35 protein-coding genes are annotated in these 43,626 nt (G+C 46.4%); 28 read left to right on the top strand and 7 right to left on the bottom strand.

Annotated elements, in window-relative coordinates; all coding sequences use genetic code 11:
* The 4 genes from BGP75_RS06010 to BGP75_RS06025 form a co-directional block, all read left to right on the top strand.
* The coding region (locus BGP75_RS06010) for a hypothetical protein (RefSeq protein ID WP_233152855.1) at positions 1 to 268 on the top strand (268 nt) is incomplete at its 5' end.
* Positions 269 to 712: 444 nt separating this feature from the next.
* Positions 713 to 2,485 carry an FAD-dependent oxidoreductase gene (locus tag BGP75_RS06015; RefSeq protein WP_076716563.1) on the top strand — a complete coding sequence of 591 codons (1,773 nt, stop codon included), beginning with the start codon at positions 713 to 715 and terminating at the stop codon, positions 2,483 to 2,485.
* A gap of 11 nt (positions 2,486 to 2,496) precedes the next feature.
* On the top strand, positions 2,497 to 4,344 hold the full coding sequence (locus tag BGP75_RS06020; RefSeq protein WP_076716565.1) for a 2-oxoacid:acceptor oxidoreductase subunit alpha: 1,848 nt from the start codon (positions 2,497 to 2,499) through the stop codon (positions 4,342 to 4,344).
* A 3-nt stretch (positions 4,345 to 4,347) separates the two neighbouring features.
* Entirely contained in the window at positions 4,348 to 5,403 is a 1,056-nt protein-coding gene (locus tag BGP75_RS06025; RefSeq protein ID WP_076716569.1) for a 2-oxoacid:ferredoxin oxidoreductase subunit beta, read from the top strand.
* Between the two features lie 104 nt (positions 5,404 to 5,507).
* Here BGP75_RS06025 and BGP75_RS06030 read toward each other — a convergent pair whose 3' ends face one another.
* The 5 genes from BGP75_RS06030 to recA form a co-directional block, all read right to left on the bottom strand.
* Entirely contained in the window at positions 5,508 to 6,110 is a 603-nt protein-coding gene (locus BGP75_RS06030; RefSeq protein WP_083704652.1) for a Yip1 family protein, read from the bottom strand.
* Between the two features lie 172 nt (positions 6,111 to 6,282).
* Positions 6,283 to 6,900 (bottom strand): sulfite oxidase heme-binding subunit YedZ, encoded by a 618-nt coding sequence (locus tag BGP75_RS06035; protein WP_076716571.1) that lies wholly within the window; start codon positions 6,898 to 6,900, stop codon positions 6,283 to 6,285.
* Complete coding sequence (gene msrP / locus BGP75_RS06040) at positions 6,891 to 7,910, bottom strand: protein-methionine-sulfoxide reductase catalytic subunit MsrP (RefSeq protein WP_076716574.1); 1,020 nt, start codon at positions 7,908 to 7,910, stop codon at positions 6,891 to 6,893. Before msrP ends, BGP75_RS06035 begins: the two co-directional genes overlap by 10 nt.
* A 264-nt stretch (positions 7,911 to 8,174) precedes the next feature.
* Positions 8,175 to 8,999, bottom strand: a complete 825-nt coding sequence (pssA, locus tag BGP75_RS06045) for a CDP-diacylglycerol--serine O-phosphatidyltransferase (RefSeq protein ID WP_076716576.1) — start codon at positions 8,997 to 8,999, stop codon at positions 8,175 to 8,177.
* Between the two features lie 263 nt (positions 9,000 to 9,262).
* Positions 9,263 to 10,303, bottom strand: a complete 1,041-nt coding sequence (gene recA / locus BGP75_RS06050; protein ID WP_076716578.1) for a recombinase RecA — start codon at positions 10,301 to 10,303, stop codon at positions 9,263 to 9,265.
* Positions 10,304 to 10,748: 445 nt separating this feature from the next.
* Here recA and BGP75_RS06055 point away from each other — a divergent pair, with 445 nt between their 5' ends.
* The 5 genes from BGP75_RS06055 (at position 10,749) to BGP75_RS06075 (ending at position 16,462) form a co-directional block, all read left to right on the top strand.
* Positions 10,749 to 11,771, top strand: a complete 1,023-nt coding sequence (locus BGP75_RS06055) for a M35 family metallo-endopeptidase (protein ID WP_076716581.1) — start codon at positions 10,749 to 10,751, stop codon at positions 11,769 to 11,771.
* Positions 11,772 to 11,885: 114 nt separating this feature from the next.
* Positions 11,886 to 12,242: a hypothetical protein gene (locus BGP75_RS06060; RefSeq protein ID WP_143820995.1), complete on the top strand. Its 357-nt coding sequence runs from the start codon at positions 11,886 to 11,888 to the stop codon at positions 12,240 to 12,242.
* Between the two features lie 416 nt (positions 12,243 to 12,658).
* A complete protein-coding gene (locus BGP75_RS06065; protein ID WP_076716584.1) occupies positions 12,659 to 13,816 on the top strand; it encodes a hypothetical protein in 1,158 nt (385 codons plus the stop codon).
* Between the two features lie 42 nt (positions 13,817 to 13,858).
* Positions 13,859 to 14,740 carry a DUF3365 domain-containing protein gene (locus BGP75_RS06070; protein WP_076716587.1) on the top strand — a complete coding sequence of 294 codons (882 nt, stop codon included), beginning with the start codon at positions 13,859 to 13,861 and terminating at the stop codon, positions 14,738 to 14,740.
* A 321-nt stretch (positions 14,741 to 15,061) separates the two neighbouring features.
* The gene (locus BGP75_RS06075) at positions 15,062 to 16,462 is read left to right on the top strand and encodes a serine/threonine-protein kinase (RefSeq protein WP_076716589.1); all 1,401 of its coding nucleotides are present in this window, start codon (positions 15,062 to 15,064) and stop codon (positions 16,460 to 16,462) included.
* 56 nt (positions 16,463 to 16,518) lie between these two features.
* On the opposite strand, the gene BGP75_RS06080 is transcribed toward BGP75_RS06075, so the two are convergent.
* Entirely contained in the window at positions 16,519 to 16,962 is a 444-nt protein-coding gene (locus BGP75_RS06080) for a DcrB-related protein (RefSeq protein WP_076716592.1), read from the bottom strand.
* A 338-nt stretch (positions 16,963 to 17,300) separates the two neighbouring features.
* Here BGP75_RS06080 and BGP75_RS06085 point away from each other — a divergent pair, with 338 nt between their 5' ends.
* The 19 genes from BGP75_RS06085 to BGP75_RS06175 all read left to right on the top strand — a co-directional run bounded on the left by BGP75_RS06085 (position 17,301) and on the right by BGP75_RS06175 (position 42,718).
* A complete protein-coding gene (locus BGP75_RS06085) occupies positions 17,301 to 19,247 on the top strand; it encodes a type VI secretion system Vgr family protein (RefSeq protein WP_076716595.1) in 1,947 nt (648 codons plus the stop codon).
* A gap of 13 nt (positions 19,248 to 19,260) precedes the next feature.
* Positions 19,261 to 19,839: a DUF6931 family protein gene (locus BGP75_RS06090; protein WP_076716598.1), complete on the top strand. Its 579-nt coding sequence runs from the start codon at positions 19,261 to 19,263 to the stop codon at positions 19,837 to 19,839.
* 372 nt (positions 19,840 to 20,211) lie between these two features.
* A complete protein-coding gene (gene tssA / locus BGP75_RS06095; RefSeq protein WP_076716601.1) occupies positions 20,212 to 21,258 on the top strand; it encodes a type VI secretion system protein TssA in 1,047 nt (348 codons plus the stop codon).
* Positions 21,259 to 21,319: 61 nt separating this feature from the next.
* Positions 21,320 to 21,850, top strand: coding sequence for a type VI secretion system contractile sheath small subunit (gene tssB / locus BGP75_RS06100; RefSeq protein ID WP_076716603.1), 531 nt, complete (start codon positions 21,320 to 21,322; stop codon positions 21,848 to 21,850).
* A gap of 3 nt (positions 21,851 to 21,853) precedes the next feature.
* Entirely contained in the window at positions 21,854 to 23,353 is a 1,500-nt protein-coding gene (gene tssC, locus BGP75_RS06105; RefSeq protein ID WP_076716606.1) for a type VI secretion system contractile sheath large subunit, read from the top strand.
* Between the two features lie 194 nt (positions 23,354 to 23,547).
* Complete coding sequence (locus BGP75_RS06110) at positions 23,548 to 24,039, top strand: type VI secretion system tube protein Hcp (protein ID WP_076716609.1); 492 nt, start codon at positions 23,548 to 23,550, stop codon at positions 24,037 to 24,039.
* A gap of 160 nt (positions 24,040 to 24,199) precedes the next feature.
* Entirely contained in the window at positions 24,200 to 25,105 is a 906-nt protein-coding gene (locus BGP75_RS06115; RefSeq protein ID WP_076716612.1) for a type VI secretion system accessory protein TagJ, read from the top strand.
* A gap of 4 nt (positions 25,106 to 25,109) precedes the next feature.
* Entirely contained in the window at positions 25,110 to 25,625 is a 516-nt protein-coding gene (tssE, locus tag BGP75_RS06120) for a type VI secretion system baseplate subunit TssE (RefSeq protein ID WP_076716614.1), read from the top strand.
* The gene (tssF, locus tag BGP75_RS06125) at positions 25,625 to 27,493 is read left to right on the top strand and encodes a type VI secretion system baseplate subunit TssF (RefSeq protein ID WP_076716616.1); all 1,869 of its coding nucleotides are present in this window, start codon (positions 25,625 to 25,627) and stop codon (positions 27,491 to 27,493) included. The genes tssE and tssF overlap by 1 nt, the downstream gene beginning before the upstream one ends.
* Entirely contained in the window at positions 27,457 to 28,488 is a 1,032-nt protein-coding gene (gene tssG, locus BGP75_RS06130; protein WP_076716618.1) for a type VI secretion system baseplate subunit TssG, read from the top strand. Before tssF ends, tssG begins: the two co-directional genes overlap by 37 nt.
* Before the next feature lie 154 nt (positions 28,489 to 28,642).
* On the top strand, positions 28,643 to 31,456 hold the full coding sequence (gene tssH, locus BGP75_RS06135; RefSeq protein ID WP_076716620.1) for a type VI secretion system ATPase TssH: 2,814 nt from the start codon (positions 28,643 to 28,645) through the stop codon (positions 31,454 to 31,456).
* Between the two features lie 360 nt (positions 31,457 to 31,816).
* Positions 31,817 to 33,562: a type VI secretion system-associated FHA domain protein TagH gene (gene tagH / locus BGP75_RS06140; protein WP_076716622.1), complete on the top strand. Its 1,746-nt coding sequence runs from the start codon at positions 31,817 to 31,819 to the stop codon at positions 33,560 to 33,562.
* A 99-nt stretch (positions 33,563 to 33,661) separates the two neighbouring features.
* Positions 33,662 to 34,150 carry a type VI secretion system lipoprotein TssJ gene (gene tssJ, locus BGP75_RS06145; RefSeq protein ID WP_076716625.1) on the top strand — a complete coding sequence of 163 codons (489 nt, stop codon included), beginning with the start codon at positions 33,662 to 33,664 and terminating at the stop codon, positions 34,148 to 34,150.
* A gap of 258 nt (positions 34,151 to 34,408) precedes the next feature.
* Positions 34,409 to 35,743, top strand: a complete 1,335-nt coding sequence (gene tssK, locus BGP75_RS06150; protein ID WP_076716627.1) for a type VI secretion system baseplate subunit TssK — start codon at positions 34,409 to 34,411, stop codon at positions 35,741 to 35,743.
* Positions 35,744 to 35,749: 6 nt separating this feature from the next.
* A complete protein-coding gene (icmH, locus tag BGP75_RS06155; RefSeq protein ID WP_076716630.1) occupies positions 35,750 to 37,066 on the top strand; it encodes a type IVB secretion system protein IcmH/DotU in 1,317 nt (438 codons plus the stop codon).
* 31 nt (positions 37,067 to 37,097) lie between these two features.
* On the top strand, positions 37,098 to 40,679 hold the full coding sequence (tssM, locus tag BGP75_RS06160) for a type VI secretion system membrane subunit TssM (protein WP_076716633.1): 3,582 nt from the start codon (positions 37,098 to 37,100) through the stop codon (positions 40,677 to 40,679).
* Between the two features lie 24 nt (positions 40,680 to 40,703).
* Complete coding sequence (gene tagF / locus BGP75_RS06165) at positions 40,704 to 41,477, top strand: type VI secretion system-associated protein TagF (protein ID WP_083704655.1); 774 nt, start codon at positions 40,704 to 40,706, stop codon at positions 41,475 to 41,477.
* 8 nt (positions 41,478 to 41,485) lie between these two features.
* Positions 41,486 to 42,223, top strand: coding sequence for a PP2C family serine/threonine-protein phosphatase (locus tag BGP75_RS06170; RefSeq protein WP_233152856.1), 738 nt, complete (start codon positions 41,486 to 41,488; stop codon positions 42,221 to 42,223).
* Positions 42,224 to 42,364: 141 nt separating this feature from the next.
* Positions 42,365 to 42,718, top strand: a complete 354-nt coding sequence (locus tag BGP75_RS06175) for a hypothetical protein (protein ID WP_076716637.1) — start codon at positions 42,365 to 42,367, stop codon at positions 42,716 to 42,718.
* A 244-nt stretch (positions 42,719 to 42,962) separates the two neighbouring features.
* Here the strand turns inward: BGP75_RS06175 and BGP75_RS06180 are convergent.
* On the bottom strand, positions 42,963 to 43,626 hold a 664-nt coding region (locus BGP75_RS06180), incomplete at its 5' end, for an autotransporter outer membrane beta-barrel domain-containing protein (protein WP_158070068.1).

A 43,626-nucleotide genomic window follows, 5' to 3' on the forward strand; every position in this document is an offset into this window, starting at 1 on the left:
AGCGGGCCGCTTCTCGAAGCGGGGCGTGAATTATAATCGCGCCAATCTCGAAGTCAACTGTTTATTTCAGCCGGTTGATTCAGTCATTCACCTCGGTGAGATCTTCAATCAACCGCTGCAAAACCTGATGCTGCTTGGGTTTTGCTGGACTTCTATTGCTGCCTTCAGCGACAACGTGGGGGCGTATTCTACAGACCCTGTTCAAAGAGTCAACCAATGGTTGGAATTTATTATGGTCTACTTAAGTTACGCGGTTTTACATGCCTAAGAATCCCCTTGTATGCTGACGATCTCCTTCTATCAACAGAAACGATCAACTTACCCGCAAGACAATTACGTGACAGCCCTTTAAAACTTATTTAACACACAAACAAACCAGAAACTTATAAAATAACGTCATAAATAGACCTTTTTACTACAACAAACAGTGGTTGTCCTGCCATAGGGACGCTAAAATCTCCTTGCTGTCCACACGGGATAATCATTAGAACACGGTGAACCTCGATACGTTACGCCTCCCCAGACAGCGCCAGGTTCTTAAACTGAGAACGGATCACGAGCAACGGAACTTTATTGGACCGAACCCGCCAACCAGCAGTTCTGCCCAATATAAAGTAAAAATCACACCGACTGCGGTGCCAGGGCGTTATGTAGCCTATCCGTTGTATCTGCCATATGCGTTCTTGCGGCAAACAAACGTAGGTAGGCTGTCTTGAAAGAAACAAACACGAAATCTCCCGATTACTTCCATAAAGTAGTCGATTGCCAGTATGCGTGCCCCGCACACACCCCCGTTCCGGAGTACATTCGCTTGATCGCAGATAAGCGCTATACGGAAGCGTACATGATTAACTGGGAATCAAATGTATTTCCCGGAATATTGGGAAGGGTATGTGATCGCCCATGTGAACCCGCCTGTAGACGTGGGCGAGTTGAAGACACTCCTGTCGCCATCTGTCGCTTAAAAAGAACAGCTGCAGATCACAGGAATGATATAAGCAACTTACTACCTGGCATTCCAAAAGAGAAAAATGGCAAGCATATAGCCTTGATCGGTGCTGGCCCAGCTTCTCTCACCGTTGCCAGAGATCTGATGCCGAAAGGATACTCAATCACTATTTACGACCGGGATCAGAAAGCTGGAGGGATGATTAGAAGTCAGATCCCAGCATTTCGCTTACCGGAAAAAGTACTTGACGAAGAAGTGGGCTATATCCTCAACATGGGGGTAGAAACTCATTTTGGCACTGATATAACCAGCCTGAAGGAACTGCTCGATAAACAATATGACGCTATATTCATCGGTACCGGTGCCCCTAGCGGTCGAGATTTGGATATTCCAGGCAGAGAGGCTGCCGGCGATAACGTGCAGGTAGGCATCAACTGGCTGGCAGGAGTCGCGTTTGAACATATCAAAACAGCCAAAAAGAAAGTCATCGTACTTGGTGGTGGCAATACGGCTATGGATTGCTGTCGCACAGCATTACGCCTGGGCGGGAAAGATGTAAAAGTAGTCGTCCGTTCAAGCTTTGAGGATATGAAAGCCTCTCCATGGGAAAAAGAAGACGCCAAAGCCGAAGGAATTGACATAATTAATCATCAGGTCCCCAAAGAATATGTAATCAAGAACGGCAAATTAGCTGGAATACTGTTTGAAAAAGTTGAGTCGATTTACGACGAAAACGATCGCAGAAAACTGGTACCAACCGGTGAAGAGCCAAATCTGATCGAGTGTGATCAAGTATTGGTAGCTATCGGACAAGATGCAAAATTCCCTTGGATCGAATCCGACCTGGGTATTGAGATGGACCAGTGGGGTATGCCGGTACTCAATAGTGAAACCTTGCAGTCGACATTACCAAAAGTATTCTTTGGAGGTGATGCCGCCTTTGGTCCCGAAAATATCATTACCGCTGTTGCCCACGGTCACCAGGCAGCAACATCGATAGACCTCTTCTGCCAAGGTCTCCCCCCTGAACAGAGACCTGAAGAAAGCTACACTCTGACCAGTCAAAAGATGGGAGTTCACGAATGGAGTTATCAGAATGCTGTTTGTAACGAAACTCGCCAGGCGGTTCCCCATCTGAATAAACGCAAAGCTCTTAGCAGCATCTCTGCGGAAGTGGAACTAGGCTTTGACGAGCAACTGGCACTAACAGAAGCCTCTAGATGTTTAAGCTGTGACGTTCAAACCATCTTCTCGGCGAACCGATGCATTGAATGCGGTGCCTGCGAAGATATCTGTCCCATGGATTGCATTAATTTCACTGCAAACGGGGAAGAAGTCGACCTTCGATCTCGATTACGTGTACCTGCACCACTGGACAAGCAAGGCAATGAACAAGCTCTATATGTGTCCGCTGATCTGAAAACCGGTCAGATTATGGCCAAAGATGAAGATGTCTGTCTGCACTGCGGGCTCTGCGCTGAACGCTGCCCGACAGGTGCCTGGGACATGCAGAAATTTCAATTAAGTCTGACGTAGGTTGCTGAACGATGCCAAAAATCAAATCCATCAATGAATTTGTAATTCGTTTTGCCAACGTCAATGGAACCGGTTCCGCCAGTGCCAACCTGATGTTCGCAAAGTCACTGTTTCGCATGGGCATCCCCGTCAGCCCCCGAAATATCTTTCCATCCAATATCCAGGGGATGCCCACCTGGTACGAAGTTCGCGTCAGCGAAAAGGGTTATCTGGGCCGTCGCGGGGGAGGCGCCGACATAGTCGTCGCAATGAATTCTCAAAGCCTTCCCCAAGATATGCGCAACGTGCTCCCAGGCGGCTACTTTCTCTACGACTCGACTAAACCTCTGGACCCACAACTACAGCGAAAAGATGTCAATATCATTGGAATTCCGATCTCTGAAATCTGCCTTCGGGAATATGAAGACCCCCGACAGCGCCAACTGTTCAAAAACGTTATCTATGTAGGGGCTCTTGCTGCACTGCTGAATATTGAATTTGACGTTCTCAAAAGCATGGTTGCAGACCAGTTCAAGGGCAAAGAAAAACTCATTATTCCAAATATCTACGCTCTTGAACTGGGACATCAAGCCGCTTCCATTCAGTACGATTGCCCTCTGGATATCAGCGTAAAAAGAATTAACTCTACTCATAACCACATTATGATTGACGGCAACACAGCGACAGGTCTCGGTGCGGTTTATGGCGGAGCCACGGTTGTGGGATGGTATCCAATCACCCCCTCAACCTCGGTCGTAGAAAATTTCATGAAGTACAGCCAACGATTACGTATTGATCCAGCCACCGGCAAGAAAAACTACGCAGCAGTCCAGGCCGAAGATGAATTGGCTGCCATTGGAATTGCCATCGGTGCAGCCTGGAATGGTGCCCGCGCCTTCACAGCTACCAGCGGTCCTGGCATCTCCCTGATGACCGAATTTTTAGGGCTGGCCTACTTCGCTGAAGTACCGATAGTACTGATTAATGTTCAGCGTGCAGGCCCCTCTACCGGAATGCCTACCCGCACTCAGCAGTCGGATATCCTCGCTTGTGCTTATGCGTCCCATGGAGATACCAAGCACGTCCTCTTATTTCCTTCTTCCCCGAAAGAATGTTTCGATATGACCGCTGAGGCTTTTGATCTTGCAGAAAGACTGCAAACTCCGGTTATATTGATGAGCGATTTGGAGCTGGGTATGAATGATCACATGAGCGATGAGCTTAATTGGGATGACAGTCGTCGATATGACCGAGGCAAGGTACTCAAAGCTAAACAGTTGGACAAATTAGAAGAATTTGGCCGATACCTAGACGTAGACAACGATGGGATCTGCTATCGCACTTATCCTGGCGCCCATCCGGAGATTGGCGCTTTCTTTACCAGAGGCACATCCCGTGATCGTTACGCAATATACAGCGAACAGGGCGATGTTTATGTAGATAATGTTGATCGCTTAAATCGCAAATTCAAAACTGCATCCCAACTCATCCCCGCACCGGAAATAACGATTACCGGTAAGACCAATAAAGCAGGTTTGATCTATTACGGCACTACATCGGCGGCCATTCAGGAAACACTGGACATACTGGAGGCTAAAGGGTTGCAAGTGGATACACTACGAATACGAGCATTTCCGTTTAGCGAAGAAGTTGAAGCCTTCATTGACGCTCATGAACAACTGTTTGTAATCGAGCAAAACCGTGATGGTCAGCTGCGCACCCTTTTGGTGAATGAACTGGAAATTCATCCTAAGAAACTAATCAAGGTGCTGCACTATGATGGACTGCCAATTACGGCTCGCTTTATCAGTACCCAAGTATCAGAGCACCTACAGGACAGTTCTTCTAAACCTTCCACGAAAACAGTAGAGAGTCGGTAAATCATGAGCTATCAGAAATCCACATTTCGTCACCCTAAGCTCGCATTAAATGATCTTGGCCTGACCCAACAAGCTTATGAAGGCCCGTTATCCACCCTTTGTGCAGGATGCGGACATGATTCGATAGGCGGTGCTATTATTCAAGCCTGTCATGAGCTTTCTCTCCCGCCTCACCGCATTGCTAAATTGTCCGGCATCGGCTGCTCATCTAAGGCACCAACTTATTTCCTGAACAAGGCACATGGCTTCAATTCAGTCCATGGCCGTATGCCTTCCATCGCAACGGGTGCCAACATGGCCAACCGTGATCTGGTCTACGTAGGAATGTCTGGAGATGGAGACTCTGCTGCCATAGGTCTGGGTCAATTTGCTCATGTCGTTCGACGGCGTCTGAATATGCTCTACATTGTTGCCAACAATGGTGTTTATGGACTCACGAAAGGACAAACTTCTGCTACTTCCGACAGAGGCTCCAAAAGCAAAGGCGGTGAAGAAAACCTACTGGAGGGCTTTGATCTTGCAACGATGGCGCTACAATTAGGTGCAACGTTCGTAGCACGGAGCTTTTCCGGTGACAGAGAGCAGCTAATTCCCCTTTTAAAAGCAGCACTGAGCCATCAGGGCTTTGCCTTTATTGATATAATTTCCCCCTGTGTCACCTTTAACAACCACGGAGGATCCACAAAAAGTTACGACTATGTTCGTGATCATGTACAGACCGCATCGGTAACCGATTTTATTCCTGTAAAAGAAGAAATCATCAGCGCCTGTCCAGTAGGAAAAACCTGTCGTGACATCTGCCTTCATGACGGCTCAATTATCAGATTGCAGAACGTCGGAGAAAGCTATAATCCTGAAAATCGCCAAGAAGCGATTACAGCAATTGAGCAGTGTAAAGCAGAAGGGGAAATACTGACCGGGCTATTGTATCTCGATCACAAGGCAGAAGACCTGCATAAGGTACTGGAAACCACAAGCAAGCCCCTCAACACTTTGGCAGAAAGCGCTCTATGCCCAGGCAATGACGTATTGAGCGTTATCAACGATAGCTTTCGATAAGTTATCGGCTGATTGCGATTTGATCAAGGCCATCGGCATATACCACTCATAACAAAAGGGAGCCTTATAAGGCTCCCTTTTGTGTATCGATCAGAAACAATTCATCAGGCTGACACCGTCGGCCCCATAACGGTCCCCCATAACACAGCAGTCACCGCCAGCATTCCAACCAAAACAACTAATCCAACAGTCAAGATGGATGAAGAAAATGCCAGCGCACGGCCTTCAGGAACATCCATCAGCACGGGCACCCCCGTATACAGCAGCCGGATAGTCACAGCAACAGCCGCCATACCCACCAGCACATCAACCCATAAAATAGGAATCAATGCCGACAGTCCCGCAAGAAATAAAGGTGTTGCGGTAAACGTTGTCAGGACCATGCAGTCATCGAAGCTCGACTCAGACCCATAAGTATTTTTCATCCAGTGAATAAACCATGCCATGATTCCTGCTCCGGCTAACAAAGCAAAGTAAAACGCAATTGCTATGGGTAAGGCACTGGCAACAGTCAGACGGAAGAAATTTCCCCCACCAATACTCCACCCCATCTGCGTCGTCCCGATAAAGGCAGCTAATGGTGGAATAGCAGCTAAAAAAACTATATGTGATGCATAGCATCTTAGCGTCGTGTAATGTTCTTCTCTAATAGATTTCCATTCATCATTTGGGTGATACAGTACACCAAGCATATGTTCAATAAACACTAAACACCTCCAGGCAGCAGCTCACTTTAGCCTCAGATCCCACGAACAATCATGGGTCAAAGATCTTATTCTCACTGACTATTTTAGTATAGCCCTAGGTAGCCTAGTACAATCCCCAGATAATTAAAGTCAACTAATGAGATATCACACCCCGCAACGATAAATAACTCTGCTACCGGGAATCTGTCCGAAAATCCCCCCTTGAAATCGGGTTTAGTACACGCGCCAAAAACAACAAACCCAGTACACCAGTGTATATAAGCACCTCGCCATAATCAGATCGGATCTGCCAGTAGTAATGAACCAACACTAGAATGGCTATAACGTAAACCAGACGATGGAGCCGAGCCCAGTTCCGTCCCATATATTTCATCGCCGATTTAAACGATGTCACTCCCAACGCCAGCATAAGTAAGTAACCAGCAGCTCCCATCGAAATATAAGGCCGCTCAAGAAATTCTTCGTATATTTGACTCCACTGCCACTCAAGCATTAGGGCAATGAATGCAAGAAGATGGGTACTGGCATAGAAAAGCGCATAAAGGCCAAACATACGCCGATACTTTACCAACCAGCGCCATCTGAACCATACTCTTAGAGGTGTAACGAACAACGTTAACCATAGGAAGCGAATAGCCCACTCACCATTAATTTTCACCACTGTTGAAACTGGGTCAGTCCCCAGATCATTGAGAAATATCCGATAAATAAGCCAAGCCAATGGAGATAAACCGAGCAAAAAAATCCCCCACCAAACCAACAGGTGGCGCTTGCCGCTAACTAAAACCACTTAGTCAAATCCATTCCGCTGTAAAGCTGAGCTACTTGTTCAGCATAGCCATTAAACGGCAATGTCTGCATCGTATTTCTATCAAAGAGAGTGCTGGGAAGTCGTCTTTCCAGTTTTTGACTCCAGCGCGGATGATCCACAGCAGGATTAACATTGGCATAGAATCCATACTCTCGAGGAGCAATTTGTTGCCAGGTATTAACGGGGGCCTGCTCAGTAAAGCGAATTTTAACTATTGATTTGATGCTCTTAAAACCATATTTCCAAGGGATAACAATTCGTAGAGGAGCACCGTTTTGAGGAGGCATAGCACGGCCGTATAGCCCCACGGCAAATATACTCAGCGGATGCATGGCCTCATCCATACGTAAACCTTCAACATAAGGCCAGTCAATGGTACTGAAAGCGGATGCCTGCCCTGACATCTGTTCCTTATCAACCAAGGTGGTAAATTCAACATATTTGGCCTTAGAGGTAGGCTCAAAACGCTTTAATAATTCTCCCATGGAAAAACCAACCCAGGGCACCACCATCGACCAGGCTTCAACACACCGAAGTCGATAAATCCTCTCCTCCAAAGCATGGGGTTTCAGGATATCCTCTAAATGAAACACGCCTGTTTTAAGTGCCTCTCCTGCAATTTCTACAGACCAGGGGTCGGTTTTGAATGCCTGTGCATTTTTCGCAGGATCCTGCTTATCAGAGCCAAACTCATAAAAATTGTTATAGCGAATTACATCCAGATAAGGGGTCAACTCCTCATCCGTTCGAAAAGGACCTGCTTGAAGATTATCTAACGTCTTTTCAAGCCAACCGGGACCCCGATATGTCGGTATATCCGGGTCTATTTCATAAGGCCTGCCAGCAATAGCAGAAAAAGAGGATAGAACACCGGTATTCAGCAACGCAGCGACACCTATACTCTTGCCAATAAACGTTCGACGGTTAAGGTAAATGTCTTCTGGAGTTATTTCCGAAGAGCGAATACTGGCGGTACGTTTAATCAGCATGAAATCACCTGTCACTGGACAACTACTGGACTCGAATTAAGTTAAGTGCAACAGATCCAAAAACTCATTACACCGCTGCTTAGGTAGGCTGAATGTCCCTGCTACTTCCCGGATTCCACTTCGTAGCTGAAAATACAGAGACAACTCCAGGTTAATTAGTGAAGACAAAAGATGAGCTAAAGGGTTCCCCAAGCCCAAACCGCAGACAAGAATAACGACCAGAGGAAAATCGTCATAGCTGGATAAGAACTCAAAAATGAGGACTTAGTTTCTGTTACGCCGCCGTAAGCGAGTAAGTGCCAGAACAGGCCCCGAGCAGGCATAGCCCAGAAAAATCAGCCATAGCAGGGTAGCTGGATCAATAGATATAATAGCAAAGATCAATACAACTAAAAGCAATGAAACAAAAGGGACCTTTCCTTTAAAATCCACATCCTTAAAGCTGTGATAATAGATATTACTAACCATCAGAATCCCGCTCGCAGCCACCAATAATGCAGTTGCGAATGCAAACATCTCTGTGTCGATAGAAAACTCAGTACCCACCCATACCAAACCAGCAACAAGAGCCGCTGCGGCTGGACTTGGCAAACCAACGAAGAAGCGTTTATCAACACTGCCTATCTGAGTATTAAAGCGAGCTAAGCGCAATGCTGTCCCTGCGACATAGATAAAGGCAGCACACCAGCCGATTTTTCCAAGAGAACTCAGGGACCAGGTAAATGCCACCAGAGCAGGGGCCACTCCAAAAGACACCATATCTGCCAAACTATCATACTCAGCGCCAAACTCACTTTGAGTATTGGTCATCCGAGCAACCCGTCCGTCCAGCCCATCCAGTACCATCGAAACAAAAATGGCAATAGCAGCTTTCTCAAAGTTGCCATTCATGGCCGCTATAATGGCAAAAAAGCCCGAAAAGAGCGCAGCTGATGTGAACAAATTGGGCAGAAGGTAGATACCACGACTGGGCTTCTTTCGTGGATTGCTTTTGATTCCATCTTTCGGCAGTTCAGAAGCCTCATTTGAAGCCTTGATCTGCTGAGGCTGTTGCTCCTTAGATTGTTGATCTCTCGATTCTTCAACCATCTCTTCTTTGCTTCCTGTTTAACTGTGCCTTGGATAGGAGCGCTATAATAAATAGATTATTTGATGCTGCCCACCCCTGAAGGCTGTCAATCGAAAGACTGAGCGGCACCACCTATGGTTTTTGAATCATAATAAAGCAAGCCCGCCAGTAATAGTAAAAAATACACACTTCAATAACTGACAATCAGTGACCATTTCTTCAACTATTCTCTGGCAAAAAAAAAGCGGCCTACGAGGCCGCTGCTTTATTGTAGCGATATCAATTAAAAACTAAGCTCGCCTTCCGGTTTCTCTTCTGTACTTTCTTTTGGAGCTGGTAGACTCAGCAACTGAGAACGAATAAGAGAATCTATCTCATTGGCAACTTCCGGATTTTCTTCCAGCCACTTAGCGGAGTTAGCCTTACCCTGGCCTATTTTATTACCTTTATAGGCATACCAGGCGCCTGACTTATCCACAATCCCCTGCTTAACACCCAGATCAATAAGTTCACCCATCTGATATATCCCTTTACCATAAAAGATCTGGAACTCAGCCTGTTTGAACGGCGGTGATACCTTGTTCTTTACAACTTTAACCCGGGTCTCATTACCAACAACCTCATCTCCTTGTTTAACCGCTCCTGTTCGGCGGATATCCAACCGGACAGAGGAGTAGAACTTCAGAGCATTCCCCCCTGTAGTGGTTTCCGGAGAACCGAACATGACACCGATCTTCATACGTATCTGGTTGATAAAGATCACCAAACAATTAGCGTTCTTAACATTGCCCGTAATTTTTCTTAAGGCCTGTGACATCAAGCGAGCCTGAAGACCAACATGAGTATCCCCCATATCACCTTCTATCTCTGCTTTCGGGGTTAAAGCAGCTACAGAGTCGATCACCACCACATCCACAGCATTCGAGCGCACCAACATGTCGGTAATCTCCAATGCCTGCTCTCCTGTATCAGGTTGGGAAACCAACATATCATCAAGGTTAACACCCAGTTTCTCTGCATAGATAGGGTCCAGCGCGTGCTCTGCATCAATGAACGCACAGGTTTTGCCCAACTTTTGCGCTTCTGCAACCACCTGTAGTGTCAGTGTAGTTTTACCAGATGACTCAGGACCATAGATTTCTACAATGCGTCCGAAAGGCAAACCACCTATGCCTAAGGCTATATCCAACCCCAGTGAACCGGTGGAAACAGAAGGAATTGCTTCACGGGGCTGATCCCCCATGAGCATAACGGAACCCTTGCCAAACTGGCGCTCAATCTGACCCAACGCAGCTGCTAAAGCTCTTTTTTTGTTATCTTCCATTTATCTCACCCCAATTGTGATATCGCATTCTAGACTTCAAGCTGTCAAAAACCGGCGCCGGAGTCATAATCAACAATGAGCAGGCACCACATAAACTACTGTATATTTGCTCAGTATTATTTCACAAAAAGATTGAAACGCAAGCCTTCTGGATACTTTAACGATGACGATAAGCTAATCCATTGAAACTTCTGGAATAGTGCTCAAGGAAAGCAGGATAAGCGTTAAGGCAACTCAGTTTTCGCTGATTTACTCAGGAATAACCCTATAGACAGCACTGGTTTATGCCGATTGAAAGCAATCGATCTCATGAAGCTGGAAACCCTGGAGTTTAGAACTAAACTAATTTGTGTTCTCAGGTTTCAGTGTCTCAGATCAACGGAACAGGGTGTAATCAACTAATTTATAAAAAGTTCATTTCGATAGCAGCACAAGGTTACTGGCTATGAATAAATTCACGGAAGTCTATACAAAATGCAGATCAGTTGTACAAGCAGGAAAGTTCTCAACCGACGGATGGCAGAAAACACTCGATGATGCCGGGATTAAAGGGCTGTTCAGCAGCACCGGGTTTGATGAGAAGCATAAAGCAGGCCCGGATAAGATTCGCACTAAAGTCAGTAATGAAACATCTGGATGGTTTTCACAGACATTTTTTGGTGGCGACAACAAAGGAGAGGTTATCTATAAAGCAGCAGAAAATGACAGTGCCTCAGCCACACATAAGGATCGAGCTGCAACATTGAAAATGATCACCCACCTTTACCGGCAAAGTAAAAGGGGAGGACAGGATGTCTGGGTCTATTCGCCGCCGAAAGAATATACCAAATGGATCTTTGATGAACTGACAGGAGACGAATCGAGCATCAAGGCTAAACTCAACAAGAACGAGGAACTATTTTCAGATAAAGAAAAAAAGCATATGTCTGATGCGCTGCTAATGGCACTAAAAGTTTCAGAAACCACCAAGATAGAATTGGCCAAAAAGTCAGATAAAGTCAAAAAGCTGGTAAAACGCTGGTTTTTGGATGACAGCAGTGGCGACACTGAACTAGATGAAGCAATAGCAAAGCTCACAGCTGGATTTAATAAAGTAGCAGCGACCTGCGGGTCAACAACATTGGTTTTTACTGATTATCCTGATTGGCGAGCCAAACGAGCCTCATACATGGGAGGGGCCATCCCTGGAGGTGAAGGAGGAGGGTTTCCAATTATTTATATAGAAGGAGCTTTTGGCAGTTATGCGGGAAACAGTGGTATGCTTTGGACTTGTGCACGAACCATTATTCATGAATTTACCCATCACGATGTCAGAACCAAAGACCATCAATACAGACATACCGGTTTAAAGCCGAAAACGACATTCCCCTATAGCAAGGCAATAGAGAACGCTGATAGCTGGGCATGTTTTGCAATCGATCTCGCAGGATACCTGTCAAAAGCAGATAGAATTAAGTTTCTTGTGTAACCTGGACAAGCAACAGGCAAGCTTATAAACATGAATGGAATTAGAAAGTTTATATCGGCGCTATTTATCGTGCTGTTGGGATGTACCTCAAGCCCTCAACAGGTTGACGCTGAAATGACAAAAACAAAGGAAACCAAGGTGATGATTAGCGCTGACAGACTCCCTCCCGCCGAAGTCGATCCTGTCGTTGTAGGACAAGTGAAATACAACGTTATCCACTGGGGTAAAAACCGTGGCTTAGACCAGAATGGAGGATACATTTCAGCCACTGATGCCTCCTCCGACAAAGAAATATGGGTTTTAAAAATCTACTCGACTGAATACGATCCTGAAATGGAGGAAGATGTACAGGACGTTTTTATCAAATCAATGTCTAAAGTCTGGTTCAAGAACAAGCTCAAGATAGTCAATGAAGACGATCAAAAATATCTTCTGGATCTTGATACAAAATCTGTTACCCAGATCGAATAAATCAACATTGCTTGAGTAGCCTATTGGTCATTTAGCCACAGAACAAAGCACGACACTTCAACTACAACAATGGCCAACAGGCAACAGGCAACAGGCACAGAATTTTCAACCGAAGGTAAGAGAGAACAGGTGGATATCTGTAAAAGTAGTTGGGGGAGGCTGTGCTAAGGAGGAGGTATTACGAAAAATCGACTCCAGACTGCTCACATAACAATTTTTCAGTCATGCACAAAATCCCTGGAGACCTTGTAAATAATTCTATGTATCTTCCAACCTCAATTAAGCCTCTGCATTAATCATATAAATTGAAAAATATCATTTTTTAGTCTCAGACTGTCTTTAAACTGCTAGAATCTGGGATATATTCTCAATACCTGCCACTCTCTGCACTTCTCTACAAAGAAGGGATGTTTGAAATGATCAAGACATGCTTATCAACAACTATCGTAGCTTTATTGTTGCTGGGCTTGACTGGTTGCCAGACGGCAAATACCGTTCCTCCAACAGAGACGCAAGAAACTGAGCCAACTAATCTAACAGTTGATCCGTCAACAACTAAGCAAAACGAGAGATCAACAACAGCAAATGAACAAACCTCATTGACTCCAACGGCACAAGCAAGCTCATCTAAATCAAATACAGCCAGCACACAAACCAGAGAAACCTCGATTAAGACGAGCACCACGACGAGTAAGTCCCCTGCCAAACCATTAAAAACGACTGTAAAAACGCAAACAACGAGTGAAAAAACAAAAGACAGAACTCAAACGGAAACTGTAAAAAAACGTCCACCTAAAAAAGTTATTACCGCAAATGCCACAACTACGTTAAACAGCACACTGAAAAAAACGGCTTCCTCAGAGTCTCCATCGAAGCAGGCAACAACACCAGAAAAACCCGTTTTGACAGAACATAAAAACTCGATTACACCATCAATAAACAGCAAGCAACCATCAACAAACAGCGACCAACCACCTGCCATTGGCGAGACAGCCAGTGTTAACCCACCATCTCAGAACGCAGAAGAAGAACCAGAAAACACAACCCCCCTCTCAAGTGAAGACAACACCGATTTACAATCCACATTAGCGATGGTCACTCCCTTACCTTCTCCCCGAAATGATCTGGAATTGGAAGAATTACCGATAACATTCAACCGTTGGACTCTGGAATTGGCTCAAACAGCCTCCGTAAGCGAATGCCTGCTACGGTCAAAGGCTGTTCCCATAGAAGACGGCCAGGGTAGCACCACTTTAGTGGCACAGATAACCGAGGATGCGTTTATTCTAAAAACTCGCTCGATTATAGACACCAGCTACGAGAATACCGGAATACAGATTGATCAAGGACAGCGAATACCAATCGAGCAACTCCATACTGAAGAATCCGTTATATACTCATCCGGTTACACACGTGCTATGGACCTGATGAAGCAAGGAGAAACGTTAACGGTTTCCCTGGGTTTTTGGCCAACCTGGCCAATAACTCAAGCCTATGAAGCGAAAATAGATCTCACAAGTTTTGACCAGGCTCTTGAGTCATTGAGACACTGCTCTTTATTGCTGCGTCAATAAACTATAACCATAACTAAAAATCACAAACAAACGGGTACGACTATGGGGTTACGGCTAAAATTCAATCTGATCTTATGCCTGGTTACTTGTATTGGCCTGCTTCTGGCGGGCTATTTCGGCGATCTGTTATTAAAAAAGAATGCCAGAGAACAAGTTCTACAGACAGCTCAGATTATGATGGAAAGCGCAATCGCTGTTCGGAACTATACCGTCAGTGAGGTAAGACCATTGCTGGCTGTTCAACAACGCAGGCAGTTTATCCCTCAGACAGTACCCGCCTACGCAGCTTCCAAGTACATTGCCAAACTACAGGAAACACATCCGGATTACAGCTACAAGGAAGCAACTCTTAATCCCACTAATCCACAAAATCGAGCAGCGGCCTGGGAAGAAGACATTATTTCCTACTTTCGCAGTCACAGAGATGAAAACACTTTTGTTGGCGAACGGGATACACCTGCTGGACGTTCATTATTTTTCAGTCGTCCCATCGAAATTAAGAAACCCGGTTGTCTAGCCTGTCACAGCCGAGCGGCAGACGCTCCTCAGACGCTAATTGACACGTACGGATCAGCCAATGGTTTTGGTTGGAAATTAAATGAAATCGTTGGAGCTCAGGTTGTCTCAGTCCCAATGGAGCTTCCTTTTGAACACGCCCGATCGGCTTTTCAAACATTTATGGGAGCATTAATCGGAATATTCTTTCTGATAATAATCTTGCTCAACATACTTCTGCATTTCTTTGTTATAAAACCCGTTCGACTGATGTCCGCCAAAGCGGAAGAAGTCAGTATGGGAGCTCTTGATGTAGAAGAATTGCCCGTCAAAGGAAATGATGAAATCTCATCACTTGCACATTCCTTTAACCGCATGCAGCGTAGCCTGGGCAGCGCAGTTAAAATGTTAGATGAGACCATGGACTAGCCCTCCAATCACCTCAATCAGATCAGCACTGAAATATAGCTTGGTGGAGTTCTATTTCAGCGCTGACCTCGATTCAGGTAATATGGGGCCTCAAATACAATTGCGGAATAAACAATCAGGCTGAATGATGCCCCCCTTCTTCAAAAAAAGCTCAACACCGTGTCACCACTTCCCATCAACTGTCATCGGAACATCGAATGGGATACTCTTTAATTTCATCAGCATAAGTTATAGGCATAACGCCTGCGCCGTTAACCGCCCACATCGGTAAAAAATAAACGCCCAGTTGCCCACATCGACTCGATTTAATTGGTATCACGAATGACCTCCGACCCACATATCATCAGTAAATATAAGATCTCCAAAGTACTTGGCAAAGGTGCTATGGGGACCGTATACAAGGGTTTCGATACCATCATCGAACGCTGGGTCGCCATAAAGGTATTGCACCCGCACCTGCTTGAGGGGGAAGGCGGCGAAGACCTGGCAAAACGTTTCAAACAAGAAGCACAAGCAGCAGCCCGATGTCTGCATCCCAATATCGTAACGGTATTTGATTACGGTATTGAACAGGATACCCCTTACATAGTGATGGAATATGTTGAAGGAGTAGAGCTGAAAGAATCCATTAAAAATCAAGGCATAGACTCGGTAGTCCAGGCAGTAAGGATACTGCTGCAAGTTCTTTCAGCCCTTGAAGTCGCCCACGCGAAAGGAGTTGTTCATCGCGACATAAAACCTGCCAATATTATTTTATTGCCGGACGGACAAGTAAAAGTATCTGATTTTGGTGTTGCTCGATTAGACAGTTCAGACTTGACCAGTGCTGGCTTTATGGTTGGCACTCCCAATTACATGTCGCCAGAAGGACTTCGAGGATTCAAAGTCGATAATCGATCTGATCTCTATAGTGCAGCTCTATTGTTGCTGGAAATGGTTACACACAGTAAACCCTATGCAGGCCGAAATACGGAAGAGCTGCTAGATGCCTTAAATTTACAGACACGTCTTGAACCCTTATTACGCAGAGATCTGCAATCCGTGATACGAAGAGCCCTGGAAACCGACCCAAGTCATCGTTTTCAAACTGCAGCCCTTTTCAGCAAAGCCCTGGGTGGACTTATAGAGACACGTCAGGAAGATCAGGACGATCAAAAGACCATGGTTATTCCGGCAGCAGCGTATCCCGGTGATTCAGAACCTGGTTATCAGCTTAGTCAGTCTCAGGCCAGCAATTGGAACCCAGATCTATTGAAAGTCATTGAGCAAAGCCTGGTAAAGTATATTGGCCCAATGGCCAGTGTGCTTATCCGGAAAAATAGTCGCACGATCTCAGGGGTGTCAGAGCTTTCCCAAAAGTTGGCTGAACAAATTCCCTCTGTAGACGATCGACAGCAATTTCTTAAACAACTCAACAAGACAGGAATCTATGAACAGGCGATATCTGGGCTCCAGCCTTCTTACAGTACCTCAGCTATTCAGTCTGCAGAGAGCGGTCTGAAATCCTCAGCCAGTTACGTTGGAACACCCGACAAAAGCATCACAGCGGAAGACATTGAAAAAGTCTCGAAAAAGCTGTTGGTACATGTCGGTCCATTGGCACCCAGGATTGTCAAGATGGCTGCCAAAAATTGTGCAGAGCTACCTCAGCTAATAGAAAAAGTCAGCAGCCATATTCCTGATGATTCAGAACGCCTAAGCTTTAAGAAGAGTTTCGAGTAACGCAGTGCTCTCAGGGCGTACTATCTCAAGCCTCAGATCAACTGAAAATGGCTGAATCACCAAAGCTGGGTATCATTAGGAGCAAAACTGCGCATCATCTGCTCAAAAACAGGATCTGACACATCCGCATTAATTGCTAGATCAGTTGAAGTCATTATGTATACTCGTGCAGGCTCCAAGTTACTCAACATCACGACTTGTTTTTGCTTGAACCGTCCACTCCCCTGCCCCCACTCATAGACAAACATAGCACCTTCTATCTCTCCTCTTTTACCATTTGCCTGATGAATAAGAGCAAAAGAGTCCAGACTGGTACGAAGGCTCGACACCTGCTCGTCAACAAAGGAGCTAACTGAAAAGCCTTCCGTAGGGAGTTGAAACCTGATGGTAAGGTTTGCTGAAAAGCCATTATGCTGTTCCAGTACAAAAGTATAGCTTGAGGCATCAATACAATTCTCGGGCAATTCAATGGAAAACCCTGATCCTTGAAACTCGGACAATGTACTTCCCTTCCTTAATATTTACAGTGAATAGCTGCATTCAATTTCTGAATTTAACCATAAGCTTAGTACAAGAGACTGAAGGAGCCTGCAAATAAGCTCCGTTGGCTATGGATTGAAGATCCAGGGAACTAGTTCACGGGTCGCATAGATTTCCTGGACCTATTTGAGCATCAGCGTACTATAATCCCAAACGATGACTGTAAACTTTAATCTCAAACTTTAACCTCAAACTATAGTTACATAACTGGCAGAGCCTAACAAATCAGCTTGAAGAAGACGCAATCCAACCTGATTTCAATTAGACTTATGCAATTTCTGGCAGGGAGAGATCAGAAGTGCCTATTACACAATCAGAAAGAATTATTTCCATACAATCACCACTAGGCTCTGACACACTGGTTTTTCAGCGTATGACAGGCCAAGAGTCTCTGGGACAGTTATTCGAGTATAAATTAGAGATGCTGAGTGAAGATCACAGCATCCAATTCACGGATTTACTGGGTCAGAATATAACCGTCGAACTAGAGGCGGAAAACGAAGAGACAAGGTATTTTAATGGATTTGTCAGTCAATTTGATTACTCAGGCACCGTCGATAGATATTCCATCTATCACGCAAAAATCAGGCCCTGGCTCTGGTTTCTGACTCGCACGGCGGACTGTCGGATATTTCAAGAACTCAATGCAACCGATATTATTCAGGAAGTATTTCGAGACAATGGATTCTCAGACTTCGAGCTGTCTGTAAGCCGATCTTGTACACCGCGAGAATATTGCGTGCAATACCGAGAATCAGATTTCGACTTCGTTAGCCGACTGATGGAAGAAGAAGGTATTTACTACTACTTCAAGCATGAGAGCAGCAAACACACCCTCGTACTGACGGACGATATAAGCTCTCATGAAAACTCAGGAAAAATACTCTATTACCCTCCAGATCAGGACCGCCGAGACGAGCAACATATAGATCACTGGCGTACAAAAACCCAGGTCAGATCAGGGAAATACGTTGCAGATGATTTTGATTTTGTAAAACCCAAACAGGATTTGGAGTCTCGTTCCGCAAACCCAGGAGGTCATGAGCAGTCGGATAAAGAAATATATGACTATCCGGGAAACTATTATGAAAAAGGACTCGGGGATGACTTAACTCGTATACGACTGGAAGAACTTCAGTCTGTCGCCGAAGTGGGCAGAGGCCGGGGCAATAGCTCTAAAATTACAACAGGTAAGCTATTTGAGCTCAGCGATTATCCCCGAGAGGACCAAAATACAGAATACTTGGTCACCGAAACACAACTAGACATCTGGTCCGATCAATATATTTCTCAATCGGCCTCTTCAGAAAGCAACACCAGAGAAGATGTTCTGCGTTGTAAGTTCAGAACTTTGAAAAGAACCACCCCCTTTAGATCCCCTTCTATAACGCCTAAAACTCGAGTAAAGGGCCCCCAGACGGCTATCGTTGTGGGCCCTTCTGGTGAAGAGATATACACAGATAAACACGGCAGAGTTAAGGTTCAGTTTCACTGGGATCGACTCGGTAAGTCTGATGAAAATAGTTCCTGTTGGATTCGTGTATCGCAAAATTGGGCCGGGAAACGCTGGGGAGGTGTTTTTCTGCCACGAATCGGTCAAGAAGTCATAGTAGACTTTCTGGAAGGCGATCCTGATCGCCCGATCATTACCGGACGTGTATACAATGGCGATAATACCCCTCCTTACGGATTACCCGCTAATAAGACCCAATCAGGCATCAAGTCCAGAAGCAGCAAAGAAGGCAGCGAAGATAATTTTAACGAGCTACGTTTTGAGGATAAAAAAGGTCAGGAAGAAGTCTATTTTCATGCTGAAAAAGATTTTAACCGGGTGGTTGAAAATGACGACACGCTTAAAGTCGGATTCGATAAAATGGACCCAGGTGACCAGACTATCGATATCTACAACAATCGCACGGTTACTATTGATCAGGGTGACGACACTCTAACGGTAAAAACAGGTGATCGAACAGATACGATAGAAAAAGGCGATGACACTCATACGGTAAAACTAGGAAATCTTACAGTTAATGTTAACGCAGGCAAAAGCTACCATGAAGCAGCACAATCTATTGAACTTGTTTGCGGGGCCAGCAGCATTAAACTGGAACCGGCAAAAATTTCGATCAAATCCCCCCAGATAGAAATCAAAGCAGACGCCAAGCTTGATGCAGAAAGTCCTATGACTACGGTAAAGGGTACTGCTGTGCTGACACTGAAAGGTGGAGTCATACTCATCAATTAAGGGGGAGATAAAAATGAACGACAAGCTGCAATTGAAGAAAATCACCGCCGGCACAGCAAAGGAAATTTGTGATCGCTATGATCCATCGCCTGAAATTTGCTCCCGGCTGGACGCAACGCTTAGTCCAGGTGAACTGCTTGGAATGTTGCAAACAGAAGACCTTTACGCCGATGCGCTTCAATTTATGGTGTTTGCATTACCTAAACGGGAAACAGTATGGCTGGCCTGTTTGGCCGCGCGTCAGAGCTTATCAGAAAGCCCCTCTAAAGAAGATCTTAGTGCTATAGAGTATGCCGAAAAATGGGTATTCGAGCCCAACGAAGAAAATCATCAGGTACTCAAAGCCGCTGCTGAAGCGACAGGGATGAGCACAGCGGCGGGCATGGCAGCAGCAGCAGGCAACTGGGCCGACGGTAGCCTGACAAGCAAACAAAGCCCCCCTGTTACGCCACCAGAAGAGCTTACTAAAGAGGCCGCCTGGGCGGCGATAATTCTTACACTTTCAAAACTTCCGGCGGACCAGACACCTCAAAACCAGAAACTGTTTTTGGACAAAGCTGTCGATATCGCAAATGGCGGCTCCGGTCAATAGCACTCAGAGCTATTGCTGCTAAAAATTGAAGAACTGGAACGGTGCATTCATAGCCAATTGAAAGCAATAGTAAATAATTCGAAAGAAGGTCTTGATAAAAAAAGTAATTCCGGGATACTTCTCAGCTCCAAGTGACTATACTCAATTTTGAAAATCATATTGGAGGGAGGTCAGAACTCAGTCTATGCTCTATTTGCAGGCATGGTTTTGTTACCCGCTGGCCTGTAACTAGTTTAGGCGTACTATAATTGACCACCACACCGTTTAAACCGCAGAAAGCAGGCTTTAAGGGTGCGGTACCAGACAATAGCTGAACGGAAACTCGGCGACAGCACATAAAAGTTCTTGTTAGACAGGGAATATTATTTAGTCATGAGTGCAATTGATGTAGAAGCGCTAACCCAGGAAATATCACCGGAAAGCCCTTGTGGTGATGATCTGGAGTACGATCCGGATTTCGGTGAACTGGAGCGCACCGCTCAAAGAAAAGAAGAACAGCAGATTGGCGACATGGTCGTCGATGCTGAAGAGCCTGATTGGAAGTCCGTTAAGAAACAAGCCTCGGCGCTTTTATCCCGCGCCAAAGATATTCGAATCATCTTGTATTTGCAGAGAGCTTCCCTCGCTGTTGATGGATTAGAAGGATTCAGGGACGGCCTCAGACTCCTGCAGGAATTACTGGAGAGTCATTGGGATTCAATCCACCCTCAACTTGATGAAGATGATGGCGACCCAACAATGCGCATCAATGCCCTGGTGTCTCTTTGTGACGACTCAGCGACATTGCGACCACTTCGTCTTACTCCCTTGGTTAATTCCCGCACATTTGGAAGTTTTAGTTATCGAGATTTAGCCATTGAAAGTGGTGAACTGCCGAAACCAGAGGATGGAAATTCTGCTGACTCAGCCGCTATCAATGCTGCTTTCATGGATGCAGATCCTGAAGAGCTTCAAACGACATTTACCGCGGCTTCCGAATCTTTAGAGCATATCCGAGCTATTGACGCCTATATCACCGATCAAGTGGGGGCAGGTGATGCACCGAGTTTCAGTGAACTTCAAGGCTTGCTCCATAGCATAAAGCAATCTCTTTCAGCACGTTTGTCAGATCTTGGAGTGTCTGAGAGTACCGACGATGCTACAGAAGCAGATACTGAAACAGCAGCAACCAATTCCCAAGGAGGGCAACAAGCATCCCTAAGCGGGCAAATAACCAGTCGGGAGGATGTCATTCGCGCTCTGGATAAAATCATCGAATATTATGACCGTAGCGAACCGGCAAGCCCGATTCCTATCCTGATGGTTAGAGCAAAGAAACTTGTACCTATGGGATTTATCGACATTATCAAGAACATTGCACCAGACGGTCTCAGTGAAGTAGAACGGATTAGGGGCCCGGAGGAAGACGATGATGACTAGTGAGACAGCTGTTGATATGACAATTAATATAAATGAGATTATCACTCTCAGGAGGTGACCCGTGGCGGAAAGCAGTCAAAAATTCATAGCACGTAACCGAGCACCGCGCGTTCAGATTGAGTACGACGTAGAGCTCTATGGTGCGGAAAAAAAGGTCCAGCTTCCATTTGTAATGGGCGTACTGGCGGACCTGTCGGGTAAACCCGAAGAAGCACTTCCAGCAGTCGCTGACAGGAAAGCTCTAGAGATCGATGTGGATAACTTTGACGAAAGATTGAAGTCAATGAAGCCTAGAGCTGCCTTTCAGGTTCCAAACACATTAACCGGTGAAGGCAACCTAAGCGTCGATCTGACCTTTGAAAGCATGGATGATTTTTCTCCGGCAGCCGTCGCGCAAAAAGTGGGAGCCCTTAGTGAGCTTCTAAAAGCGCGTACACAGTTATCTAACCTAATGACCTATATGGATGGTAAGACAGGAGCAGAGGATCTGATATCCAAAGCACTTAATGACCCTGCATTACTGCAGTCCTTAGCTTCTGCACCAAAGCCCAAAGAGGATAATGCAGACGCATCCACTCCGGAGGAGGACTAAACAATGGCCGAAATGGAAACTGAAGCTCAAGGCGCGGCAGAAGCCACAGGCCTTGAGGCAAATGAATTCACTTCCCTGCTAAGTCAGGAAATCAAACCAAAGTCCGATAGGGCACGAGAAGACGTAGAAAACGCTGTTCAGACACTTGCGGAACAAGCCCTGGCGTCATCAATTACAGTCTCTGCTGACGTGACTGTAAACATTAGAGAAATGATCGCGGAAATCGATAAACGACTGACCGATCAGGTCAATCAGATTCTGCATAATGAAGAGTTTCAAAAGCTGGAAGGGGCTTGGCGCGGTCTACATCACTTGGTGAACAACACAGAATCGGATGAAATGTTAAAAATCCGAGTGATGAATATCAGCAAAAAAGACCTCCACAAAACAGTTAAGAAATTCAAAGGAACTGCCTGGGATCAAAGTCCTATTTTCAAAAAATTCTATGAAGAAGAATTCGGTCAGTTTGGTGGAGAACCTTATGGCTGCCTGGTCGGCGACTATCATTTCGATCAGAGCCCTCCAGATGTAGAACTTCTGGGTGAAATGGCAAAAATCAGCGCCGCCGTTCATGCACCGTTTATCGCGGGAGCAGACCCTAAGGTCATGCAGATGGATTCCTGGCAAGAGCTAAGTAATCCCAGAGATCTGACTAAAATATTCCAGACTCCGGAATATGCCGGCTGGCGCTCTCTTCGTGAATCTGACGATTCAAGATATATCGGATTGGCTATGCCACGTTTCCTGGCAAGACTCCCATATGGCGCTAAAACAGATCCGGTTGAAGAATTCGACTTCGAAGAAGATACGGAAAATGCTGACCATAGAAACTATACATGGGCAAACTCAGCCTATGCTATGGCTGTGAATATCAATCGCTCTTTCAAGATGTATGGCTGGTGCTCACGCATTCGCGGAATCGAATCCGGTGGTGCTGTAGAGAATTTACCCACTCATACCTTCCCCACTGATGATGGCGGTGTGGACATGAAATGTCCTACAGAAATCGCCATTAGTGACCGTAGAGAAGCGGAACTGGCTAAGAACGGGTTCATGCCATTAGTGCATAAGAAGAATTCTGACTTTGCCGCCTTTATTGGTGCACAGTCGTTGCAGAAGCCAACAGAGTATGATGATCCGGATGCTACTGCTAACGCAAACCTGGCGGCTCGACTGCCTTATTTGTTTGCTACCTGTCGGTTCGCCCACTATCTTAAGTGTATTGTCCGAGACAAGATCGGTTCCTTTAAAGAACGTGACGATATGGAGCGTTGGTTGGGCAACTGGATCAATCAATATGTTGACGGTGATCCCACTAACTCCAGCGAAAATACAAAAGCCAGGAAACCCCTGGCTGCGGCCGAAGTTGAGATAAGTGAAGTTGAAGGTAATCCTGGGTACTACAATTCCAAGTTTTTCCTGAGACCTCACTATCAGCTTGAAGGGTTAACAGTCTCTCTGAGACTGGTATCCAAACTTCCCTCGGCAAAAGGAGGCGGATAGCCTCTAAGGCTTTAGTTATAGAGCCGAACGAACGGATTACAACTTGTTAGACAAGGAAAATTGAGCAATAAGTGGTAGCTCAAAACGATAAGGGTAGGAATATAGATAATTCTTACTCTCTTCAATAACAGAAGTTGTTAAAAACTCGGTTATATCAGACCGTATATTAAAGAGCCAACAAAAGGAGAACCACCATGGCCGTCGATATTTTTATTAACATGGGCGATAAAATTAAAGGAGAAACAAAAGATAAGGAGCAGTCAAAAGGCAAAGACATCGACGTCCTCGCCTGGAGTTGGGGGATGTCACAATCAGGTTCTTTCCATACCGGTGGCGGTGGTGGTGCAGGAAAGGTCAACATTCAAGACCTTTCTTTCACCAAGTGGTTAGATACTGCATCTACTCCTATCATGCTACATTGCTCGCAGGGAACGCACATACCGAAGTGTGTTTTACTATGTCGTAAGGCTGGTGAAGGCGCACAGAAGTATATGGAAATCACCATGGAGAAGTGCATCATCACTTCTGTATCCACGGGTGGTAGCGGTGGAGAAGATCGCCTGACTGAAAATGTCACTCTTAACTTTGCCAAAGTAAAAGTAGAATACTTCGTTCAGGACGATAAAGGTAAGACTTCCTCTGCCGGTGAGTATGGCTGGGATATCGAAGCTAACGCTAAGGTATAGCAGAGGCAACACAATTGGTCCCGGAGGTTATTTAAAAATCTTCGGTATCAATTTGTGGTTTCAAACAGCGGTATCCGCTTTGCGGGGACCGCTGATGTTTGACGACCCTATGTCGTCATATTTTGAACTTAGATTTAATAAATGCTCATAGGGATTGATCATGCTAGTAGACGACTTGATCGGCCAAGGTAATCTAACAGAAGCACTAGCAGAACTGCAGGCTGTAATCCGCAAAAACCCGGAAGTACCCAAATACAGGATTCTTTTATTCCAACTCATGGCAGTGAATGGCCAGTGGGATCGCGCCATGACTCAGTTGAACGTTGCAGGTGATCTCGATCCCGGAACACTCGCAATGGTCCAAACCTATCGTGAGGCCCTGAAGTGTGAAGCATTTAGAGCAGACGTATTCAGCGGTAAACGCTCCCCATTAGTCTTTGGTCAACCTCAGCAATGGGTCGCCTTGATGATAGAAGCGTTAAAACTTGGCGCTCAAGGACATACAGCCGAATCCATATCCATTCGCGCTCAGGCTTTCGAACAGGCTCCTGCAACCTCAGGTACCATTTCGGTGACAGGCAACAACCCGAATGATTCAGAAACCACAGTTGAAGGGGAAACCTTCTCCTGGATCGCAGATGCAGACAGTCGCCTGGGTCCGATGACAGAGGCCATTATTAATGGTCAGTACTATTGGGTACCCTTCGACAGTATCAGTACAATTGATATTGAGCCTCCAGAAGATCTCCGTGACCTGGTTTGGTTGCCAGCCTTGTTCACCTGGACGAATGGCGGCGAAACCGTCGGTCTGATACCAACCCGATACCCAGGTTCCGAACACAGTGAAGAAGCATCAATCCGACTAAGCCGAAAGACTGAATGGCAACTGGATGAAAACAATCAGGGAGACATAGCGCCTGATGACCAAGTATATATTGGTCTGGGTCAACGAATGCTTACTTCGGACAAGTCTGACTACCCCGTAATGGATATTAGAAACATTACCTTGGATAATCCGGTAGTTACCGAAGAGCCGGATGGCAACAACATAGAACAGGATAGTTAATGGAGTGGCAGAATTAACTCACTCTGAACGATTACAACCTGCACTGCTTGATCGGTTGACTGATGATGACCCCCAGCACAAACAAGAGTCGCGCGATAAGTCGGTGCTTTCTTTACATCAGCTAAGGCGCGCCGTGTTGCGCGACATGGGCTGGTTACTTAACACTGTCAATTTCAGTTCTGTAATGAGTTTGGAGGCATACCCTCAAGTAGCACGATCAGTCATTAACTATGGCACTCCAGACTTATCTGGGCATACGGCATCCAATGTCGATATTCATGGTCTGGAGCGTCTTTTACGTCAAGCCATTATCGATTTCGAGCCACGCTTTCTAAAACACACTGTAAAAATAAAATTGCGGATGTCAGAGAGTCAGATGGACCACAATGCCTTGAGCTTCGACATTGAGGCAGAACTCTGGGCACAACCCGTTCCACTGCATCTCTACATGAAGACGGAGGTTGACTTGGAAACAGGAAATGTCAGTGTTACCGATTCATCTGGGAAAGGGTTTGCCTGATGGATCCCCGGATACTTAAATACTACAATCAAGAACTTCAATATATCCGCCAAATGGGTGCAGAGTTCGCTCAAGAGTACCCAAAGATTGCCGGTCGCTTAGGCCTGGAAGGGTTTGATTGTGCTGATCCGTACGTAGAAAGATTACTCGAAGGATTCGCCTTTCTTGCAGGGCGCGTGCAACTTAAATTAGATTCTGAATTTCCTCGGTTTACTCAGCATCTGCTAGAAGCAGTGTATCCTCATTATCTGGCTCCGACGCCTTCAATGACTGTTGTTCAGTTCCAGCCCGACCTTAGTGAAGCAGGCTTGGCGGAGGGATTCCCGGTCCCTAAAGGAAGCGTCATGCGTAGCCTGCTGGGGAAAAACGACCAAACCTCCTGTGAATACCGTACCGCTAATGAGCTGGAGCTGTTCCCGCTGCAAATCACTGATATAAAATATTTAAACAGCCTCAGCGGGACTGGACTGCCAACAGTACCAAAAGCAAAAGCAGCAATCCGGATACGGCTAGCAGTCAGCGCAGGGCTGACCTTCAATAAACTTAGCCTATCTCGACTACCGATCTACCTAAAAGGCTCAGACTCGCTGCCTATGCGGCTGTATGAACAACTGATTGGTAATTGCTTAGCAGTGATCGCTCAGCCCGCAAACCGCCCGCCACCATGGCAGCAAATAGTCAAAGAGGCCAAAGTAACCCCTATGGGGCTTGGGGAAAATGAAACGATGCTTCCCCCAAGTCCGCGATCATTTCAAGGCTACCGCCTGCTTCATGAGTATTTTGCATTTCCTGAAAGATTCATGTTTGTCGAGCTGTCAGGTTTGGAGAGCGCACTGAAACGTTGCTCGGGCAATGAGCTGGAACTGATATTCATGTTGGATCGCGAGGATGAATTCGTTCACAAAGTATTAAGTCTGGATAATTTTGCTTTGTTTTCTGTTCCTGCCGTTAACCTGTTTCCAAAACACTGCGATCGTATCCACCTGACTAACCGCCAAAATGAACACCACCTTGTTCCAGACCGGACAAGACCAATGGACTTCGAGGTTTACTCTATTCTGGACGTCAAAGGATACGGATCAGGAAATCAGAAGACTCAGCAGTTCCACGCTTTTTATGCATCGAACGATCTCGCTGCTCAGCACCCTGAAGAAGCTTTCTATGCAAGCCAACGACAACCACGGGTGCTTTCCTCCAAACAAAAAATTTATGGTCCCCGATCAAGCTATATTGGCAGCGAGGTATTTATATCCCTGGTTGACTCAAAGGAGGCCCCTTACTCAACAGACCTCCGTCAGCTCGGTGTGCAAACCCTCTGTACAAACCGGGATTTACCCTTGCAAATGCCGGTGGGGAAAAGTAATACGGACTTTACCCTGGAATCTGGCGGCCCTATTGAATCAGTTCGGTGCTTAGCAGGTCCTTCAAAGCCCAGACCCTCTTGGGCTGAAGGTGATACGACCTGGAGGCTTATCAGCCACCTTTCGTTAAACTATCTGTCGATAATTGACAGTGATGAAGAGCAAGGCGCCGCAGCATTGCGGGAACTGCTATCCTTGTACAGTGATATTGCAGAACCAGCCATCCGAAAACAAATCAGCGGTATCAAAAGCATCAGTTCCAAAGCGATTGTTCGACGGATTCCGGTACCGGGCCCAATCACCTATGGCCGGGGAGTCAGTATTGAACTGACCTTTATAGAGGGGGCTTTTGAAGGAAGTGGAGTATTTCTTCTGGGAGCTATACTCGACCAGTTTTTCGCTCGTTACGTATCCATCAATTCCTTTACTCAAACCATTATTAAAACAGAAGAGCGCGGAGAGATCATGCAATGGCCATTACGCACAGGACAGCGACACGTGCTATAGCCCTGCAGAATGATCTGCAGGAAGCACCTTACAAGTTCGACTTCTACGCCGCTATCAGGCAGTTTGAATGTGCTCATCCTGAATATCGCAAACTAGGCGAGTCATTAAAACCAAGTGAAGATCCACTTCGCCTTGGACAACAGCCCTCTATGGCTTTTGCCCCCTCAACTGTTTCCAATTTTGAACCGGGCAGCGAGGGACGACCACCACGACTGGAAACGCTATTCTTCGGCCTGTTTGGTCCTAACGGCCCATTACCATTGCACTTAACAGAATATGCCCGGGATCGCCTGCACAACTCTGAAGATCCGACACTATCCCGCTTTGCAGATGTGTTTCATCATCGCATGATGTCACTCTTCTATCGGGCTTGGGCCAATACGCAACCGACTGTTAATTTCGACCGCCCAAGTGAAGACCGGTTTTTGACTTATATTGGAGCCACCTGTGGTTACGGCATGACATCCCTTGGCAACAGAGACGAAATGCCCGACAAAGCCAAACTCTATCATGCAGGAATTCTCTCAAGCCAAACAAAGAGCGCAGAAGGCTTAAAGATTATTATCAGTAATTTTTTTGGCCTTCCTGTTCGTATACAACAGTTTGTCGGCCACTGGATTTTTTTACCGGAAGACAGCCAGTGCCGACTGGGAGAATCACCCGAAACAGGAAGCCTTGGAATGACAACAGTGGTCGGAGCCAAAGTCTGGGACTGTCAAAGTAAATTCAGAATCCTACTGGGCCCACTCAAACTGAAAGATTTTCGGCGACTGCTGCCAACCGGAGACAGCTTCCGCCGGTTAAGATCTATTGTCAAAAACTACATTGGTGATGAACTAAGTTGGGACTTACAGCTAATATTAGAAAAAAGCGAAGTGCCTACTCTGAAGTTGGGAGAGTCTGCACAATTAGGATGGACAACATGGTCCAAAAGCAAACCCTTTGAAAGGGATGCAACGAATTTAATTCTTGATCCCTATATGAATCAACAATAAACCAGCAGCCAATCAGCGACCAGCGGATAAAACGTCTCTCTTGATAAGAAATAATCAGACAGAGTCGATTTAGCAGCCTTTTCCAACAAGGACCCCCTGTAAGGGGTTATCCATTAAGGATAAGTGGTTGATTGATAACTGAGGAGACTCTGCAATGTCTGAAATCAGTCGCGTAACACTATTTGGTAAACTCAATTCAGTCGGGTATAAGTCTATCGAAAGTGCCACCGTATTCTGCAAAATGCGTGGTAACCCTTACGTGGAATTGGTTCACTGGATCAATCAGATCCTGCAATTACAGAATACTGATCTGCATTGCATCGTTAAACAATTCAATATTGAACCAGCCCGCCTGGCACAGGACATAACCGCATCCCTGGATCGATTGCCACGGGGTTCAACATCTATTTCAGATCTATCTGAACACATCGAAGAAGCCGTTGAACAAGGGTGGAAATACAGCACACTGATGTTCGGTGAATCTCAGGTCCGGACAGGACACTTAATTGTCGGTATTCTCAAAACTCGTGCTCTATCTCATGCTCTACTGGGTATTTCCAAAGAGTTCAGTAAGGTAAAACTGGATACCCTGACGGATCGTTTTGATGAAGTTGTTGCCGGCTCGGCAGAAGAAGGACTGTCAGCCAGTGATGGCAGTCACCTTAGCGGAGAGCCTGGAGAAGCAAGCGGAGCCATGGCTCCATCGCAAATGGGTAAACAAGAGGCACTGGCTCAATTTACAGTAGACCTGACCGAAGATGCGCGCCAAGGGAAAATAGATCCGATTGCCGGTCGTGATGAAGAGATACGTCAGATTGTCGATATTCTCATGCGCCGTCGTCAGAATAACCCTATTCTCACCGGAGAGGCAGGTGTCGGTAAAACCGCCGTAGTTGAAGGTTTTGCGCTTCGTATTGCTTCCGGCGATGTTCCACCACCTCTGAAAGACGTCAGTCTGCGATCTCTGGATGTAGGCCTGCTGCAGGCCGGAGCAAGTATGAAAGGCGAATTTGAAAATCGCCTCAAGCAAGTCATTGAAGAAGTACAGTCATCGGAAAAACCAATAATCCTGTTTATTGATGAAGCCCATACACTGGTTGGGGCAGGCGGTGCCGCAGGCACAGGTGACGCTGCGAACCTGTTAAAACCAGCGTTGGCCCGAGGAACACTAAGGACCATCGCTGCAACAACCTGGGCTGAATATAAGAAGCATATAGAGAAAGATCCCGCTTTAACCCGTCGTTTCCAAGTAGTTCAGGTACTGGAACCGTCTGAAGATAAAGCCCTTCTGATGATGCGCGGGTCTGCCACAGTAATGGAGAAACATCATCGGGTTCAAATTCTAGACGAAGCTTTAGAGGCTGCCGTATCCCTATCCCATCGCTACATCCCTGCCCGTCAACTTCCTGATAAATCAGTTAGTTTACTTGATACGACCTGCGCTCGGGTTGCGATAAGCCAGCATGCTGTCCCGGCAGAAGTTGATGACAGTCGTAAGAAGATCCAGGCCCTGGAAACGGAACTATCCATTATCGGTCGAGAGAAGGATGTCGGCGTAGATATTGGCGACCGACAGAATAGAGCTGAAGAAAAGCTGACTGAAGAACGCCAACGACTGGAAGAACTCGATGAACGTTGGCAGTCGGAAAAAACTCTGGTCGACGAAATTCTGGAACTGCGTGGTCAGCTAAGAAGCCAGGATGAACCCTTGGACGATATTGGATTAAGTTCAGCGCCCACCTCTGATGAAGCAGATCCAGCCGCTTCTTCTAAAACTGAGGAAACGTCAGTTCAACAGGAAAGCGATGCCGTTGAAGCGGGCGTGGAATCCACAGATATCAGTCCAAAAAATGAAAACAGTATATCCGATGGAAAGGATCGTGAAGCATCACTGGCGCGATTAATCGATTTGCAAGAACAACTTCATCAATTACAGGGGGAATCTCCATTAATCTTACCCACTGTTGATCTACAGGCCGTTGGCTCCGTGGTGCAAGACTGGACCGGAATTCCCGTAGGAAGAATGGTCAAGAATGAAGTTGAGACCGTTCTCAACCTTCCAAGCATATTAAAGCGTCGAATTATTGGCCAGGATCATGCTTTGGAAATGATTGCCCGGCGTATTCAGACCTCCAGGGCCAATTTGGATAACCCTGACAAACCTATCGGCGTCTTTATGCTGGCAGGGACTTCGGGTGTTGGTAAAACCGAAAGTGCTCTGGCTCTCGCTGAAGTACTCTATGGTGGGGAGCAAAATGTTATCACCATCAACATGAGTGAATTCCAGGAAGCTCATACGGTTTCAACACTTAAAGGCGCCCCTCCAGGCTATGTTGGCTACGGCGAAGGTGGTGTTCTTACCGAAGCAGTACGTCGCAACCCATACAGCATTGTACTTCTGGACGAAGTTGAGAAAGCTCATCCCGATGTCCATGAAATTTTCTTCCAAGTGTTTGATAAAGGCAGAATGGAAGATGGTGAGGGCAGAATGATCGACTTCAAAAATACGATCATTCTGCTAACCACCAATGCGGGTACCGACCTTATTACTAATTTGTGCAAAGACCCTGAGCTCATGCCTGAGCCGGAAGGCATCGCTAAAGCGCTTCGCGAACCATTGATGCAGATATTTCCGCCTGCGTTACTCGGACGCTTAGTCGTCATTCCCTACTATCCACTGAATGATGAAATGATAGGGGCGATTACACGCTTGCAATTAGGTCGCATCGAACGGCGAATTGCCGAGAACCACAAAGTCCCATTCAGCTTCGACGATGAAGTGGTCGCCCTCATCGCCAGTCGCTGTGAAGAGCTGGAAAGCGGGGGACGTATGATTGACTCAATACTCACTAATACCCTGCTGCCTCATATTAGTGAGCAATTCCTAACCAGAATGATGGAGAGTGAAACCATAAGTAAGGTACATATAGGAGTCGAAGACGGTGAGTTCAGCTACGAATTTGATTAATTTTTAAAGCCAGTCGTTTGCTATGACCGTATAACTATAACTGAGCACACAGCTGAATCGTCGCTAATTTTGCTTCGGAGTTCGGAAAACACCTAATATACTGTTATAACTGGTAATGTTAGCGACTGCTGTTGCAATATAGGTAAGAGATATACCGATATAGGGTGCGATTGCTGTCTTGATAGCTGATAACAGTGTGCCCTAAACTACTTCAGGGTCTATGCAATAGACTTACATAGAAGGATGTGTAAAAACTCAGTCAACGCTTCGATATTGGGTAAGTGCACAGCTGATAGAACGTAAAATACGAGTCTGCTAGAAAGCAGCACTACGGGATAATTGGGTCAGTCTGGTTTCAATATGAAATTGTTATTAACGATTGTTAGCTTTAAGGGTCAGCCACCATCATCTTCGGACTCTGTAACCTTTGATCAGTCTGGAGGTATTGTTGGGCGAGCCAAAAACTGTGATCTTGTACTCGAAGACCCGGAAAGAACCATTTCAAGCAAACATGCACTGATTAGTCATGAAGGTGGTAGTTTCCGCATTACCGATACCAGCCTGAACGGCATCTATCTCAACAGTACTGATCAGCGACTGAGCAACGAAGGCAGTGTTGTAATCAGTCCCGGCGACCGGTTCTATATTGGCGAGTATATTCTTGCAGCAGATATCGAAAATGATGCTGCCGGTCTGGACAGGAACCTGTCTGGTGGGGAACCTGAGCTAATCTCAGAACCCGCGGTTTCAACACCGCCTGATATAACCCCGGCACCCGCCACCTCAACGCCCTTCGAATCAAACCCTTTTGCCGATCCGGCAGAGCTATCCCCCTCTGAAGAGCTGGCCATACTGGATCCTCTCAGCGATGCAAAGTCACCGTTCCAGGATGCTGCACCGGCAAAAGAAAACGGTCAATCAGGCAGCTCAGACAGCAATGAAATGAGTATTGATGATATCCTGCTAGGCGGTGGTGGTAATCCCCCAGCTAAACCGCTGGAGGGCGGATACTCAGAAAGTCCCTCTACACCTGCAACTGAAGCCGACCATATTGCAAGTATCAACCAGTATTTTGTACCTCCTAACAGCGTTCCAGAGGCTCCCAGCGATACCGCAGGAAACCCTCCAGATAGTGCTTCCACTGATCAAGGAACAGATGTACCGGCTCAATCGAATGCAGTGATACCCGATTGCTGGATTGACTCGGATTCCCTGATGATGCCGCCAGCTTCAGCATCCTCTTCGGATTCCCAGCCCTTAGCCCCACAGCCGTTATCACCAAAAGAAGCTGCTCCAGAACCTGTAGAAGCACCGGTAAGTCCCTTACCTACGCCTAAGCCCTCAACAAATAAAGCGATATCAGGGAGTGCCGACAGACCCTTACCAGCCAGTTCTCCAAAGCCACAACCAAAAGCTAGTGCAAACCTCTCTGCTGACCGGGCACGTACATCTGTAGATAGCAATATTCCAGCTGCTCAGCAAGACGATGTTGCTGGACCAAACGCGGAGCCTGATTTAGATGCGATACGCGCATTTCTAAAAGGGGCACAGATTGAGGATATGAAACTTCCACCAGACCTGGAACGAGAATTCTTTACCTCAATGGGTAGACTCTTCAGGTTATCAGTCGCGGGATTAGTTGAAATACTCAGAGCGCGTACCGACATTAAAAGTGCCTTCAGGATGTCGATGACTACTATCAGGCCAATAGAAAACAATCCATTGAAATTTTCGATCAACACCGATGATGCTCTGGCTAAGTTATTGCTGAATCCAGGCGGAGCCTGCCTTCCGACTGAGCAAGCTTTCAATGAAGCCTTTGATGATATCAAAGCCCATGAACTGGCCGTTATGGCAGGAATGCAGGCAGCATTAAACGATCTGTTAAAACGCTTCGAACCCGAGGAACTTGCTGATTATTTCGAGAAAAGGGGTGGGAAGAGCCTACTCCAACAAAAAAAGTCCTGGTATTGGGATCAATATATCAAGCAACACAAAGAAATTCTGGACCGGGCTGAAGATCAATTTCAAGAACTTTTCGGTGAAGCCTTCACAACGGCCTATGAAAACCAGACAAGTAAGCTGAAGGAAACTCGCCAACAGTAGGTTTAAAACCTCTTTGATACGACCCTTAGTTGAAGTAAACCGTAATAACGAAGAATCAGGAGTTCAAAAATCGTGCTTCGAACACTACCAGCAGCCCCAATGAAATATCTCGTTTTGATATTGTTTACCAGCCTGCTGAGCTTAACCGGCTGCAGCGTAAGAGACGTAATAGATGTAGTGGATTTCGTGAATGACACACCCACTCGCCTTGAATTACAAGCAAAGGCCAGTGAAGATATAAACCCGGCTGCAGATGGCTCTGCGGCACCATTAGTCATTCTAATCTATGAACTTAGCGCTAAAAGCAAATTCGAAAGCAGCGACTTTTTCTCACTCTACGCGGAAAAACCAGCCACTCTCGGCGATGAGATGATTGCTCGTGTAGAACAAAATATAATGCCAGGCCAGGAACTAACAATTAATCGAGAACTAAAACCCGAAACCAAATTCATCGGTTTAGTTGCAGCATTTCGAGATATAGATAACGCCAGTTGGCGACTTATTGCTCCCATAGAAGCTACAGAAAAAAATCGCATTAAAATTAATTTGGACAAAAACAGCATGGCTCTTGATTCCGAAAAAGAGTGATTCTAAAAAGTAGCAATTCTGAAAAAGACTCTGACTCGGACTGAAAGCAGGAATAGTTCTGGTTCGAGATAACACGATAAAAGTAGAATGTGCTATCTACCTGCATGTTTTAGAAAGTAGTATGTTAACTACTTGAAGGACTAGACATAAATAGTCTTGAACAAACAAAGATAAGCAGTCTTGAACAAGCAAAGATAAACAGTCCCATGCGGCAATGTCAGCGGGTAACTGGGTACGATAATTAGCTGGGTATGAGAAATGGCTTGGTATAACAAAATAATTTGGTCCGAGGGGATGTTTCTCCAACCTCACCACTTCCAGCAACATGATCGCTATCTGGAATCTATGGTGGAAGGTCGTTGCACTGCGCTTCGCACTTATTCCTGGGGAGTCCGTGAAGTATCTATCGATCAACAATTACTGACTCAAGGTAAAATAGCGTTGGCCACCTGTCTGGGTGTATTACCCGATGGAACCCCTTTTGACGCCAATGAGGATTGTGATCAGGCCCCTATTCTGGAGATTCCCGAAAACACCCGTAACAGTCTGATTTACCTTGGATTACCTGCCCGAAGACGTAACGGTGCTGAAGTCGCGTCAGACGATAGTCAGGACAACGTTGCGCGCTATTTGGCCCGGGAAGATGAAGTCTGCGACTACAACGTAGGTTCTGATAATCATGCGCAGCTGCAAACAGGCCGGTTACGTCTTCGGTTAATGCTTGAAAGTGAAGATCGTGATGATTTTATTTGCCTGCCAGTCGCTCGTATTATCGAAATCAATGCCGATAAAAAAATCACCCTCGATGATCGATTTATTACACCCTGTTTGGATTGCAATGCATCCCCACGATTAAGCGGTTTTCTTGAAGAACTTCAGGGATTACTCCACCACCGTGGCGAAGCACTGGCCAGTCGGATAACGGATTCAGGACAAGGTGGTTCCGCTGAAATTGCGGACTACATGATGCTACTGACGGTAAATAGACTGGAACCTCTGTTCACCCATCTTGGTTCAATCAGTGGCCTTCATCCAGAAGACTTTTATCGTATTGGTGTCCAAACATCTGGAGAACTAACGACCTTCGCTACGGAAACGCGCCGCCCCACTCCTCTGCCCACCTACCACCACGAAGACCTGCAGAGCTGCTTTGAGCCACTGATGGAGTCGCTTCGCGGTTCTCTAAGTATGGTTATCCAACAAAATGCTGTACCTATCCCCCTCAAAGCCCATAAGTATGGCATATGGGTTGGCACAGTACCTGACCTCACGCTACTTGCAGGGGCAGATTTCATATTGGCGGTAAGTGCACAGCTTGCCAACGAACAGATTCGAAGCCGATTCCCTACACAGGTCAAAATAGGTCCGGTGGAAAAAATAAGTCAACTGGTCAACTTACAGCTCCCCGGGATTGGCATACGTCCACTGCCAGTAGCGCCCCGACAGATACCCTATCATGCAGGGTTTACCTATTTCGAATTGGATCGCTCCAGCGAGATGTGGGAACAGCTCAAACGCTCTGGAGGTTTCGCCTTCCATGTCAGCGGAGAGTTCCCAGGTATCAAGATGGAATTCTGGGCGATCAAGGGATGATCAACCATGAGCAACGATGATAATTTTTTCGACTCCAGCGCTGATGCAGACCGCACCATCATCAAGCCTACACCAGGCCGTCGCAGACCTGCAGCAGCCCCTGTAAACGCTGCAGTTCAACGACAAGTTCAAGCGGGTGACTTCAGCTCTCTGAATACTGGCAACCCACTGATCTCCGCAACAGTCCCTTTACTCAAGCTTCTGGTTTCGGTCAGAAACTGCCTTTCAATGAATGATATCGGTGGTTTTCGGCAAAGAATCGAGCGTGAAATCAAAAGCTTTGAAAGTAAGGCTTCAAACCAAGTGGACTCCGAAGCGGTATTAGTAACTCGTTATTGTCTATGCACAGCCATTGACGAAGCAGTCCTTAACACGCCCTGGGGCGTCAATAGCCAATGGAGTCAGGAAAGCCTGTTAGTACTGTTTCACAAAGAAACCTGGGGAGGGGAAAAGTTTTTTCTCATTCTCGATCGCATGTTACAGGATCCAGCAACTCGAATAGATATTCTGGAACTACTGTACGTACTTCTAGCAATGGGATTCGAAGGAAAGTATAGAGTACTGGATAATGGCCATCGATCTCTGGATGAAATTAAGGATCGACTATTTCTCAGTATTCGCGCACAAAGAGGGGAACCCGAAGCAGAACTATCACCACACTGGCGCGGGATAGAAAAACAAGGCGGCGTGCTGACCCAATACCTTCCCTGGTGGGTTTTAGCATCTTTTCTGGGGTTGATTTTACTTCTCTGCTTTCTCGGTTTTAGTTACTTTATCAATCAATCAGCTGCACCTGTATTCCAAGAGCTTGCATCCATTGGCCGGGAATCACCACCGGAGCCGGTGGAACAAGTGCTTACTGTCGCTCCTCCTCCAGCCGACAACCTGGCTCAGGATCTCTCGACATTTCTAAAACCGGAAATTGACGAAGGGCTTGTTAGTGTCCTCGAAAATTACAGTGACGTTAGAGTAAGGATCATCGGTAATGGCCTGTTCGCTTCAGGAAGTGATCAAATAACCGAGAAATTCCTGCCGCTTTTACACAGAATATCCAAAGCACTGGAAACAGAAACAGACAAACGCGTTGTCGTAGAGGGACACTCTGATTCCTCACCTATTCATACAGTAAGGTTTCCATCTAACTGGCACCTGTCATTAGCACGCGCGCAGTCTGTTATGGATATGTTGCTTCAAAACCCAAAACTACCTCCACAACAGTACAGTGCTGAAGGTAAAGGTGACGCAGATCCTTTAGTTGACAACGACAGTGCAGCAAATCGTGCAAAAAACAGAAGGGTCGAAGTGATCCTGGAAAAAAATTGAATCTGGTTATCCATGATGGGGCATACGGATCGTGGCAAAAATTATAGCGTTCTTTAAACAAAAGTGGGTTATTCAGTTATTTGGACTGATAGCCATTTCAGTACTCATCTGGTTTCTCGGTCCCCTAATCGCCATTGCTGATTGGGTACCGCTAAAGAGCCCTGCTGTACGTTTGATCCTAATACTCGTTCTGACAATGCTCTGGATGGGTATTCTGCTAATTGGTTATATTAAAGCCCAGAAAACTGACAGAGAACTGGTTGATGACATAAGTAAAGGAAGTGAAGACGAAAACCTAGACACTTCCGAAGAAGAGTTATCGTTAATCAATGAACGCTTTGATGAGGCGATTCAGGTCATAAAAAAAACGGGTGGCAGCAAAAAACGTATGGGAACTCAATACCTGTATGAACTGCCCTGGTACATTATTATCGGCCCGCCAGGATCAGGCAAAACAACCGCACTGGTCAATTCCGGACTACAGTTTCCTCTTGCTGACCGGCTAGGAATGGACGCTATTCAGGGTGTGGGCGGAACACGTAACTGCGACTGGTGGTTTACCGATAATGCTGTTCTTCTGGACACCGCAGGACGTTACACAACTCAGGATAGCCATGCCGCTGTCGACGCAACAACCTGGCAAGGCTTTCTGGAGCTGTTAAAAAAACACCGAAAGCGCAGACCTATCAATGGGGCACTAATCGCTATAAGTCTGCTGGATTTACTGACCCACACTCCCGAAGAACGTAGCTTACATGCCCGAGCAATCAGAAGTCGTATTCAGGAACTGCATGAAAAACTGGATATACATTTCCCCATTTACTTACTGTTCACCAAGAGTGATCTGGTCGCCGGTTTTAACGAATTTTTTAGTGCTTTAGGAGCGGATGAACGCAAACAGGTCTGGGGAGCAACTTTCAGCTTCGAAAATGAAAAGTCCGCCGAAGGGAGTGCGGCCAATTTCGCGACCGAATATGATGCATTACTTGAACGTATCAATGAGCGAATGATTACCAAGATCCATCAGGAAAGAGACGTCGCCAAGCGTTCTCAGATATTTGGATTCCCACAACAGATGGCGAATTTGAAGTCCCCGATTGAACAGTTTTTAAACGAGGCCTTTTTACCCAATCGATTTGAAAAACCTCCCTTGCTACGGGGATTTTATTTTACCAGCGGTACCCAGGAAGGAACTCCTATTGATCGCCTGATGGGCAGCGTAGCCAGTGCCTTCGGACTTGACCGTAGCAGTCAGCCAACGTTCAGCGGCCAAGGCAGAAGCTATTTCATCCATAACCTTTTTCGAAAGGTCATTTTTGCCGAATCTGATCTGGTCGGCACCGACATCAAATATGAAAAGCGTCGCCGTTGGCTGCAACGGGCTGTGTACGTAGCCTCTGTTGTTATTTTGGGATTGGGTATTTTGCTCTGGTTCACCAGTTTCACACGCAATCAGATAACAATTGACGAGCTGGAAACGGAAATCGCTCAGTATCAGGGAGGGGTAGAAAACCTGGAATATCAGCAGACCGATTTTGCCAAACTTCTCCCTCCCCTGAATCACCTTCGCCAGGCAGCTCATATATACCCCGAAGATGTCCCACTGCTGATGGGTGCAGGTCTTTATCAAGGAGACCGACTTCAGCCCACTGCGGAGGACTCTTATCAACGGGTGTTGCAGGGCCGATTTCTGTTCAGTCTCGGCAAACGTCTTGAAGATTTAATTACACTGAACATAGAAAAACCGGAGATTCTGAGTTTAGTACTTAAATCCTACCTGATGCTCGGAGAACCCAAGCGCCTGGAAAAGGAAGAAGTCAAACTATTGATGGGAGTTGATTGGAACAATAGTCTTGGAGGTGATCAAAAACGGGTTGATGAGCTGAATCAGCACTTGGATTCATTATTGGAAAAACGCTTTAAACCACTTCCCCTCAATCTTGCACTGGTTACTGAGGCGCGTAATACACTAACCCGGACTCGACTCTCAGATCAGATATATAGCCGTATTAAGTCAGACACGCAAGCACATGCTCCGTTTAATCTAGAGCTGACGGATATCTTCGGTACAAAAGCGGATATAGTAATCAACAACCGTAAAGGGGATCTGAGCCAACTCAGGGTTCCAGGGCTTTATACAACACAAGGATTTAAAAAGGTTTTTCTGAAAGAGTATAAAAATCTAAGCTCAACGGCGGAACAAGCATTCTGGGTCCGCGGTGAAGATAAACAATCAGCCAGCGGCGAATCCCAGATGAACGTGCTTGAAAAGGAACTGCTGGAGCTTTATGTCGATGACTACATTCAGCAATGGCGTAGTTTGCTCAGTGATGTACAGATCAAACGCCTTAGCAACCTAAGTAGTGCCATCGAAATTCTGGATGCGGCTTCTGGCAGTTTCTCTCCTATAAGAAAACTGTTGCAGGCAGTGGAAGCAAACACCAACCTGTTAAGAGCGAAAACCGAACTCGATACTCCGGTCTCACAAGGTGATCAAGACAAGCTGGCTGCAGCCACAGATGCCGCAGCATTAATCACTAACAGCACAACTCTGGGTACGCGTCAGCAACGTCTTGAGAAACTCATTGGCTCTGCGGGTGCCTTTACTGAGAATAGTGCGGATACCTTAATGCAACGGGTTGACGACACCTTCGGTAAACTCAGCAAACTGGTCCGTAAACGTGGAGACGAACCTGCTCCTATTGATTCTTTATTAAGTGAGCTGTTCAACCTGTATACTTTCCTCTCTGACCTTGAGGCTTCTGGAAGCACAGGCCGCGCTGCATTAGAAGCGATGAAAAGCGATCGCAATCCCGGTCGACAGCTACAGAGAAAAACCAAGAATCTACCGGAACCACTTCGTAGCTGGTTAGAAGGATTCTCTGAAGTCAGCCAAAATGCTGTAGCGAGCCGTTCCCAGAACCAACTAAGCCAGGTTTGGAGCGCAGACGTAATACCATTTTGTAAACGGGGTATTGGTGGTCGCTACCCGCTAAACAGAAATAGTCGGCAAGATATTACTATTGAAGATTTCTCCAGGTTCTTTGGCCCCGGTCAAATGCTGGACCAGTATTTCAAGCAATATATCCAACCCTTTGTAGATATGAGCTTTAATCCATGGCGCTGGCGAGAAGGAAAACGCCCAAGCATATCTAACGCCAGCCTTGCACAATTTGAAGCAGCAAACCAAATACAGAATGCGTTCTTTCGAGAGAGTGGTCAGCCGCTTGTCCGCTTTAGCCTGAAACCGGTGCAGCTAGACTCCAGTGTTCTTAAATTCAGCCTCAGTTTGGGCAGCCAGAATCTAAGTTATCGCCATGGGCCTACGGTACCCTCTAGTTTTACCTGGCCAGCAACAAACGGGAGTGGAACAGCCAGAATTCAGTTTCAGATGGCAGACGGAAAGACCACCGGGGAAAGCTCAGAAGGGCCTTGGGGTTGGTTCAAACTGCTGGACAAAGCTAAGTTAGAACGTACTGATAATGCAGACAAATACCTGCTAACCTTTGAATTAGAAGGACAAAAGGCCAGCTTCGAACTTTATGCCAGCAGCGTCAACAATCCTTTTGACCTAACAGCATTAAGGCGTTTCAAGTGCCGGTCACGGTTGTAATCAAATGAGCAGGCGGCGTTAACTATGAAAAACAAGGAGATAATGGACAATGCGAAAGACATGGATGCTGTAACTGGATTTTATGGAAAGCTCCCCAGCCATGGAGATTTTCTCGTACGTCGCCTTAACCGAAACTTTACAGCCCCATGGGATCAGTGGCTACAAACTGCAATTGCTGATAGTCAAAGTCAGTTAGGAGAACAGTGGCTGAATACCTATCTGGTCAGCCCCATATGGCGATTTTCACTGTCTTCAGGCATTTGCGGACATAGCTGCTGGTGCGGAATATTAATGCCGAGTGTAGACAGCGTTGGTCGTTATTTTCCATTGACTATTGCCACTCCCCTGCCTGCAGAATCAGATATCAGCAGGTTATTTTCCGAACAACATGACTGGTTTGAGCAATGTGAAGCGCTCGCTCTTGATGCACTCAACGGAGACATACCATTAGATCACTTTGATCAGTCTCTGTGCCAACTCGATCCACCGTCAGTGCCCTTAAATAAAACGCAGTTGCAGGGCTACCAGACACCGCAACCAGCATGGTGCTTTAACCTTGAATCACCTCAGCAATCAACAGCAAAGTTATCCGAACTTGCCCTTAGCCTGTTAGCAGACCGACTGCCGGCCCGCAGTTACTGGTGCGCTCAGAACGCTGAACAGATCAATAGTACCTTGCTCATCACCGCAGGGTTACCGCCAAGCCAGGGGTTCTCAGCCTTACTTGATGGCCAATGGAAAGCATGGGGATGGGGCGGAGAACCCTATAACGGATCTGACTTGGATATAGAACAATGAAAGTTCCCATGAATATGTTCAAATGGGAATCTGCTGCACTGACCCATACCGGAAAGGTGAGAACTGTTAATGAAGACGCCTATCTGGACCGAACCGATGACGGCTTCTGGGTTGTTGCAGACGGAATGGGAGGGCATACTGCTGGTGACTTGGCAAGCCAGGCTATAGTAGAGGCACTGGCCCAGTTAGTATTACCTGACCGTCTTAGTGAAATGATTAACCGGGTAGAAGAAACACTGGTCCAGGTCAACAATGCTCTGATAGAAGAAGCCGCCGGTCGTGAGCGAAATACGACGATTGGAAGTACCGTTGTTGTTCTTATCTGCTGGCGACATATTGCAGTAATGATGTGGGTTGGCGATAGCAGACTGTATCGCTTGAGAAGTGGGATATTCAGCCAGCTAACTCAGGATCATACGCAGGTAGAAGAGCTGGTCCAACGTGGAGTCATTTTACCTGAAGAGGCGGAGTCACACCCCTCCTCCAATGTGATAACTAGAGCTGTTGGAGCGACGAATAAGCTGTTTGTGGATATTGAGCATGATGAAATTCGCCCAGGCGATTACTATCTTTTATGTAGTGATGGTCTGAATAAAGAATTAAAGGACGAGGAGATTGCCGAAGTGATGAGTCAGCCAGGCACCCCGGAACAGCACGGACTGGAGCTGATAAACAAGGCGCTGAGCCGTAACGGCCTGGATAACATAACCCTGATACTGGCCCGTTCAGCAGAGGTTGATTGTTGAGATTCAATAACTCGTTTGCGTTGTTGTTTTGGCTGCCAGCATACAGCTTCACTCGCAGGCATTCACAATTAACTCTGGACCAGTACTACTGTCTTGAAAAATAACACGGATAGTAGAACAATGATTTGCAGGGAGGAGACTATGCCGCAGCCTCATTATTCGCCGCTTCGACTGCTCGCCTCGGAGTATGCCCAACAACAGATTGGCCGAGCTGATTATATAAACCGTCGGACGTTAATCCTGGACCAGTTGTCCGGGGAGCCACCGGCCGAGGACGAATGCGAGAAAACCCTCCCTTTACACCAGAGGTCCCCCCTTGCACCACCTGCTCTACCAGCAATCGAGTCCAATAAATCGACCGAGACTGCTCGCCCGAACAAACATAATCGAAGAACCAAGCATCCATCCATGTGGCCGGTGGTTACAGTCTTTTTAGTATTACTTGTTGGTGCCGCCGCCGCTATTTATTTGGTTGCAACGGGCCAGGTTCTGTAATCGAGGAACGACTGTCTATCGCCAAACAATCGGTAACACTGCAACAGCCTTATTACTAAGCCAATCACCATCTCTTCTGAAAAACAGATCCACGACTTCAACAAAGATCCGGAACAAGCAAAGAGTCATTATAGGAATAGCGACTCTTTGATGTTGAATACATACCCTATCCGGTATCACCGTCCTACCATTGAGATCAATAAACATTAAGCTCAACGGCAGGTCAGATACGATAAGCCTGTAATTAAAACGCCCACCGGAACCCTAAGCCAATACTATCCACATCCAGGTCATCATAGCCCAGAAGTTTCTGATAGTAGACATAGGCGGAACCACCGGTCGCAAACTGACCTGAAACCCCTAAACGCAGATTGAAATAGTCCGAATCAACAGAGTCTGTAGGTAGCAGGAACTTCTCCTGGGTGGGGTCGCCAACAAAGTTGGCTGAAATCAGTCGCGAATCGTCCTCAAACTCATGCACCCACTCAATTGACGCCTGAGGAGAAAGAATCCCCCAGGAGCGGCTCAATGCATAAGAAGCATCCACCCCTAAGGTCAGCGTTAGCGAGTCCATATTCTGCTCATCCAACGCTACCGCCCAGCCGCCACCATCACTATTGGGATTGGACATACTCTCATTATAGCTATCCACCGTCGTATCCACGTATTCCACACGACCCGTCGTGGTCAAGGTCATCTCGTTGTATTGGAAATGGTAACCACCCCCCAATGCCAGCGAGAACTGATCACCATCATAATCAGAACTGGCCACCTGATTGACCGTCGTGCCCGCCAAGGTGTAATTAACGTTTCTCTTCTGGTCAAAATCATTCTGACCAAAGGTCATGATCCCCTCAACAAAGAACTGATCCGACTGATAACTGGTTCCATAAAGACTCAGGCTGATT

The organism is Motiliproteus sp. MSK22-1, from assembly GCF_001968815.1.
Taxonomy (GTDB): domain Bacteria; phylum Pseudomonadota; class Gammaproteobacteria; order Pseudomonadales; family Balneatricaceae; genus Motiliproteus.

What these genes read in the sequence shown, in the direction of transcription:
- tssK (WP_076716627.1), top strand. Translation starts at nt 34,409, where the DNA reads ATGGCTTGGTATAACAAAATAATTTGGTCCGAGGGGATGTTTCTCCAA.
- tssG (WP_076716618.1), top strand. Translation starts at nt 27,457, where the DNA reads ATGGCCATTACGCACAGGACAGCGACACGTGCTATAGCCCTGCAGAAT.
- BGP75_RS06070 (WP_076716587.1), top strand. Translation starts at nt 13,859, where the DNA reads ATGGGGTTACGGCTAAAATTCAATCTGATCTTATGCCTGGTTACTTGT.
- BGP75_RS06075 (WP_076716589.1), top strand. Translation starts at nt 15,062, where the DNA reads ATGACCTCCGACCCACATATCATCAGTAAATATAAGATCTCCAAAGTA.
- tagF (WP_083704655.1), top strand. Translation starts at nt 40,704, where the DNA reads ATGAAAAACAAGGAGATAATGGACAATGCGAAAGACATGGATGCTGTA.
- BGP75_RS06025 (WP_076716569.1), top strand. Translation starts at nt 4,348, where the DNA reads ATGAGCTATCAGAAATCCACATTTCGTCACCCTAAGCTCGCATTAAAT.
- BGP75_RS06170 (WP_233152856.1), top strand. Translation starts at nt 41,486, where the DNA reads ATGAATATGTTCAAATGGGAATCTGCTGCACTGACCCATACCGGAAAG.
- tssH (WP_076716620.1), top strand. Translation starts at nt 28,643, where the DNA reads ATGTCTGAAATCAGTCGCGTAACACTATTTGGTAAACTCAATTCAGTC.
- tssF (WP_076716616.1), top strand. Translation starts at nt 25,625, where the DNA reads ATGGATCCCCGGATACTTAAATACTACAATCAAGAACTTCAATATATC.
- tssJ (WP_076716625.1), top strand. Translation starts at nt 33,662, where the DNA reads ATGAAATATCTCGTTTTGATATTGTTTACCAGCCTGCTGAGCTTAACC.
- BGP75_RS06065 (WP_076716584.1), top strand. Translation starts at nt 12,659, where the DNA reads ATGATCAAGACATGCTTATCAACAACTATCGTAGCTTTATTGTTGCTG.
- BGP75_RS06110 (WP_076716609.1), top strand. Translation starts at nt 23,548, where the DNA reads ATGGCCGTCGATATTTTTATTAACATGGGCGATAAAATTAAAGGAGAA.
- tssA (WP_076716601.1), top strand. Translation starts at nt 20,212, where the DNA reads ATGAGTGCAATTGATGTAGAAGCGCTAACCCAGGAAATATCACCGGAA.
- recA (WP_076716578.1), bottom strand. Translation starts at nt 10,303, where the DNA reads ATGGAAGATAACAAAAAAAGAGCTTTAGCAGCTGCGTTGGGTCAGATT.
- BGP75_RS06115 (WP_076716612.1), top strand. Translation starts at nt 24,200, where the DNA reads ATGCTAGTAGACGACTTGATCGGCCAAGGTAATCTAACAGAAGCACTA.
- pssA (WP_076716576.1), bottom strand. Translation starts at nt 8,999, where the DNA reads ATGGTTGAAGAATCGAGAGATCAACAATCTAAGGAGCAACAGCCTCAG.
- BGP75_RS06055 (WP_076716581.1), top strand. Translation starts at nt 10,749, where the DNA reads ATGAATAAATTCACGGAAGTCTATACAAAATGCAGATCAGTTGTACAA.
- icmH (WP_076716630.1), top strand. Translation starts at nt 35,750, where the DNA reads ATGAGCAACGATGATAATTTTTTCGACTCCAGCGCTGATGCAGACCGC.
- tagH (WP_076716622.1), top strand. Translation starts at nt 31,817, where the DNA reads ATGAAATTGTTATTAACGATTGTTAGCTTTAAGGGTCAGCCACCATCA.
- BGP75_RS06060 (WP_143820995.1), top strand. Translation starts at nt 11,886, where the DNA reads ATGACAAAAACAAAGGAAACCAAGGTGATGATTAGCGCTGACAGACTC.
- msrP (WP_076716574.1), bottom strand. Translation starts at nt 7,910, where the DNA reads ATGCTGATTAAACGTACCGCCAGTATTCGCTCTTCGGAAATAACTCCA.
- tssC (WP_076716606.1), top strand. Translation starts at nt 21,854, where the DNA reads ATGGCCGAAATGGAAACTGAAGCTCAAGGCGCGGCAGAAGCCACAGGC.
- BGP75_RS06090 (WP_076716598.1), top strand. Translation starts at nt 19,261, where the DNA reads ATGAACGACAAGCTGCAATTGAAGAAAATCACCGCCGGCACAGCAAAG.
- BGP75_RS06175 (WP_076716637.1), top strand. Translation starts at nt 42,365, where the DNA reads ATGCCGCAGCCTCATTATTCGCCGCTTCGACTGCTCGCCTCGGAGTAT.
- BGP75_RS06020 (WP_076716565.1), top strand. Translation starts at nt 2,497, where the DNA reads ATGCCAAAAATCAAATCCATCAATGAATTTGTAATTCGTTTTGCCAAC.